Below are 57,316 nucleotides of genomic sequence, written 5' to 3'. Positions count from 1 at the left end.
AGGTGTTCACCGCAGCTGAATCTGAGGAGGGCAAGGCTTGCAAATTGCGCCTGAGAAAGCGGGCGGAATCTATCACGTGATTCCGCTGAGTAACGCATCGTTGGCCTCGAGCAAAAGCAATTTTTTGCTCATGAGGCCTCTGGCTAAAGAAGCAGTTGTTGGGTCTCCACTCAGGATTCCTAGGGGAACGTCAGGGTTTTCATCCACTAAACGGAGCAGGCTCAATTCCTCATCTGAAATGGAGATGGGTTCGAGATCTGGGCCCAACATGCTTTTGGAAGGCCACCCCCACAGACATGACTGGCGTCGACCAGACGCTTGGAGCAGCGTTTTGTCGTTGGGCCAACGCCAAGGCTGTATGGGTTGTGCGCTCACAAAAAACTCAAAGTGGCTGATGTCGGGGTCGAGCTGCTCGACCAGTGCCCATTGATCCGCTGGCGATAGCGCTTGAGCACGGGATAGCAATTCACCCTTGAGCAATCGAGCGGGGTCCCAGACAGAAGGATTGGAGAAGCCAGCGAAATAAAGCCCCGACGCCTTGATTAAGGCCATCAGCCTCCCGAGGTCGTAGCTGGTTTCCTGAGGGTGCAAATACATATCGGCAAAGTTGGCGTCAGCTTGGGTATCAAGCGCCCAACGTTGGTCGTGGGTGCGGCGCAAGCGATTGGTCTCAGGCAAGTCTGAGAACAACTCACGCCCCAACCTCAATCCGTCCGAACCCGTCCCAGCGTCCAAAAGCTCCAGAGCTTTCTGCGTGCGATGAATCTCCCAACGGCCAGCGTCGGCATATAGAAATAGATGCAAAATTCCCTGAGGAGCCAGTCGCTGTCCCAGTGCTTTCAATCCAGCCAGCGGGTCGCGCAGGTGATGCAAAACCCCTACGGAGTTGATGTAATCAAAAACACCTTCATCTTGAAGATCCAAAAGGCTGCGCTGCTCTTGTCGTAGAGATCGGACCTGTTCAGCACCTCCAGAACGGCGCAAGCGCTCCCGCGCCACATCGAGTGCTCCCGCACTGATATCCACGGCCAAAATCTCTGCGCCCGGATTGAGGTGACAGAGGTAGTCCGTACTGACTCCTGTGCCACACCCCGCATCAAGGATGCGAATCACCCCCTCTTTGGAATCCTGAGCTTTGAGCCCTCCCTTCACCGCAGCGAGCACGCTGTCGTGGCACCAGCGCCAGTTGTATCCAGGAGGCGGGCCGTCTTGAAGGGGGTCTGCTGGATAGGGGAAGCGGTCATAAAAGTCGCTCACCACAGGGGTCGCCACATCCGAGGGAGGAGTGTTCATAAAGCCACCAGTTCTGGAAGTAGACGCTCAAGCGAGCATTTCACGGGACATTGCCCTTACAGCCGAAACCTCATCCGAGCTGCAAACATTTGTTCATGGCTGCCCAGAAGCTCGAGAGATGGGCCGTAACCTGACGCAATCCGGCTTGCTCTCGTTCATGACAGTGACCGCTAGTAGCGGCAGCCCAAGGGTTTCCCCTCAGCTGTACGACACCCTGCCGCTCTCCAGTGTCCGTCAGGCTGAGCAACAAGACCGCTTCCCAGACGGTGGTGAGCTCGACACCCTGATCACTTTTTTCCGAAGTGGAAATGATCGGCTTGACGCAGCCCGACTCTTAGCGAGCAACGCGGAGTCCATCGTGGCCCGTGCCGCCAATCGAATTTTTGTAGGCGGAACCCCTCTCTCGTTTCTGGAAGAACCTCTAAGCACTGGAGAGGTGGCAGCCACGGACGCCACTCCTTTGGCCGCTGATCAGGTTGCATTCCAAGACTCGGTTCGCACCTTTACGGGCACTGAATCCGGCAATACCAGCGGTAATTTCATCAGCAGACTGCTTCAGGGCAGCGACGACGGCGATGTACGCGTCGTTTTACCAACGGGCTTTACCGCCATCAGCGTGGCGAAATATGGCCCAGGAAATATGCGCAAATCGGTGCGCGACCTGGGTTGGTTCCTTCGCTACGTCGGCTACGCCTTAGTAGCGGGAGACCCCAGCATTCTCGCGGTCAATACAAGAGGGTTGAGAGACGTGCTCGAAAAGGGCTGCTCTCTCGTCGCAACAAACGTGGCACTGCAAGAAATGCGTGCTGCTGCTGCGGCCCTTTTGAGAGAGCGCCCTGAAGCACGCCGACTCGCGATCGAATGCTTTGACGTTTTGCTCAAAGAGCTTGCTATCGCTACGCCTTCGACGCGCCAGAAGCTCGGAAGCGCTGTTCGACAAGGGCTGCAACTCCCTGCCATCTATGCCTTAGCAGCTGAAACGGCTCAGCGCTTTGAAATGCGGCCTGGACTGTCTGGAGCTGAAAAAGCAGAGGTGGTTCGTGCCGCCTATCGGCAGGTGTTTGAACGTGACATCGCCAAGGGCTACTCACAAACACCCTGTGCAGTGGAAGCCAGCCAGCTCGTCCAAGGCAAACTTTCCATGCGCGAATTTATTCGTGCGCTCGGAAAGAGCAAGGAATACAGAACTCAGTTTTACGGTCCCTTCGTCAACAGCAGGGTCGTCGAGCTGGCTTACAGGCATTTCCTTGGACGAGGGATCAGTTCTCTCGAAGAGTTCCGAAAGGCCTTCTCGATCGTCAGCAATCAAGGCCTCAACGGTCTTATCGACGTTCTGATTAATGGTGCGGAGTATGCCCAAACCTTCGGAGAGGAAACCGTTCCTTACCTGCGTGATCTTGGGGAAGAGGCCCAGGAAAGTGCTGGCTGGGGTTCCAATCGCCGCTTGTTCCGATTCAGCGCTCCCTTCGAATCTGCGCCGCAATACGTCACCCTCTATGCGTCGTACCGCCAACCCCTAGGAGACCAGCACGTCTATGGCGGCGGCAATGATCCGATTGGCAATCAATACGGAGCCATTTTCCCGTCTGCCACGGCATCTGTTTCCACACGCCCAGCACCTTTCGGATACGACACCCGTCGTCTGCTTGTGAGCAATGGGCTTGCCCAGCCTGGGCAAATGGATAGTCCCCAGTTCCGCGGCAGCCGACCACGCAGGCTTGGGCCCAAGGTTGTCCGCTTACAACAGATCGCCACTGGGGGCAATTCCGTGCCCCGTCGAGGCGGACAACCCAGCATCCGTGGAACAGAATCCAGCACTCAGGCTGTCATTAAAGCCGTCTACGTGCAGGTTCTCGGAAACACCGGATATTCCGGAGAGAGGGTTGAAAGCGCCGAAAACAGACTCGAAAATGGCGATATCAACTTGCGTGAGTTCATTCGCCAAGTTGCCTGCTCTAACCCCTTCCGACGTCGCTATTGGGACGGCCTCTACATCACGAAGGCCATCGAAGTGATGCATCGCCGCTTACTTGGTCGTCCCACCTTTGGTCGCTGGGAAATTGATGCGCTGTTTGACACCGCAGCTCGCAAAGGCTTCTACGGCGTTGTTGATGGCCTGATTAGCAGCAAAGAGTTTTCCGACTGCTTCGGAGATGACACGGTTCCCTATGAACGGTTCATTACTCCGAAAGACCTGACTGTGAGGCGCGCTCCTGGGCTTTGCCGAGAAGTGAAGGTTGAAAAACTGACTGATACAACCTTGCGCCAGCGGCCTGATCCCATTCGAAACAACAAGTTCCTTGGGACTGCAGACCTCACGACACGCAACCTGAAGCCAGTGGGATCGATCCCTTCCCTTTGGAGTGCCAACGTCAGCAACGCAACGCCTTCAGCGCAGTGGACCAACCTGATGCGTTCCCGTGGGGCACAAAGCACCTCAGGAACATCCCCGTTTGCATCACCAATCAGTCGAACGATTGGCAGCTCTACCCCCAACACATCGGAAGCTCGTCTGCGGGCAGCCTTAGCCACTGGCGAGCCCGACGGATATCGCTTCCGTGGAGGATTGCCAGCACCGGCCATGCTGCGAAGACCCGCTGATGAAAGCGAGCTGCGCCAAGTCATCGATGCCACTTACCAGCAACTTCTCAATAGGGTTCCACTCGAAAATCAACGGATGGTCGTCGCCGAGTCCAAACTGCGCGATGGTCAGATCGACCTTGATGAATTCGTTGAAGCCGTTGCCCTCGGAGAGGACTTCCAAGAGCGTTTGTACTGCATGGCACCCCTGCGAGCAGCCACCGCTGCGTCGTTGGCCCTTCTCGGACGAGCCTCAACGCCATCTGAAACGAGTCGATTCCTGAGAATCAGATTTGAATCAGGTCAGCCAGCAGCCGTCAGTGAAGTCTTGGCCCAGAGGAGTGAATCCAAGGAGCCATCAAGCGTTCCGAGTCTCGATGGAATGAACACCCAACCGGGTGTTCCTCAGGAGACAATCACCCGCACTGCATCTCTTTACCGAGGCCCAGCGGGCATGTCGCCGCCACCACGAAAAGCCCTTTAATGTTATTTATTGCTTAAAACAGCCCTGAAAACAACAAACAAAGCCGGGATTAAATCTCCGGCTTTTTTATTGCCTTGTTATCATAAAAACAACGCAAAAGCCCTTTAGCGGCACGAGGTTTTCGCTTTCTGATCAAGCAATGAAGATCTGTTACCGATGTCAATTCAGACGGGCAGATTGCACGAAAATATCCTTGGCAGAGACCGGTTCCGCTTCACGAAGTCGACCCAGCCTTGGCCTCGAAACGTCAACAGATACAACATCTGCGGGCCTTTCGACTCGGATCTTACGATCCAACCCCCTTGCGGCCCTTAAGCTGCTCCACGATCTCCTCGGAGATCTCCCCCCACACCCATCACTCACCGGATATCGGTCTCCTACGGGCGGCCGCTTGTTTCGAGGTAGAACTGCATGAGCATCGTCTCCAACTCGATCATCAACGCGGATGCCGAAGCCCGCTATCTAAGCCCTGGCGAACTGGACCAAATCAAGTCCTTCGTCAGTGGTGGCCAGCGTCGCCTGCGTGTTGCCCAGGTTCTCAGCGAGAGCAGGGAGCGCATCGTCAAAACAGCAGGCGGCCAGCTTTTCCAAAAGCGTCCTGATGTCATCTCTCCAGGCGGTAACGCCTACGGAGAAGAGATGACCGCAACCTGTTTGCGGGACATGGATTACTACCTTCGCCTTGTCACCTACGGCGTCGTGGCAGGCGATGTCACTCCGATCGAAGAGATTGGCGTCATTGGTGCCCGCGAGCTGTATCGCTCCCTTGGCACTCCTCTCGAAGCCATGGCTGAGTCCGTGCGCGAAATGAAGTCAGTCGCCATGGGCATCCTCACCGGCTCAGACGCCGAAGAGGCTGGTTTTTACTTCGATTACGTGATTGGCTCCCTCGCCTAAATCAACGAAACCATCTCTCTCCACGTCATTCCTCTGATCCATGCAAGACGCGATTACCAACGTCATCAACAAGTCGGACGTTCAGGGCCTGTATCTGGACACCACGTCCATGACCAGCCTCGAGTCGTATTTCGCCAGCGGCGAACTGCGTGTCAAGGCTGCCGCCACCATTAGCGCTAACGCCTCTTCGATCATCAAAGATGCGGTTGCCAAGGCCTTGCTGTACTCGGACATCACACGTCCAGGCGGCAACATGTACACCACCCGTCGCTATGCAGCTTGCATTCGCGACCTGGATTACTACTTGCGCTATTCCACCTACGCGATGCTCGCTGGTGACACCTCCATCCTTGATGAGCGTGTCCTGAACGGTCTTAAGGAGACCTACAACTCCTTGGGAGTGCCGATCGGCGCAACCGTCCAAGCCATCCAAGCTATGAAGGAAGTCACGGCTTCCCTGGTCGGCCCTGATGCCGGCAAGGAGATGGGTGTCTACTTCGACTACATCTGTTCTGGTCTCGGCAACTGATGCGTCTCTTCAAGGTCACAGCCTGCATCCCCTCACCTGAGAAGGTCCGTTCACAGCGTGAGCTGCAAAACACCTTCTTCACCAAGTGGGTGCCCTACGAGAGCTGGTTCGCTGAACAACAGCGAATCCAGAAGCAAGGTGGCCGCATCATCAAAGTTGAACTTTGTACCGGTGGCCGTCAGGTCAACGTTGGTAACTAACCACCAACGCGTTTCATTGCATCACTCCAACCCGGCCTTGGCCGGGTTTTTTGTTGTCTTGGCTTGGCAAAACGTTCAGAGGGCGGCTCAATAGGAGCTGGACTCTTCATCTCTTCATCTCTTGAGCGACACCAGCGTGACCTCCAGAAGGAGCCGACCCACGCGGAAGGGGACTGGGGCTTTGAAAGGCCCTAAGGACTCCACTTCTAATCCGCGTGGATTCTGGCAACAGTTGTTGCCTCTCGATTGGTCGCTTTGGCCAACAGAGGCGAGGCTCCTCCTGAGTCTGACTGCCATCTGGTGCATTGCTGGATTATTAGTACTGGCATCCGCCAGCTGGTGGGTAGCCGCTCGCGAGCAAGGAGAGGGGGCTTATTACCTCAAACGCCAACTGGTCTGGATGGTGGCTAGCTGGAGCCTGATGGCCTTCGTCGCTTCCACAACGCTGAGACGTTGGCTCAAGATCGCCGGTCCTGGCCTATGGATCGGCTGCCTGATGGTGGCAGCCACATTGGTGATGGGCACCACGGTGAATGGGGCCAGTCGCTGGCTAGTGATCGGTCCCATCCAGGTCCAGCCGTCAGAGTTGGTGAAACCATTCGTCGTTCTTCAAGCTGCCAATCTCTTCGCCCATTGGAAGCGAAGCGCACTCGATCAAAAACTGCTCTGGCTAGCAAGCTTCGCCACCCTCGTTCTGCTGATTCTTAAACAGCCGAATCTGAGTACCGCAGCACTGATCGGTCTGTTGATCTGGTTGATGGCGTTTTCAGCGGGGCTTCCCTTGCTTCAGCTGTTTGGAACCGCACTAGCTGGAGGCATGCTCGGAATCAGCAGCATCCTGATTAACGAATACCAGCGCATCAGGGTGATCTCGTTTCTCAATCCTTGGAACGACCCCCAAGGCGATGGTTATCAACTCATTCAGAGCCTGTTGGCGATTGGTTCAGGAGGCATTTTTGGCCAGGGATTCGGCCTTTCAACCCAGAAACTGCAATACCTGCCAATCCAAAGCACAGATTTCATCTTCGCTGTCTACGCCGAAGAGTTCGGTTTCGTGGGCTCTGTGATGTTGCTGGTGTTTCTGATGCTGATGGGTTTCTTGGGGCTTCGTGTTGCCTTGCGTTGCCGAAGCAATCAGGCAAGGCTGACAGCCATTGGCTGTTCGACCCTTCTGGTTGGACAATCACTGATGAACATTGCCGTGGCCTCCGGTGCCATGCCCACAACAGGCCTCCCCCTCCCACTGGTCAGCTACGGAGGCAATTCATTGCTCTCGAGCATGGTGATTATTGGCCTGTTGATCCGCTGCTCACTCGAATCCACGGGCTTGATCGGTGGTCGCAGCCTCCGAGAGCAACAGCGTCGTGGATAAGGTGATCTTGAATTGATCCCGGCCTCACCGGTACAACCATTTTCTCATTCGAGCTGGCACTGTCCGACCTTGCCCGCAGCAGCGAGCAACTGCTCAGCCATGCGCTGCAGCAGCCTGGTCCTATCACTGTGGCTCTTGTCTTTGCAGGAGGAGCTTTAACAAGCCTGGGGCCCTGTTCCCTGTCGTTGCTGCCAATCACACTCGCCTACTTAGCAGGCTTTGATAGCCAGCAGAAACCTTGGCAACGCAGCCTGTCCTTTTGCGCTGGCATCGTTGGCGCCCTGGTCGTGCTGGGAAGCCTGAGTGGTTTGCTCGGCCGCATTTACGGTCAAGTTCCCGGTTTGATCCCAACCCTTGTTGCGGCGTTGGCAGTGGTGATGGGACTCAATCTGCTCGGAGTGGTTCGAATTCCCCTTCCAGCCGGGCCGGACCCGATGCGTTGGACCAGCAGGGTGCCCGCTCCGCTTGCCCCGGTGGCAGCCGGGTTGGCATTTGGGCTTGCTGCTTCACCCTGCACAACCCCCGTACTCGCCGTCCTGCTCGGTTGGATTGCCAGCACGGGACGCCCCCTTCTCGGCGTGCTGATGCTGACAAGCTTTGGGATAGGTCAAGTGCTGCCTCTCCTGCTTGCGGGCAACTTGGCAGCCTCCCTGCCGCGCTTGCTGGCGTTACGTCCCATCGGCCGGTGGGTTCCACCGATCAGTGGCGTGATCCTTCTTGCCACAGGCACTCTCACCTTGTTAGCGAGATTGACCTGATCCGATGCCTGCACTTCGCCGACTCTTCGCGCTGCTCTCCGATCTTCGTTTGGCGATCCTGCTCCTTCTGCTCATTGCAGGAGCCAGTGCCCTTGGGACCATTCTTCCGCAGAACGAAGCGCCTGATTTGTATCTCGAGCGTTTCAATGCGGACCCATGGCTCGGATTGATCAACGGCGAGCAGATGTTGCAACTGCAGCTGGACAGCATCTATTCCAGCGTGTGGTTTTTAAGCCTTTTGGCTTGGCTGGGGTTGGCCTTGATCCTCTGCAGCTGGCGTCGTCAATGGCCAGCGCTGCTCGCCACCATGCGTTGGATTGACTATCGCCAACCCAGGCAGCTGAGCAAGTTGGCACTGGCCGAATCAATTCGCTGTTCCAACGGTGCATCGGCCCTAGACGCGCTGAGTTCCCACCTGCAGCAGCAAGGCTGGGCGGTCCAGAGGCATGAGGATCGCCTTGCGGCGCGGCGCGGCGTGATTGGGAAGGTAGGGCCCCTGTTGGTTCACACCGGCTTGGTCCTGCTGCTTATCGGGGCTGCATGGGGAGCACTGGCTGGAAATCGCTTGGAACGCTTCCTTGCCCCTGGCCGAGCTCTCGATCTTCTAGACCCGTCTGGAAACAACAGGCTCTCGCTCACCCTCGAGCGCTTCGCGATTGAGCGTGATCCAGCAGGACGCACCGAACAATTTCGCTCAACGCTGAGGCTCGATCCGCCAGGAGGCCCCTCAGAGCAGCGCATGATCAGCGTGAATCATCCACTCCGCTATCGAGGGATGACGGTCTATCAAGCGGATTGGTCGCTGGCTGCGATCACCGTGCAAATCGGTAAGAGCCCTGAATTGCAATTACCTCTTCGGAGTTTTCCCGAACTCGGTGAACAAATTTGGGGTCTGGTGCTTCCCACACGGCCGGATGGATCTGAGCCAGTGCTGATGAGCACAAGCAGCGAACAAGGCCCTGTTCAGGTGTTCGATGCCGACGGATCGCTGCTCGGCAACCTGCGACCTGGCGGAGCATCCACTGAAATCAAAGGATTGCCCCTGAGGGTGGCCGACATCATGCCCGCCAGCGGACTGCTCCTTAAGCGTGACCCTGGCGTCCCACTGGTTTATGCAGGCTTTGCGATCACACTGCTTGGCGGAGGACTCAGCTTGATCGCAACCCGACAACTCTGGGCCGTGCTTGACCCAGAAACCTTGCAGCCATCCCAGAGAAAGCTGCACATCGGCGGACTATGCAATCGCAATCTCGCTGGCTTCGCGGCTGAATTACCAGTCCTGATCAGCAGGGTTGACGGCTCCCATGACTGACCCTCACAACCGTGTGAACGTTGCCACGAGGGTTGAAATCAGCTTCTAGCTCCATCCATACAGGGGCACAGGCCGCGACGAGATCATCAAGAATTTTGTTCGCCACCTCTTCATGAGAGATCGAAGTGTTGCGGTAATGATTGACGTACAACTTGATCGCTTTCAGCTCGACCACCCGAGGTCCAGGCTGATAAATCAAGCGCAACACCGCGAAATCCGGGTAACCCGAAAACGGGCAGAGGCAGGTAAATTCCGGCAATTCGATCGACACCTCATAGGGGCGCCCAGGCCTTGGGTTGTCGAAACAGATCAACTCGGCATCTGCAATAGCCCTTTCGCCATACAGCGGAGTTTTGGTGAGCTCAGTGCCGGGGTTGCTCATCAAACGAATACGGAAATCTTCAGCGCTCGACCTTAAAGCCAGCCATCCACAACCGCTGCGTGGACCTCTGTGCTGGTTGATTTGGTATCAACGCGTACAACCCGTAGGCCGAAATGCAGGCCTAATGGTTACCAGATGGATGTGTATGCGATGGATCTCAGACTGATTAGCGAAGGACAGGCCTTCCGACTCCAGCCTGAGAGTGTCCACGGCATGCTCTGGTTACAAACGCATTTTGAAAAGTCCCATTGGGAGCTTCTGGCTGAGGGCCTTGCCACGCTGAGCCCAGCCAATGTCGATGAGCTGATTGAGGACGCTTCGAACGCCGGATTGAACCTTTCTCCTCTTCCGGCCCTGTCATCTCAGCTCAATTCCTGACACACTCGAAAGATCGATTACTCAACAATTCCATGAAAAAGGTCGAAGCCATCATCCGTCCCTTCAAGCTTGAAGATGTCAAGTTGGCTTTGGTTAATGCCGGCATCGTCGGCATGACCGTGAGCGAAGTGCGCGGATTCGGTCGTCAGAAGGGGCAAGTGGAGCGCTATCGCGGCTCTGAATTCACTGTTGAGTTTCTGCAGAAGCTGAAAGTTGAGGTGGTGATCGACGATGCCCGCGTCGATGATGTGATCAACGCCATTGCAGAAGCAGCAAAAACAGGCGAGATCGGCGATGGCAAGATTTTTGTCTCCCCAGTCGAAACCGTGGTGCGCATTCGCACAGGCGATCGCGACAGTTCAGCCCTCTGATTGCAGGGTGTCCTGAACCACCTTCCGAACCACTTCATCAGAGAGGTGGTCTTGATCATGCTCGCCTAACCACAACAAGTACTCGTGGTTGCCGGCTGGGCCGGTAATCGGAGACCCCACAACTCCCTGGGCATTCCAGCCCTGGGAGTGTGCCGCGGAGATCACTGATGCAATTGCATCCCTGTGAGCCAAACCATCTCGCACCACCCCGCCTTTCCCCACCCGTTCGCGTCCCACCTCGAACTGAGGCTTAACCAACACCAAAGCTTCGCTTCCCTGCGGTTCCAACAAGGCGCGAATCGCCGGAAGCACGAGTGCCAAAGAGATAAACGACACATCCGCGACAGCCAGGGTGGGAAGAACGTCATCAGGCCCGTACAGCTCAGCTGCGCTCAATCGGCGCAAATTGGTGCGCTCCCTGAGCACAACCCTTTCATCCGTGCGCAAACTCCAGGCCGTCTGGCCATAGCCAACGTCGATGCCATACACCTGACGGGCACCATGTTGCAGTAAACAATCGGTAAAGCCACCCGTCGAAATTCCTCCATCAAGGCAGGTGCGCCCCTCCACCTCGACAGGGAAAGCCTCCAACGCTGCCAGCAACTTTTCACCCCCTCTCGACACAAACCGCGGAGGCTGCTCCACGATCAACGCAAGATCGAGCAAAACCGTTTGACCTGGCTTATCGAGCAGCTGGCCGCGATGGTCTCTGACCTTGCCGGCGCGAATGAGTTGTTGCGCTTGCTGACGAGATGCCGCCAAACCCAACGTCAGCATGTGGAGATCTAAACGCTGTTTACGAGCCATTTCGACATAAAAGCACCGTGAAACCGAAACAAATACCGGAGTTCCTCCCCGAGTTCCGCAGACCTCCCTGAAGATCTTCGCAAGCCGCACGCAAGTCCGTGTCAGCCAACAACGTCTTCAATATCAAAAGCGGACGCCGCCCATCCCTTCGGGCCAGATTCTGTCGCAAGTCCAGCGAGGCTTCGAACCGCGTCCTCGAGCTCTTGGCTCCAGGCTCATTTGTCACCCTCGATAACCACCCCAAGGATCTCCCCCCCTTTCAAGTGATCGAATGTCGGGGAGGCCTGTGCTGGGTCCGTCAGCAAGCCTGGGGACAGAACGTTCAGTGGGAAGTGGAGCATCGCCGCCTCACCTCTGCTTAACGCCACACGCCATATCCCAGCCTTCAGCGCCATACATTGGTTGAGTTGTCGCCACGCGCTGGCCCTTGATCGAGAGATACACCCTGCCCGAGATGGGCGAGATCTGGACAGACCGGGCCAAATACCAAAGTTGGCTGGATGTTGAGGTTGCAGCCTGTGAGGCCAACTGCAGGCTTGGTCGTGTCCCCAAGGACGCGATGCAAACGATTCGCGAACAGTCGGCGTTTGAACCGGAGCGGATCCTTCAGATCGAGGCCGAGGTTCGCCATGACGTGATCGCCTTCTTGACCAATGTGAACGAGCACGTTGGCGATGCCGGGCGTTACATCCACGTCGGCATGACCAGTAGTGACGTCCTCGATACGGGCCTGGCGCTGCAGTTGAAAGCCTCCGTCGCTCTCCTGCGCCAAGAGTTGGCGGCCTTGGACGCCGCGATTGCCAAGCTGGCGGTGGAACACAAGGCCACCGTGATGATCGGCCGTTCCCACGCGATCCATGGAGAACCGATCACCTTTGGCTTCAAGCTGGCTGGCTGGCTGGCTGAAACCCGCCGCAATGGTGAACGTTTGGCTCGCCTGGAGCGTGATGTGGCCGTAGGCCAGGTGAGCGGAGCGATGGGCACCTACGCCAATACGGATCCAGAGGTGGAGAAGATCACCTGCGAGATTCTCGGCCTCACTCCCGACACGGCGAGCACCCAGGTGATCTCTCGCGATCGCCACGCGGACTACGTGCAGGTGCTGGCCCTGGTTGGGGCCTCGCTCGATCGCTTCTCCACCGAAATTCGCAACCTGCAGCGCACCGATGTTCTGGAGGTCGAAGAAAGCTTCGCTAAAGGGCAAAAAGGCAGCTCGGCCATGCCCCATAAACGCAACCCGATTCGCAGCGAACGGATCAGCGGGTTAGCGCGCGTGCTGCGCAGCTATGTGGTGGCGGCCCTGGAAAACGTGGCTCTCTGGCACGAACGTGACATCAGCCACAGCTCTACAGAGCGGATGATGCTGCCGGACTGCTCTGCAACCCTGCACTTCATGCTGCGAGAGATGACCGCCGTCATCTCTGGCCTCGGGGTTTACCCAGAGAACATGGTCCGCAACATGAACGTCTACGGAGGCGTGGTCTTCAGCCAACGGGTCCTGCTCGCCCTCGTGGATGGGGGAATGAGCCGGGAGGATGCTTATCAAGTGGTACAGCGCAACGCCCACAGCGCTTGGAACACCAACGGTGGCGACTTCCGCGCCAACCTTCAAAGCGATCCCGAGGTGAGCAACAAGCTCAGCGCAGATCAATTGGCGGAGTGTTTCAGCACCCAGCTGCATCAGGCCAATCTGGGAGTGGTCTGGGATCGACTCGGCCTCTGAGTCAATGTTCTGGACGCCCTATGCCGACTGGATTTACGTGGTGGTGAGCGTCAGCGGGATGCTGCTCATCATCGTGCTGGTGCTTCGCCCTGACGCCAAGTCATGACCCAAACAACTAGGACTGAACACGACAGCATGGGACCGGTCGAGGTGCCAGCTAAAGCCCTCTGGGGGGCACAGACCCAGCGGTCTCTCCAAAACTTCGCCATCAGCGATGACCGCATTCCTGTTGATCTGATCCATGCCCTAGCGCAGATCAAACAAGCGGCAGCAATCGTGAATGCTCGCCTGGGAGTGTTGGATGACAGCCGACGCGACCTGATCGTGAAAGTGGCGAGTGAGATCGCCGAGGGCCGTTACGACGATCAATTCCCCCTGAGGGTTTGGCAAACCGGTAGCGGCACCCAAACGAACATGAACGTCAATGAGGTGATCAGCAACCTGATATCCCAGGGCGAAGGAGAGCCCTTAGGCAGCCATCAGCCTGTTCATCCAAACGATCATGTCAACCGTTCTCAGTCGACCAACGACGCCTTCCCGGCAGCGATCCACATTGCTGCTGCCGCCGGCATCCAACACCGACTGCTGCCGGAAGTCCAACGACTCAGCGAGACGTTCGCCGCGAAGAGTGAGGCCTGGCAAGACATCGTGAAGATTGGCCGCACCCACCTGCAGGATGCGGTGCCGCTCACCCTTGGCCAAGAGGCCTCAGCCTGGCGCGATCAACTCGGCAGTGCCGGAAAGCGCATTGAAGCAGCGCTGCAGGAGCTGTACCCACTCCCGCTCGGCGGCACCGCCGTTGGAACAGGCCTAAACGCCCCGGAAGGATTCGCCGACCTGGCAGCGACTGAACTGGCGCGGCTGAGCGGCTTGCCCTTGGTCTCGGCTCCCAACAAGTTTGCGGTGATGGCAAGCCATGACGGGCTGGTGAATGCCATGGGCCAGCTGCGACTCCTCGCGGTGAGCTTGCTCAAGATCGCCAACGACCTCCGTCTCCTCGCCTGCGGCCCACGCGCCGGCCTAGCGGAACTGCACTTACCTGAGAACGAACCAGGCAGCTCGATCATGCCTGGCAAGGTGAACCCCACGCAGTGCGAGGCGATGGCCATGGTTTGCACCCAGGTGATCGGCCTCGATGCAGCCGTTGCGATGGCCGGTGCCGGAGGCCACCTGCAAATGAATGTCTACAAACCCCTGATCGGCTTCAACCTGCTGCAAACCATCAAGCTGCTCACCGATGCCTGCCATTCCTTCCGAGTGGCCATGGTGGAAGGCATTGAACCCAACCGCAGTCGCATCCAACGCGATGTAGAGCAATCCCTGATGCTCGTCACTCCACTGGCCCCTGTGATCGGTTACGACAAGGCCAGTGCGATCGCAAAATACGCCCACGAGCAGGGGACAAGCTTGCGCGATGCAGCCCTAGAGCTGGGCTATGTGAATGCGACGGAGTTCGATCGAATTGTCGATCCCGCGGCGATGACACACCCTTAACCCGTTCAGGCAGCCCGCTCCGTGGCCGCATTGAGACCGCTGGATTCGGCAGCCGCGGCCTTGAGCAGCTGATCAGCCTCCGCCACAGGGAAGCGATTAATCGCGGTTAAGGCCGCACGGGCGTTCTTGCGCAGCTGCTCACTAATCGCCTCGCAGTAAGGCACCTGGGCCAAGAGATCCACCGTGCGGCGCATGATCCGCACCACATCTCCCTCATCCAAAGAGGTGTTAGCGATCAGATCATTCCAGGTTGTCCCCTTGGCCCAAGCCTCCACCAATCCCATCAATTCAGGCTCCCACCAAGCTGGCACCACCACCTTGAAGCGCTCCTGAGCCCGCAAAAGCTCCCGACGGATCCCCGATAAATCATGCAGGGCCTCTTCTGCAAGAGGAGGGGCCGGGAATGCGCTCCAAAGATCTGGCCGATTCACCTCCGTGCTGATGGCCTCAAACACTGCGGCCAGTTCTGCTGGAGGCAACTCGTCGAGATGACCGCTCATCAGTGCCAGGCCAAGCCAGAGCTCGTTGTCGCCACGAAGAGCGGCAACGGTGCGACCGATCTCCGTAGGTTCCAACGCATCCAGGCAGCCAAAGTGCCGCAAGATCTCAATGAGAGCCAAAAAGGTCTCCCAGTGCCGGTTGGAGCGGTGATGGAGCAATTGCTCGCGCTCACGAATTTCATGCTCAAGATCTTCCATGCGTCGCCGGTGCTTCTTGAGTTGCTTGCGATCCCCCCAGCGATGAGCCGGATGCTCTTCCAGCTCATCTTCCAACTCCTTGACGAGGCGCACTTGCGACAACACTTCGCCAGCCAAGTCGTACTGAGCGGTGGTCATGTCATGACGCCTTGCCATATGAGCCACCGCCAAAGCCAAACGGCCACTGTCCTGATCGCCATGACGGAGCTCACCAGAACGGCTGAGATCAGGCGACGTCACGCCATCAACCTGCAAACAACTCAATTCCGCATGCAAACTCACCACCCCCTGGCAGGGCAACAGGATCCAGACGTTGTCCTGCGTTAGGCAAAGCAACAATGGGAACTGCCCTGGGCCATCGCATTTCTCCACGATCACGGCCGGCGTGACCCCTCCTCGCAGCCGGGGAGATTTAAGGCTCACCAACGTTCCAACGCTTGCGAACTGGAGGGCAATCGTGAGTTCGTGGGCCAGGGTTTCTTCTGCCTGCTGCTGAAGAATCCTGAGCAGACGCCTCTCCTCGCGGACACGGCCACGCTGTTTTTCGTATTCCTCAAAGTCTTCCCAAGGCACGTCACCAGCCGTGCCTTGCAGTTGGGCAAGCTGCATCCGCAACGCACCCAGATGGTCTTCTTCCTCCACCAAATCCAAGCTGGCGAGGTAGCGACCAAAGCTCCGCTCCACCAGCTCTCTGGCCTTGGCTAAGTCATGTCGCTGCAGCAGGTTGAGCACCATGCCGTAGCTGGGGGTGAATTGACTCACCAAAGGATCAGAAGGGCTCGTGGCCAGCTGAGCCGCCTCACGCACCCCCTCAAATCGACTCTGAACAGTCACCACATAGCCCTGGGTATCTAAGCCTCGACGGCCGGCGCGCCCAGCCATTTGCAGAAATTCACTGGCCATGAGGGGGCGATGCCCCCGTTCGGTGCGCTTCGAAAGGGATGCGATCACCGTGCTGCGCGCCGGCATATTGATGCCCGCTGCCAATGTTTCGGTGGCAAACACCACCTTCACCAACCCCTGCTGAAACAACTCCTCGATCAGCTCTTTCCAAGCAGGCAGCACGCCAGCGTGATGGGATGCGATCCCGCGCAGCAAGGCATCAGCATGCAGACCATCGCGAACGGCCTCCGGATTTGCGGCTGTATAAGCCTCAAGCCGGTCCCGAATAATGGCTTGCTCGGCCTCGCTGACCAGGCACTGCACCCCTAGGTCGCGAACAGCCTTGTCACAACCACGGCGACTGAAGATGAAATAGATGGCGGGGAGCATCTCCCGTTGCGCCATTTGCGCCACCACAAAACTGATCGGCGGTGCTTCCGGCTGAGGCGGTCTTGGCGAGCGACCTTTGCGCTTGTGCCCTTTTGGCGCACGCCAAACCTTGCAATTGGGATGGATTCCAGTCCCCTGATCATTCAAAAGTGGATGGAGCCCCTTCGCACTACAAAAACTGAACTGCAGAGGCACAGGACGAAAATCACTGAGCACCAGACGCGTTGGACCGTGCACCTTCTCGATCCAATCGGTGAGTTGCCCCGCATTGGCAACGGTGGCGGACAACGCCACCAGTTGGACAGAAGGCGGACAGTGAATGATCGATTCTTCCCAGACGGTTCCCCGCTGGGAATCATTCATGTAATGGCACTCATCGAGCACGACCGACTCCACATCGGCAAGCGGATCGTCATGCTCATCCGCTTCTGCATACAGCATGTTGCGGAAAATCTCGGTGGTCATCACCACCACCCGTGCCTCGCGGTTAACGCTCAGATCACCGGTCATCAGGCCAACATTTTCAGCCCCAAACTGTTCACGAAAATCGCGCAGCTTTTGATTAGATAAGGCCTTAAGCGGTGTGGTGTAAAAGACCTTTTGGCCATGGGCAATGGCCCGATGAATGGCGTACTCGCCCACCAGCGTCTTGCCTGATCCCGTGGGCGCACTCACAACAACGGAATGCCCTTGATTCAAGGCATCAATCGATTCCAACTGGAACCCATCCAAAGGGAATGGGAACAGCTGGGAAACATCCGGTGACACCATGGTTGGATCCTAGGGATTGTGCGAGCAGAGAGCAGCAAACTGACTCCCATGAGCAGCCCTTCTCAAGCACGCCGACGCCAGCTACGCACCTGGAGCCCCAATCCAGATGGATCGGGGCTGCTGCCGGTCAACGCAACCGATCAAGGCGGTGAAGCGTCGCCCTGTCTGGTGGATTTAGCCAGCAATGATTACCTCAATCTGGCTCAGCACCCAGAGCTCATCGCGGCAGCGACAGAAGAAATCAAACGAAGCGGCGTGGGGGCCGGTGGGTCCAGGCTGGTGAGCGGCAGCCGCCCGGTGCATGACCAACTCGAGCAAGAGCTCGCGCACTGGTTACATCGAGATCGCGTTCTGCTCTACCCAAGCGGCTTTCAAGCCAATCTTGCCGCCGTTCTTGCCCTTGCCGACCGCCATACGCCAGTTCTGGCGGACCGGCTCTGCCATCACTCCCTCCTCACAGGCGTGCAAGCCAGTGGTGCCAAGCTTCAGCGCTTTGCCCACAACGACCTCATCGATCTCAACCGCAAGCTGGAGCGATGCCGGGATCGACACCCAGGGCAGCAACCCTTGGTGATCACAGAAAGCCTGTTCAGCATGGAGGGCACCAGTCCCAACCTGAGTGCCATGGCAGAGCTCTGCTCCAGCCATGCTGCCCGACTCCTGGTCGATGAAGCCCATGCCCTGGGCGTCCTGGGGGATGGGGGACGTGGTCTCAGCCATGCCTTACCGACCAAGGCCGTCACCCTGCTCAGTGGCACCTTCGGCAAAGCCTTTGGAAGCGGCGGTGCGTTTCTGGCCTGCGATGGAGATCTCGGCGAAACCCTGCTCCAAACCAGTGGCGCCTTTCGCTACACCACAGCGTTGGCACCACCCCTTGCCGCGGCCGCTCTCGCTGCATTAACGCTGATGCAACGCCATCCCCATTGGTCGACAGAGCTCATCGCAACGAGCCAACACTGGCGCTCCGCTCTCGCTGCCGCTGGTTGGACGCGTCCAGGTGGGGTCGGTCCGATTCTGCCCCTGGTGATCGGTCCAGACCAAGCAGCCCTCGACCGTCAACAAACCCTGGAAGCCGAAGGGCTGTTGAGCATTGCCATCCGCCCCCCCACCGTGCCCGAAGGAACGGCACGACTCCGTCTGGTGGTGCGTCGGCACCTGCCCGATGGGACATTGGACGCACTGCTGCACGCCCTTTCTTTGGGCTGATAGGACCCGATGAAACAGGTCATCGCCATGCATGGCTGGAGCGGAGACAGCCATTCATGGGTGTCCTGGATCCGGCATTTCAACCATCACCACTGGTCTTGGCAAAGCGGTGAACGGGGTTATGGCAAACGCCAGGAGCACATGCCCTTTTGGCAAGACGATCAAGAGCCAACAGAACGGCAACGCCGCGTGGTGATTGCTCACTCCCTAGGACCGCATCTGCTCCCGGATGCCGTGCTCGCCCACGCCACCGATGTGGTGTTGCTGGCAAGCTTTTCCAGATTTGTGCCGCAAGGAGCCAAAGGTCGCGCTCTCAAAACAGGCTTGAAGGGCATGCGCCGCTGCCTTGGTAGCGACGCTGAAGCCGAGATGCTCACGAACTTTTTGAGGCGGGCGGCAGCGCCATCGCCAGCAGATGGCCTTCCACGCGGCCCCATCCATGAGGGGCTGTCGCCCGAGGGCCGTCAACGCCTAACCGACGACTTGGATCAGCTCATCGCCAGCGCAGAGTTACCGCCAGGGCTGCAGGCATCCAGCAGAGTGCTGGTGGTCGAAGCAGAACAAGACGCCATCGTGGTGCCTGCCGCCAGACAAGAACTGCGCGATGCCGTTCAAACCCGCCTGCAGCATCCAGCGGAGCACTGGTTCATGCCCGGCAGCGGGCATGCCCTGTTGGTGCCAGATCTTCTGATACGCATCCAACGCTGGCTTGATCAGCCCCCTGAAGAGCGATGAGCAACACCTGGGGAGCGAAGGTTCTACAAAGCTTCGATGGCGCCGCAAGCGATTACAACCGGGCCGCCCGTCTGCAAGCGGCCATGGCCTGGCGACTCGCCTGGCACTGCCAGCGCTTACCCATTCCATCAGGACGGTGGTTGGATCTCGGGAGTGGAACGGGATTGCTTGCCGATGCCATCGAACAACGCAACCCCGGCAGGGTGGTGGAGCGCATCGATGGCAGCCCGTCCATGCTGGCCCGCAACTCCCGTCCAGACCACACGCAGCTGTGGGATTTAAATCAGTCCCTCCAAGCCTGGGACGACGCTCCAACGCTGATCGCCTCCAGTTTCTGCCTCCACTGGTTGTCCGATCCCGGCACAAGACTGCAGCACTGGTTCGAGTGTTTAGCCCCAGGTGGCTGGTTAATCGTGGCGCTGCCGGTTGAAGGCTGCTTCCCGCAATGGCACACGGCCGCACGCCAAGCGGCCGTCCCCTGCTCAGCACTGCGCTTCCCAACCAGCGAAGCGTTGATGGCGTCGTTACCCAAACAGCAGATCAGACACCAACAGCAGCTCCGCTTCAGCGAACAAGCGAGCCAGATCACAACTCTGCTGCGGCCCATGCAAACCATTGGCGCGGGCAGCAGCACGCGCTCCGCTCTCAGCGTGAAGCAATGGCGTCAGCTGAGCGCCCACTGGCCTGAGCGTTCTGCTCAAGGGCAAGTCAGATTGACCTGGTTGATCCAACTCCTGGTGCTCGAGCGATGAACACGCCTCCGCTTCGATTGGTGATTTGCGGAACAGACACCGATGTCGGGAAAACGATTATCAGCGCCCTCTTTGTTCAAGGCTTAGACGCCACCTATTGGAAGCCGGTCCAAAGCGGAACCGAAGGCGGTGGTGATCGTCAACGGGTGATCGATCTTCTCGAGCTTCCACAGGAGCGATGGCACCCAGAAGCCTATGCATTTCAAGCTCCCGTCTCTCCGCACTGGGCTGCGGAACGAGAGGGAAAATGCATCGATCCAGACCAGCTCCAACTGCCAGCCATCGCTGGGCCATTGGTCGTGGAGACCGCTGGAGGCCTGATGGTGCCACTCACACGCCAGTGGTTACAAATCGAACAATTGGAACGCTGGCAGCTTCCGGTGGTGTTGGTAGCCCGAAGTGAACTGGGCACCTTGAACCACACGCTTCTCAGCCTCGAAGCCCTAAGGGAACGGAACATTCCGATCCTTGGGCTGGTGATCAATGGACCTGCCCATGCCGACAACCCCCGCACCCTGAACGAACTCGGCCAGATTCCTTTGCTGTGCGAATTACCACCGCTCGAACAACTCAATGCCGCAGCCTTAGCGAGGCAATGGCATGTTCAGAACGTGAAAGCTAAGGTCGAAACCGAGATCAATCGTTTACAGGCTTCGAGATGAATCGCCGTCAGACCGGAGCCGCCGTGGCTGTAGCCCTCCTTTGCGCAGGGATTTTGGTGTTATTCACCGACGTCGAAGTCGGACTGGTGCGTTGGTTTAACTGTGGCCCGATCGCTACGGAAGCAGAACAAAACAGTGAGATGTGCCGCTGACCTCAGCACAGACGAATCCATCCACTGGCAGCTGCGACGACGAAGTGCCTCAGAACCACCATCCCCACCTTTGGCCTCCGTTCACCCAGGTCTCGACAACGCCTCCTTTAGAGAGAGTGCTTCGAGGAGATGGTGCCCTTCTTTATCGCGATGAAGGGCCTCCGTTAATCGATGCAATCAGCAGCTGGTGGGTCACCTTGCATGGGCATGCCCACCCCCATGTCGCAGCTGCCATCGCTCGTCAGGCCGAAACCCTTGAGCAGGTTATTTTCGCTGAATTCACGCACCCTCAAGCGGAACTGCTCGCCGATCGCTTAGCAGCCAAAACCGGATTGGAGCGGGTGTTTTTCTCCGACAACGGTTCCACCGCCGTTGAGGTGGCACTCAAAATCGCGATTCAGTGGTGGCACAACAAAGGAGAGCCAAGGCAGCAGGTCATCGCATTCGACGGCGCGTATCACGGAGATACGTTTGGAGCGATGGCCGTCGGAGCGCGCAGCCTGTTCAGTGAACCCTTTGACCCCTTGTTGTTTCCGGTCGCCCGCATCCCATGGCCGGCAACTTGGTGGGACGACGATCAGGTTGAACAGCATGAACAAACGGCCCTGAACCAGCTAGAACAAGCCCTCAAGACACCCACCGCGGCGGTGATCCTCGAGCCGCTTGTCCAGGGCGCGGGAGGAATGAGCATGGTGCGTCCAACCTTTCTGCAAGAAGTAGAAAAGCGTGTTCGCAACGCTGGAACCTTGTTGATCGCCGACGAAGTCCTGACAGGATTTGGTCGTTGCGGTGATTTTTTGGCGACCCAACGGGCGGGGGTCAAACCCGATCTCGTCGCGCTATCCAAAGGCCTGACCGCTGGATTTCTTCCCATGGGAATCACCATGGCCAGCAGCGCTGTTTTCGACGCCTTCGTTGGCAAGGACCCCAGCTTGACGCTTTGGCATGGCCACAGTTTCACCGCCAACCCCCTGGGGTGTGCGGCAGCGAACGCCAGTCTGGATCTCCTCGAAGCAGAACCAGAGAAATACCTGGGGTTTGAGGCGAGACATCGATCACGCCTAGAGGGATTGGCACGCCTCCCAGGCATCAAGCGTGTTCGCGTGACAGGGACCATCGCAGCCTTTGATCTCGTCGTCACAGACGCAGAGGGTTACCTCAACCCTGCTGGAAAAGTGCTGCGCCGGCTGGCGAGAGACCGGGGCGTCCTGATTCGGCCTCTTGGTCAGGTGGTGTATCTGCTTCCACCGCTTTGCATCAGCGATGAGCAGCTCGATCACTGCTACTCCGTGCTCCAGGAAGCACTCGACCTTCTGCAAACACAAGCAACGAACTGAGTTCTCAGGGCCCTAGACGCAGGGCCGCCTCGACATCAGCGCGGGACAATCCATAGGGGAACACGCAGGGGCGAGGCGCCTCATTCGGACTCCAGATCACCGCGAGATCCGTTTGTTGCAGACGGATCTCAGCCGTCCATCCCTCCTGCTGCCATGACCAGCCACACGGATCGTTGTCTAGTCGCTGCGCTCCAAGCTGCTGGAGCCAATGCTCAAGAGCTTGGAGCGAGTGCTGATTCAAAGGAGTTTCGGCTGGAGGCATCGACACCATCAAGGACATCCCTAATCAACGGCTCGTCTTGAGTCTGCTCGGCCACCAGCCAACTGGGCTGAACCTGAAGCTCCATGCCCCGACTCCAGGCGACCCCAACTCCCAGCGATAGGCACAAAAGCAAGGCCCCGAGCAACATCAACAGCGACAACCACTCCCCTCCTGAGAGGGGTCGCCGCTCACCAATCGCCGTTGTAGAAGACACGGCTGGGGATGGCAGCGGCGCGTGCTGCTGTTGCCAGAGCTGATCCTGCTGGATTAATTGAGCGTCATAGAGCCGCCGCAACGAGGGATCCGCCAACTGGTCATAGGCCTCACGCAACAGCTGAAATTGGCGCGCTGCTTCCGCGGCCGGCAAGGTCGTGGTGTCGGGATGAACCGACTTACTGAGCCGTCGAAAGGCGCGACGTAGCGTCTCGGCGTCGACTCCACGGCCGACTCCCAACCGTTCGTAATGGGTCGAGGCCGACATCAGGTCTTCTTCGAGCCGAATCACAAAGGTGCATTGTAGGAAGAGTCGCTGCCCTGGCAGCCATGCCAGAAGCAAACACCTTTTCTGAGGCCGGGCCTGACCTATGGCACTGCCTGGGTTGGCAACCCAATGACACCCAGCTCTCGCAACTCAAAGAGCTGCAAGCCCTGCTGCGCCATTGGAACAGCAGGGTGAATCTCACCCGTTTGGTGGAGAACGAAGAGTTCTGGATCGCCCAGGTCTTTGACAGCCTTTGGCCTCTTGAAAAGGAGCTACGCACCCCCGATCTGACCCGTCGCTGCATCGATGTAGGAACGGGAGGTGGGTTCCCTGGACTGGCTGTCGCCATCGCCCTACCCGGAACCACGCTCACCCTTGTCGATTCCGTCGGCCGCAAAACTGCGGCGGTGGAAGCCATGGCCAACGCGCTTGGCTTAGGAAAGCGCGTGGACGTGCGCACCGAGCGCGTAGAGGTGACCGGTCAGGAGCGGGCTTGTCGTGGGACGTTCGATTTAGCGATGGCCAGAGCCGTCGCCACACCCCCGGTGGTAGCGGAGTATCTCGTGCCCCTTTTGAGCCTTCAAGGCCAGGCGCTGCTCTATCGCGGCCATTGGAGCGACGACGACGAAACAAACCTCAAACGAGCCTTGGTTACACTCAAAGCCAAACTTGCCGACTGCAAGCAAATCAACCTGCCAGCCGGTCGGGGGCTGCGCACATTGATTCGAATTGAGCCTTTGGCACCTTGCCCCAAGAGCTATCCCCGAACCGTTGGACTCCCCAGCCGTCTTCCCCTCGGGACTCAGGCTGACGACAAGCGTTCCTGAGGAACGCCGCCCACCCGTCTCTTTAACCCCCTCAGGATGCCTGGAATCGTTTCAGCCCAGGGGCTTTGGTTCAAAACAGAACGGAGCTCACTCTCGCTGACCTCCTGATCAAAAGCATCGGCGTTCGCACCAGGAGCCCAATGTCCTGCATGACCCAGAATTCCATAACGCGCCTGGGCATAACTCTCTAGATCCCAAGCTTCCATCAAATTGTGGAGCCAGAGCAACACAGGAAGGTTGATCCCCCCTGGCGTGTCTTTCCAATGGGGCAACCCCTCACGCCAGGTCATCAGCCAAGGTTCACCAAGAGCCCGCAGAGCTTGCGCATGCAAACGGTCTTGAATCGGAGCGATCAGCCCTTCAGCGCTATCGAGTTGCCCCACAGCTTCAAGATGAAGATCAAGATCACCCGGCCTGGATGCGCCAACACTGATGGTGTGAACGCGGGGATCACGCAGGCAGAACAGATCGTTAAACACGATCGGGTGCAGGGGAGCGCAAAGCTGCTTCAAAAGCAGTGAAGGGGTATGCAGATGGCCACCTTTATCGGTGGGGCTAATGATGAACACACCCATGTCGTGACGTTGGGCTGCGTTCAACGCCGGTTCGTTGTCTTGCCGGATGTAATACCAATGCAAGTTCACGTAATCGAAGGCATCGGAGTTGATCGCAGCTTCGATGACACTGGTTTCGCCATGGGTCGAGAAGCCCACATGGTCGATCCGACCCTCTCTCTGCCAGCGGCGGACCACCTCCATACAACCCCCTGGTCGCAGCGTTTGCTCCAGATGATCCAAGCGGTTGATGCCATGGATGGCCAGCAACTCAATGCGCTGAACGTTTAAGCGCTCCAGGCTGAGTTCAAGCTCGGCTTCAAACACCGCAGGGTCCTCCCTGGGCGGCACCTTCGTTTGAAGGATGCGATCTGGATCAGGGGCAAGGGGAAGGGCCCAGCCCAGTTGTCGTTCGGAGCTGCCGTAATGACGCGCGGTTTCCAGATGGTGAAACCCAAGCTCTACCGCACGGCGGAGGGTGACCTCCACCGTGCGTTGAGACTCCTGAGTAATCCCGTTCGCCTCAAGATCCGACCAGCTTTGCTGAAAGCGCATGCCCCCCAGGGACAAAACGGGCATGGCCAGCTCTGTGCGACCAAAGCGTCGTGTTGGCAAAGCCGGGAAAGCCAGGGATGACATCGCAGTTCAGTCTTGAGACTGCCGAGGAAGAATCCGTCTTGGACGAGCCGGTGAGGGAAGACCTAGGGGAAGAAGCTCCTGAGAATCCAGCTGGGCTTGGAGGCCCTTGAGGTCATCAAAGGCAACCCAGTGAATGCAGTCCACAGGGCAGGTTTCAATCGCCTCTTGAATGCGCGCAGAACTGTCACCGTCCTGGCGAACCGCACGGGAGCGCCCCAAATTCGGCTCAATGATGAAGGTGTTGCAGGCCACATGAGCGCAGTACCTGCAACCAATGCAGACAGCCTCGTCCACCCAGACAGCTTTTTCGGCGAGGGCACCACCCAGTACGGGTTCCATGCCAGTGGATTGCTGATCCTCCTCAAGGGAGGAAGCGCTGTAAGCAGCAGCGGGATTACCGGTCGAGTCGTTCACGGATTGCCCCCCCGCCCGCTGCGAATCAGGCATCCCAACGGGTCACGACCAATTCGATTGATCCATCCTGGCAATCGCGCTGTTCGGCAACAGCGAAGCCCTCGGTGAGGGAAGCCTTCAACACCGTGTTGAGGGCATAGCGCTGGGTGAGACGAGACAAAAATCTCTCAACTGGCATGGACTGGCGCCACAAATCCAGATCGGTCACGAACTCATAGGCACCATTGGCTTCGTTCCAAACGAACCCAAAATCAGCAGAGTCCTGAACGGTCACCGATAGCTCAGCCTCCACGGTTTGGCCGCGATATCCGCGAACGGAATGACCTCCCTGTTTGGGCTCATAACCAAGATCTTCAAGAGCGGAGACCAAAGACTCCCGCTGGCGAAGTTCGGTTTTGACAGTACTGAAATGGGACATCAGGAGGGCTCGACGAACTGGGACTGGGACTGGGTTTGGGTTGTGACGTAGGCATCAGACGTTGGCTGCCGGCGTTCCACCGTGCCTAAAACTGATTCCAACCGTTCCGTCAGTTGCAGACAAGCGTCGCCTTCAACGCCTTCCACCTGCTCCTCGACACGGCCATCCGGACGAATTCGGAAACGAAGCGTGCTCTCAGGCATGCACCAGACCCAACGATGAATAGATGTTAAAGGCGAGAACGCGAAGCTGATGGGGGGTCGTGTCAGTTCGTCCGATCAGCTAAACAATCCCTCGTCCATCAAGGTCTGCAGTCGATCCAAAACATCGGGGGATTCCATCTGCTCAAGAGCCGTACGGGCTTCATCGCGAACAGACCTTTCACAATCTTGCAAAAGGGCACGCACAAACACCTCGATCACCTCAAGGCGACGGGGCTCAACAAGATGCTCCAGCAGGCGGCCGAGAGCCCAGATGCAATTGCTTCGCACCACGGGTTCACTGTCGATTCGCAAGCTAATCAGCAACTGGCCAGCCGCCGGATCGGCCTTTGCCGCCGAGGTCACACCGGCTTCAGCAAGGGACACCGAAGCCCACAAGCGCACCGCTGCCACATCGGTTTGCAAGGCGCGAATCAAGGGATTCAACACCGGTGCATCGGGGTAATTGCCAAGGCTCCAGGCCGTGGCTTTGCGCACATAGGCATTGCTGTCATCTTGCAGCAATTTCAAGAGGGGCCCTACAGCGGGGGGGGAGGGATTCCGGCCGAGGGCGTAGACGGCGCTCATCCGCACAACGGGGCACACCTCTTCCAGGAGAGGCAGGAGCAGTGGAACCGAGCGGGGATCTCGATGTTCACAAAACACGCGCAACCCTTGGAGCCGCTGGTCATGCCCTTGCTGCAACCAATTCAGGGCCTCGTCACACTGGCGAATGGCCTCTAGGGCGTCCTGCTCTGGATCGTCGAGATCGATTTCATCGAGGGGATCACCCACCTCTTCTGCTTCAAGCTCACGGGCGAGCACATCCGGATCGATAGCCAGATTGGCCACACGTGGTTCACGATCCAGGGGCAGGCGATCGGTCATGGCATTGATCGTAGAAGCATCAGGTCAACTGACCGGAGCTGGCGCAAGCATGTCACCAGGCAACCAGATGCGAGCGCTCACTGCAAACAAAGCGAGGCCAAATAAAGCCACGATCAGAACAGGAAGGATGGTGCTGCGAAAAAAACTCACGGTTCCGGTTTTCAGTCCATTGTGAAGGGTGACTAAACGGCTAGACGGGAATGCCGCCCGCGCCAGAGCAGCGAGAGGGAGACAACCGTGAGGATCAAACCGGACCAACCGGCCACTTGCTGATGGAGAAGGAAGGCACCCGACCCGAGCAGCGCCCCAAACAGAACACAACTACTCAGCAAAAAACGAGTGAGCAGATCTTGCAGCGATTCAGAGGCCTCCACCTCACAGCGACGCCGCCAACGACTCCAGCCAGGCCCCGGGGGCTGAACGCGCTGCACGAACCGCTCCAGCACCTCCGCTGATTCCGGCGGGGTGATCAACATCACCACCACCCAAACCACAGCGGTGATGGCCGTGGTGACCATCAATCTGAGCCCGTAGTCCGAAATTTGAAGAACGGGAATCACAGACGTGGCCAAGCCAACAAAAAATCCACACACCATCGATGACAGCTCTGCTGCGGCATTGATGCGCCACCAGAACCAACGCAAGACCAGGACCACTCCAGGGCCCGTACCGATCGCAATCACCAACCGGAACACGGTGCCGATGCTGTCACTGATCAAAGCCGTTAACACCCCTAACACCAACAAAAGAACGCTGGTTGCCTGTCCCACCAAGAGCAGCTCTTTCTGAGAGGCGTCAGGCCGGACAAAACGCTGATAGAGGTCATGGGTGAGATAACTCGCGCCCCAGTTCACAGATGTGCTCACCGTGCTCATAAAGGCCGCCACCAAGGAGACCACCACCAGGCCAAGCACCACAGGGGGGAGGTAGGCCAGCGCCAAAGCCGGATAACTCAATTCCCAGTCGGCCTGATCGGGCAGCAGCACCAGAGCCGCTAAGGCCACCAACACCCACAACCAGCTGCGCAGCAGGTAATTGACCACCAGAAACACCCAGCCCGCCAACCGCGCCTGGCGTTCATCGCGGGTGGCAAGCATCCTTTGAATGAATTCACCACCGCCATCACTGCGTCGGAAACTCCACCACTGCACCGTGAGGTAGGCCAAGAAGGTGGAAGCACTGATGCCCGCCCCACCAATCCAATCGAAACCAGCATCGGTCCATCGCCAAGGAACCAGTGACAACACCTCGGGACGACCCAAATCGTTGAGGCTTGTCAGCAGAGCATCCATGCCACCAGCGGCATGGATGGCAGCCCAAGCCACAGCAAAAGCGCCCAGCATCGCCAAAATCAGCTGAACAAAATCAGTGATCACAACGGCCCAAAGGCCACCGGCCACCGTGTACACGAGGACCAAAACAGCCACGATCATGAGCAACAGGACCGTGTCGGGGAGACCGCCGAGTGCTGGTACGGGCTGATCGGACACAATCCCTAGCGCTTGCACCACCTTTCGCATCGCCAAGAACGCATAGCCGATGCCGATGCAATTGATCGGAAGAGCAAGCAAAAAGGCTTTTGTGCCCCGCAGCCAAGCCGCCGTGGCTCCTCCATAGCGGAGTTCGGTGAAGGCAGCGTCTGTCATCACACCGCTGCGCCGCCACAGCGGCGCAAACACCACCGCCATCGCCACATGAGCAAGGCCAAACCCCCACCACTCCCAATTCGCCGCCAGCCCTCTGGTTCCCACCAAACCGGCCACGTACAACGGTGTGTCGATAGAGAAGGTGGTGGCCGCCATCGAAGCGCCTGCCAACCAACCGCTCAAGCTGCGCCCAGCAACGAAATAGTCCTCTTCACCCTGATTGCGTCGAGCCAACCAAAGCCCGAGGAACAAAGTTCCGATTAGGTAAAAGACCAGCAAAAACCAGTCAATCGGTGCCATCGGATCCAATCAAGTCTGCTTCTGCAGTCTCCTCTAGGACCGTCGATTGCGACGCAACTGTCCACAAGCTGCATCCTGATCCAAACCTCGGCTAGCTCGCAAACTCACAGCAACGCCACGACGCTCAAGGACTCGCCGAAACCCCTCAATCCTCTGAGCCGTTGGTCGCTGAAACTCCTCTTCCTCAATGGGGTTGTAGGCAATCAAATTCACATGGCTCTGGAAACCACCCACCCGATCAGCGAGTTCGGCTGCGTGGTGCGGATGATCATTAACCCCACCAAGCAGGATGTATTCAAAACTCACCCGCCGTCCCGTCTTGTGGAGGTAGTAACGACAATCATCCAGAAGTGCGTCGTAGGGATAGGTCTTCGCCGTAGGAATCAACTCCTCCCTCAACGCTTGGTTGGGTGCATGAAGGCTCACAGCCAAGGTGAACTGAGCCCGGCCCAACTGTTGAAGCGCTAAGTCAGCAAGGCGAGGCAGAGTGTGCGGCACTCCCACTGTGCTCACAGTGATCCGACGTTGACCGATGCCCAGATCGTCATTGATGCAACGAATGGATTCGAGCACAGCTTCAATGTTGAGCAAAGGTTCACCCATGCCCATAAACACCACATGGGAAGGACGACGCTCCATGACCTCTCGGATACTGAGCACTTGGGCAACAATTTCATGCCCTGCAAGTGAGCGTTGCAAGCCTCCCTTACCAGTAGCGCAAAAACGACAGGCCATCGGGCATCCGACCTGGCTCGAGACACAAACCGTGAGGCGTTGATCGGTCGGAATGCCAACCGTTTCCAAGGTCTCGCCGTCCTCGGTGCCCAACAGCAATTTGGTGGTGGCATCAGCTGCCACCCGTCGCTCTTGCTCATGCAAACGACCCACTGACACCCCCTCCTCTTGAAGGGATGCGCGCCAAGCTTTGGGGAGCACCGTGATGCCTTGAAGATCCCGTGCCCCCTTGGAGTAAAGCCAATCGTGGAGCTGCCGGCCACGAAAGGCAGGCTGGCCCTGGGTGACCGCCCACTCTTCCAGCTCGGACTTACTTCGACCAAGAAGCGCGCTGATCACCAGATCAACAAGCCGTGACCAATTTTGAACTCCACAACCAACAAGGCGATGAAGCCGAGCATGGCGGCACGACCATTCAGCTTTTCAGTATGGGTATGAAACCCAAAACGGGGAAGTTTCCGCTTTGGGATCACAGAGGGCTCAATCATGAGCGAAGTCGGTAAGGATCAACAGTTTGAAGCGGCAGGGGCGGCTCATGCGAGCGAGAGAATCATTCATCGCTCAGGAGACCCTGCTCCTGAAGGTTCTCCACCGCAGCTGGGTCAAGAACTTGCTCTTCAGCAAGCTCGTTATCGGCATCTGGACGGGTAAAGGCAGCAAAATTGCTGGCCTCTGCCTCAATTCCATGCCTGCTGCGGGTGGCCTCTAAATCTGCGGCGCTGGGATCATCCAACAAAGCAGTCGATTTGGCGGCAGGAGCTGCCGGCATATCAACGGTGTAATCAGGGCGAAGATTCTGCATACGGCGGTAACCAGCAGGATCCTCGGAGAGGATATCGGGATGAGGACCGGCTTCCGCTCTCAACTCCTCTTCAAAACCACTGAAGCCAGTACCTGCAGGAATCAAACGACCGATGATCACGTTTTCCTTGAGACCACGCAACCAATCGCTCTTCCCTTCAATCGCTGCTTCGGTGAGCACACGCGTGGTTTCTTGGAAAGAAGCCGCCGAAATGAAGCTGTCGGTGTTGAGCGATGCCTTGGTGATACCTAGCAACACTGGTGTGAATTCAGCAGGCGCTCCACCTGTGATTGACATCGCCTGATTGGTGTTTTCCACCTGGCGGAGCTCGATCAACTCTCCGGGGAGAAGCGTGGTGTCACCGGCATCTTCGATCCGAACTTTGCTGGTCATCTGACGAACAATCACCTCAATGTGCTTGTTGTGAATCGACACTCCCTGCGACTTGTAAACGTTCTGGACTTCAGTCACAAGACGGTGCTGAAGCTTGGCAATCGCTTCCTGAGCTGCATCCATTAAGGGCTTGCGGCTGCGCAGGTCCTCGAAGAAGCACTCAAGCAACTCATGGGGATTGATAGGCCCGTCTGTCAGAAGTTCACCGGCGTTCACCTGCTGGCCATCACTCACCATCACGTTCCGGCCAAGAAGGATCGGGTATTCAGCGATCGCATCATCCGATTCGATCACGGTCACCGTGGTGAACTCGTCGTCTTCACCCTGTTTGATTTCTACGGTTCCTGGCTTTTTGCAAAGGATCGAAGACTCCCGGGGGCGTCTTGCCTCTAACAACTCCTCAATTCGAGGTAGACCCTGAACGATGTCACCGGTTTTCTGTCGTTCAAAGACCAGAAGAGCCAAGCCATCACCGCGCTGAACGAGATCTCCATCGCGAACATGCAACAGCGAGTCGGGCGAGATCATGTAAGGACGCCCCAGACGCATAGTGACGGAGTTGGCGCTCACCTGCTCAACCTCACCACAACAATCAGAAGGCTGTCCCTGAGCCAGTTCTTCACCATCAACCACACGCTGTCCAACAGTGACGACGGGGGATCCAGAGGTGTTGATCGTGATTGTGTCTTCAGGCCTTTCAACGATCAAACGACGCACGGGCTCATCTTCTGTGGCTTCTGGCATCTCAGCCACACCGGCCTGCTTGCAGAGAATCTGTGTGGTTGCAACAACATCACCAGCCTTAACGGACTGTCCGTCCTCCACCTGTAGTTCAGTGTGAGTGGAGCCATGGCTGGAGTCTGAAATGGTGTCACGACGCACCAAAATGCTTTCCAGAATTACAAGTTGAAGGCGCTCAATCGTTTTAGCCCTCTTATCAGGAACCGCTTCCACATCCACGGTCATTTGTGGAGTGGTGTCAAACGTTTCCAACATCAATTGAGTGCGCAATAACTCAACACCCTCTACAGATTTGACCAACTCGTTGTCTTTGAAGGCCAAACGTTGTGTTGCCTTGATCCCGAGGTGGGGTCCATTGGGCTGCTTGACATGACCCAAATCAGGAAGCTGGGCCTCATTAGGGATCGTGTATTCCTCCACAGGGCGGAGTAGCAAACCAGTGCCCTCAGGAGTTTCAACCGCCTGCACAAACACCATCGCGTCGGTGCTGATGCCCTTGGCAATCGCTTCACCGGGATTCACCATGACCCCATCGCCCTGGAAACGCTCGAGCACCTTCTTCTCAGTGCAGAGATGGAAACTGCCGCTACGAACAATAATCTCGCGAAGAATATCGTTCTTTTGAGTCACACTCACGATGCCTGCAGTCTGGCTGAAGATATCCTTCACCACTTCGGTGCCGGCTTCAATCCATTGACCGTCAGTAATCATCAACAAAGAAATATCTTTGTTGATTTCATGCGTTTCCTGAGGGATCCACAACAAGGTGCCGCCCTTATTGACCTCATAACCATTTTTGGCAGAACGAGCTTTCTTAATGGCAAGTCCCGGTGCAAATTTGACTAGTCCACCGGTTTGTGTGCGGAAGCGATCATCAGCAAGTTCGGCTACAACTTCTGCGTTGCCGATTTTGCTTCCAGGGATTGTGTTAAGGCGATAACGCGTCCCGTCCTTCGCTTCAAGATTCCAGATCTCACCAGCATGGGTTGATTCGCCGAGAAGTTTGAAATCGCGGAGCGTCATGGAAGTGGTAACAATCTGCACCTCACGCGAATCACCCAAGGCTTCGCGCAAGCGAATCGCACCGCCATACTCACTGGCTTGACTGGCTTCAGCAAGCACCTGAGCCGGGATGACGGACCCGCCTGACGAGACAACGGGGCGCGCATTTGGCGGCAAGTTATAGACATCACCAGCAAGAACCCACATCCGGCCAAGACGCTGAGCTTTGTGCGTGATGTTGCCCTGCCTGTCAGTCACCTCGCGGGGCTGAATCGTGGGGTCGTAGCTGACCTGACCTGCCAGATCGCAGATCACATCTTTGGTGGCTTTCTCAACGCTCTTCATTACGGCACCAGCCGCAATGGTTGCCACCGTCACGTCAGAGGCGATCTTCTGACCGTCGTCAACAAACAGAAGCGAACCCGTGGTGATTTCGATCTTCTGTGGCTTACCACTTCCATTGGGCTTAATCGTTAGCGAGAAGTCCACATCGGACTGCTGTGCATTCACACCATGGGGTGTGCGGTAAGGACGAACTCTCGCCTTTGAGCCAAATTCAACGGTGCCTTCCACTTTTGAACGCACAACGCCACTCTCAGCCGTTGACACGCCACCGGTGTGGAACGTTCTCATGGTGAGCTGGGTACCAGGCTCTCCAATGGATTGAGCCGCGATGATTCCAACCGCTTCGCCCAAGTCAACCAAGTGATTGTGGGCAAGAGCCCAGCCGTAGCACTTACGGCATACGGAACGATTGGCCTCACAGGTGAGCGGAGAACGCACCGTCAGCGCGGAGACACCGGCAGCTTCAAAGCGTTTTGAGAGAGGTGGATCGATTTCACTGTTGCGCTCAGCGATTACCTCACCATCAGCCCCAAGCACCTGATCAGCAGTCAATCGTCCGACCAAGCGATTGCCAAAACGACCGTCCTCTGCCTTCACCATGATCGAGCGCATGGTGCCGCAGTCGTCCTCACGAACAATCACGTCTTGGGCGACGTCCACCAAACGGCGGGTGAGGTAGCCAGAGTCAGCCGTACGCAGCGCGGTATCCACTAGTCCCTTACGGGCGCCGTAGGAAGAGATCACATATTCCGTGACCGTGAGTCCCTCACGGAAATTGGTGCGGATCGGAAGATCAATGATCTCCCCTTGGGGGTTCGCCATCAAACCGCGCATGCCCACCAGCTGACGGACCTGGGACATATTGCCCCGAGCCCCAGAGTTGGCCATCATCCAAACCGAGTTGAGCGGATCGTTTTCGTTGAAGTTCTTTTTGACAGCGTCAACCAAACGCTCGTTGGTCTCCGTCCAGGTGTCGATCACCTTGGTATGACGCTCAACCTCTGTGATGACACCAAGGCGGTATGACTCCTCTGTCTCCGTAATCAGTTCTTCAGCCTGAGCGAGCAGATCTTTCTTTGCAGCGGGAACCTTGAGATCGTTTACCGAAATCGAAACAGCAGCCTGAGTGGCGTACTTGAAACCCAGATCCTTCAGTTGATCCGCCATCGACGCGGTAACAGCCGTTCCGTGATTCTTAAAGGCCCATGCAACAAGTTCTTTTAGGACCTTCTTATCAACAACGCGGTTACGGAAGGGAGGAGGTGTTTTAGAAAGTGCACGGGACTTAGCAAAAGCAGCGGCTTCTGCCTTGGCAGCCTTGGCGGCTTTCGCAGACTTGCGGGATTTGGAGGGTGTAGAGGTCATGACAGCGCTTAAACAGAAGGAAAGGGAAGGCTTTGTGAGAGGGGCTTCAGGTGGCTGCCACCGCGTCGATGATCGTGTAATTCATCACCACACGTCCAACGGTCGTCAGGATGTAACGGCTGATCAGAGCGCCGTCTTCGTCAAAGCGGTCACGGCGATACGTCCATTGTTCAAAACGAGTGCCATCACTGAGGGTTTCGCTTTTGATGGGCTCTTCACGCTCGTCTTCGTCATCAACCTCACCGTTAAACCGAACCCAAACCCAGTCATGCAAGGTGATTCGATTGTCTTCATAGGAATGAATCACATCTTCAAGACTGGAGTAAGTGCGAGAGCGATCACCAAACTCAATCGGATGCATGTGGGGCTGCAGAGCCGTTAAGTAATAAGAACCAAGCACCATATCTTGGGATGGCGTGATGATCGGATCACCAGTGGCTGGAGACAGAATGTTGTTGCTCGCCAACATCAACATGCGGGCTTCCGTTTGTGCCTCGATAGCGAGTGGCACGTGAACGGCCATCTGGTCTCCATCAAAGTCAGCGTTGAACGCGGGACAAACGAGGGGGTGAAGTTGGATCGCTCTGCCATCCACCAATTTGGGTTCAAACGCTTGAATTCCTAAGCGGTGGAGCGTGGGGGCTCGGTTCAGCATGATTGGGTGACCGTCGATCACCTCCTGAAGAACCTGCATCACTTCATCATCAGCGCGCTGAATCAGCTTTTTCGCTGCCTTGATGTTGTTAACGATGTTTTGACGAATCAGGCGATGAATCACAAACGGCTGGAAGAGCTCGATTGCCATCTCCTTGGGCAAACCACACTGGTGCATCTTCAGCTTGGGTCCCACCACGATGACGGAACGACCGGAATAATCAACACGCTTGCCAAGCAAGTTTTGGCGGAAACGACCCTGCTTACCTTCGATAATGTCGCTTAATGACTTAAGCGGGCGATTATTAGCTCCAACAACAGTTCGACCACGTCGGCCGTTATCAATTAAGGCATCAACCGCTTCTTGAAGCATCCGCTTTTCATTGCGAACAATGATCTCCGGAGCAAGGATTTCCTGAAGACGGGCTAGACGATTATTGCGATTAATAACCCGCCTGTAGAGATCGTTGAGGTCAGAGGTCGCAAAACGTCCACCATCCAACTGCACCATTGGGCGCAGATCTGGCGGAATGACGGGGATCGCATCCAACACCATCCAATCAGGACGAGCGTCAGTCGCAATGAAATTATCAATCACCCGAAGGCGCTTAATCAGTTTGGCGCGTTTTTGCCCCTTACTGCCAGCAATCTCTTCACGTAACTGTTCAGCAACAGCATTGAGTTCGAGATCTTCCAGCAGCTGCTTCAGCGCCTCAGCACCAATTCCAACAACAGGTTCGTTCTCAATTTCTGAATCTTCTGCATAAATCTCGTCTTCAATTTCCAGCCACTCATCTTCCGTAAGCAACTGCTTGTACTTCAGATCTTTGTGATCACCCGCATCGAGCACCACATAGCAGTTGAAATAAACAATCTGCTCCACATCCCTAAGAGGCATGTCCAAGAGGATGGCCACATAACTGGGGATCCCTTTGAGATACCAAACATGGGAGACCGGGGCTGCCAACTTAATGAAGCCCATGCGGTGACGTCGCACCCGGCTCTCGGTGACCTCAACGCCACAGCGCTCACAAACGATGCCGCGGTGACGGACACGTTTGTATTTACCGCAATGACATTCCCAATCCTTGGAGGGACCAAAGATCTTTTCGCAGAACAAGCCGTCCATCTCCGGCTTGAGCGTGCGGTAGTTGATGGTTTCAGGCTTGGTCACTTCTCCAACCACCTGTCCATTCGGCAAGGTGCGCTGACCCCACTCCATAACCCGATCGGGTGATGCGAGTGTGATTTTGACGTAGTCGAAGTGGTTCTCTGTACGTAGATTACTGTTGGTCATTGGCGTTTAAGAAAGAAGGCGGTTGTGTCGATTCGTTCGTTGATCCGTCAGTCCTCTTCGTAATCCGCGACGCCTAGGGATTCGTACGTAGGCCTGCTTGGGGTGCTGCGGCGTGGATTCACGTCTTGCATCAGGTCCACTTCCTTGCCCTCATCGGTGAATACAGCGATATCAAGTCCGAGAGACTGAAGTTCGCGCATCAAGACCTTGAAGGACTCGGGTGTTCCAGGACGTGGAATCGGCTTGCCTTTCACGATCGCGTTGAGAGCTTCATTACGGCCCTGCATGTCGTCCGACTTGACCGTGAGCAGTTCTTGCAAGGTGTAGGCAGCGCCGTAGGCCTCAAGGGCCCAAACCTCCATCTCACCCAAACGCTGACCACCTTGCTGGGCCTTACCACCCAATGGCTGCTGAGTCACCAAGGAGTAAGGGCCGGTGGAGCGAGCATGGATCTTGTCGTCGACGAGGTGGACCAACTTCAGGAAGTGGGCATATCCAACTGCCACAGGTTGATCAAAGGGTTGACCAGTCCGTCCATCTCTGAGCAGGAGCTTTCCTGGATTTTCCGGGTTGAAGACCCAATCTTTTCCTGGCTGACTCGCCGCTTCCTTGAGATAAGCCTGAACAGTTTGTTGAGACTTCTCAGCGCCATACATCTCATCGAACGGAACGATTTTGACGCGGCAATCAAGGTGGTGAGCAGCCCACCCCATCAGCAACTCGAACACCTGCCCCACGTTCATACGACTCGGAACTCCCAAGGGATTCAGACAGATGTCGACTGGAGTGCCATCGGGCAAGTAGGGCATATCTTCACGGGGAAGGATGCGGCTGATGATGCCTTTGTTGCCATGGCGACCAGCCATTTTGTCGCCAACCTGAATTTTGCGACGCTGGGCGACATACACCCTCACCACCATGTTGGCGCCAGGGGGCAATTCATCTCCCTGTTCACGCGTGTAAATCCTTACGTCGACAACACGACCGCGTTCAGTGCTGGGAACGCGCAAAGAGTTGTCGCGAACATCACGAGCTTTTTCCCCGAAAATCGCGCGAAGCAATTTTTCTTCAGGGGGCTGGTCGGATTCACCCTTCGGCGTCACTTTGCCAACAAGAATGTCTCCACTCTCTACAAAGGCTCCGATACGAATAATCCCCATCTCATCGAGGTTACCGAGACTTTCTTCGGCAACATTAGGAATTTCCCTAGTAATCTCTTCAGGGCCTAATTTAGTTTGACGAGCCTCAATCTCATACTTCTCAATATGGACAGAAGTATAAAGATCATCATTCACCAAACGCTCACTCACAAGGATTGCATCCTCGTAGTTGTATCCCTCCCAGGGCATGTAAGCGATCAGGACATTCTGGCCAAGAGCAATCTCTCCGCCTTCACAGGCTGAACCATCGGCAAGGACTTGGCCAATAATGACCGGATCACCCTGTCGGACGATGGGACGCTGGTTCAAACAGGTGTCTTGATTGGAGCGCTGATATTTCTGAAGGAAATGGGTGTGGTCATAGCCCTCTTCATCACGCACCACGATCGCTGTCGCATCGACGAAGGTCACGGACCCATTCACCCGTGAGATTGGGACCATGCCTGAATCACGGGCCACCTGAGTTTCAAGGCCAGTGCCAACGAGTGGACGTTCTGGACGGAGCAAAGGCACCGCCTGACGTTGCATGTTGGAGCCCATCAAGGCACGGTTGGCGTCGTCGTGCTCCAAGAAAGGAATCAGTGATGTCGCCACCGAAATCACTTGGACAGGCGACAGCTGCACGTAATCGACCTGCTCAGGCGGAACTTTCTCGAAGTCCTGCCGGTAGCGAACGGGAATGAGCTCAGCCAAGATTTGGCCATCCGCATCGGTCGCAACGTCACCGGGAGCGACGCGGCACTCATCTTCAAGGTCCGCAGAGAGATAAATCGGGTCTCCGCTCTTTTGAACAACTCCGTTCTCGACTCTCCAGAACGGAGTCTCAATGAAGCCATATTCATTCACTCGGGCATGGGTCGCCAGAGAGTTGATGAGTCCAGCGTTCGGGCCTTCTGGGGTCTCAATCGGGCAAAGACGACCGTAATGAGAAGGGTGAATGTCCCGTACAGCAAAGCCTGCGCGTTCACGGGTGAGGCCACCTGGACCAAGCGCCGAAATCCTGCGCTTGTGCGTGAGCTCAGCCAAAGGATTTGTTTGATCCATGAACTGGCTCAACTGGCTGGAACCAAAAAACTCTTTGATCGCTGCCACAAGAGGTTTGGGATTCACCAATTGAGCGGGAGTGAGCGAGTCGGTTTCCCCAACCGTCATCCGCTCCTTGATGATCCGCTCAAGACGGTTCAAGCCAACGCGAACCTGGTTCTGAAGAAGCTCTCCAACAGAACGAACGCGACGATTACCCAGGTGATCGATGTCGTCAAGACTTGCGCCACCCACATCAAGCTCGAGATTGATGAGGTAATCGAGGGTCGACAGAACATCCTCATGCGTGAGGGTGCGAACCGAGTCGGGAATCGTGAGCCTTAGCTTTTTGTTGATCTTGTAACGGCCGACGCGACCAAGGTCGTATCGCTTGGGGTCAAAGAAGCGGGTTTGCAACAGCTGTTGGCCACCACTCACAGAAGGTGGTTCACCTGGTCGCAGCTTTTTGTAGAGCTCAAGGAGCGCTTGATCCTCAGAACTAATGCCTTCGTCGTTCGCAGCCTCGATCGATTTCTTGTAGTACTCGGGATGCCTGAGCTTGTCGACAACATCGTTGTCAGACAGTCCCATCGCACGCATCAACACGTGGGCATTGATTTTGCGTGTTTTATCAACGCGAACATGCAAGAGATCGTTTTTATCGGTCTCAAACTTCAACCAAGCCCCACGATTGGGAATAACGCTTGCGTTGTAAGTACGACGGCCATTCTTATCCTGCTCATCCTTAAAATAAACGCCAGGACTACGAACAATCTGATTAACGATGACTCGCTCAGCACCATTAATGATGAACGTTCCACGTTCAGTCATTAATGGGAGTTCGCCAATAAAAACTTCTTGCTCCTTGATCTCGCCGGTTTCCTTATTAACCAAACGGCAAGTTACATACATCTGAGATGCAAAGGTCGCATCACGACGTTTTGCCTCTTCCACATCGTGGCGAGGACGCTTCAGGCGATACTCACTGCCTACAAAATGCAGTTCTAGCTTGCCGGTGTAATCCGTAATAGGCGAGAAACTCTCCAGTTCCTCGATCAGGCCCTTATCCAGAAACCACTTAAAACTTGCCCGCTGCACCTCCACCAGATCGGGCAGGTAGGTGACGGTCTTGGCGACTTGAATCGCGCTGCTGCTCATGCGGAGACCTGCAGTTGAAAAGTGGGAACAAAGGCCTGAAGGATCGTCAAAGATTCAGAAAACCAAAATCTCCTCGCTACAAGAACAGGCAGCCATCCCAATCAAGGAACGACTGCCATACTCCGTGGCTTTAGAGGTTTTTGATCTGAACAGATGACGTCGTCAATGAACCGGAAGGAAATGGACGCTTCTGGGGCCGAAGACACAGGAACTGCATCTTGGCCAGGCCGATTAAATATCTTACACTTTCATGCTGACTCCAAAGGAGCCTTTGTCAGGGAAGCCCGAACAAGCTTCTGGCGTTGGCGGTGCTGGCATCAGCCACTTCAATCACAGTCTGCCCCCTCAGATCGGCCACGCGTTCGGCAACTGATGCCACAAAAGCAGGCTCATTTCTCTTTCCCCGCCGTGGGACTGGGGCCAGGAACGGGCAATCGGTCTCCACAAGAAAGCGATCCTGCGGAACGTCTTTCGCGCAGAGATGCGTGTCGACGGCTTTCGGGAAGGTGACCGTTCCACTGAAACTGATGTAGAAGCCAAACGCGAGAAAAGCTGCCATTTCCGAGGGAGTCCCGCCCCAGCAATGCATCACGCCCCTGGGGCAATGGCCGCGGAGTTGTCTTTCACGCAGTTCAGCCAGCATCGGTTCAGCGGCATCCCGGCAGTGAACAATCACGGGCAAATCAAGCTCCACTGCGAGATCGAGCTGAGGCCTCAACACGGAGAGTTGCTGATCCAGATTCTTGTCTCGAAACAGATCTAGGCCAAGCTCCCCTATGGCCACAACACGAGAATCGTCTTTCGCAGCGGCGCGTAAGACGTCAACGGTATCGGCGGCCCAATGCTCCGTATCGAGAGGATGCACGCCGACGGAGTAACGCATCTCAGGGAAGCGATCGGCCAAAGCACGAATCGCCGGAATCTCTGAAGGCTCCACGCAGGCATGCAACAGAGAAGTAACCCCGGCCTCTCGCCATCGGGAAGCCACCTCATCCAAATCGTCCTCAAACGTGCGAAAGACGATGTGACAGTGGCTGTCGATCAGGGTTGGAGTGGACATCAGATCAGGACCCGAAACGCGCCTTCAGGCCCCATTGTGCCGGGATGGGATCAGCTAACGCTTGGCTCGATAGCGCTCTTGACAGCCGTACTCAAACGAGACTTTTGATGCGCTCCGGTGTTGCGGTGCATCACACCACGCTTGACCGCTTTATCAATTTTGCTGAATGCTGCATTGAGGCTGGCGTTCAACGTGGTTTTGGCCTCATCGCCTGGGGCCTCGCTGTAAGCACTGCATGCAGTGAAACAGCGCTTCATGAGGGTACGCAGCGCTGATTTATACGCCTTGTTCTGTAAGCGATTGCGCTCGCCGATCTCGACGCGCTTTTTCGAAGACTTGTTATTGGCCACAGAGCCGGATTTCAGTTCAACAATCCGTGACCATAACCCACCGCGCTGCAAATCATCGAGCAAATGGTTCAAGGGCCACTTAGTTTGAGCAAGAACGACGATGAGGTGACGACAGTGCTGAGCAATGAGCATCCGCCTGCCGGTCTCATGCGCTGCATCAGCACCGCTGCGCAAGCCGAGCAGGAGCTCGATCGGATCGCGACCAGAACCACCGGAGCGACCCAACGCGAGGCGGAGCAACGGGTCCAAGAGATTTTGGAGCAGGTCAAGAGGGATGGAGACCAAGCTCTCATCAGCCTCACAGAGCAATTTGACGGCTTCCGCCCAGAACCTCTTCGCATCGATTCAGACCTACTGGAACAAGCCTGGAAGGACACCCCTGTCAATCTTCGCGATGCCTTAGATCTCGCGCACCGACGCATCCAAGATTTCCACCAGCGGCAACGTCCCACTGATCTCAGCGTTTCCGGGGTTCACGGAGAGCAGCTCGGTCGACGTTGGCGCCCAGTTCATGCAGCCGGCCTCTACATCCCAGGGGGTAGAGCGGCCTACCCCAGCACGGTCTTGATGAATGCCGTGCCAGCCAAAGCTGCGGGCGTGAAGCGAATCGCGATGGTCACCCCTGCTGGGGCCAACGGATTGATCAACACCACCGTTCTGGCAGCAGCTCACATCGCTGGGATCCGCGAGGTGTATCGAGTGGGCGGTGCACAAGCGATCGCAGCTCTCGCCTATGGAACAGACACCGTCCAGAAGGTCGATGTCATCAGCGGACCAGGAAATCTTTTTGTGACCTTGGCCAAAAAATCGGTCTATGGCCAGGTGGGGATCGATTCTCTGGCAGGTCCGAGTGAAGTTCTGGTGATCGCTGACCAAACAGCAAAACCAGAGCAGGTGGCGGCTGACCTCCTAGCTCAGGCAGAACACGACCCGCTTGCTGCCGCCATCCTTCTCACCACGGAAGAGGAGCTCTCTCGTTCCGTCCCAGAAGAGATTGAACGTCAGCTTGCCTCCCATCCACGCGAAAGCATTTGCCGACAGTCCTTAAGCCAATGGGGGCTGATTGTGATTTGCGACAGCCTTGAAGATTGCGCCAGTCTCAGCGATCGCTTCGCTCCAGAGCATTTAGAACTCCTGGTGGAGCGACCAAGAATGATGGCGGATCGCATTAACCATGCAGGTGCCATTTTTATTGGCCCATGGAGCCCAGAGGCTGTCGGGGATTACCTAGCAGGGCCCAACCACACACTCCCCACCTGCGGCGCCGCCCGATTCAGTGGGGCACTCAGCGTGGAGACATTCATGAGTCACACCTCCCTGATCGAGTTCAACAAGGAAGCCCTTGATGCAACCGGGGTGGCGGTGGAAACCTTGGCCATGAGCGAAGGTCTCCACAGTCATGCCAATTCGGTGCGGATCCGGCTTCAGTGAGCAGCGTTAACCCACACGCTCCAAGCTGCGGACTCCGGCAACGCCGTCACTGATTTCACCCACCAGCACTTCGTCAGCCAGGTTGACGAAGAGTCCGTTCTCCAAGACACCTGGAAGGTTGTTGATGTCTCGCTCGAGAGCAATCGGATCAGAGATTCCAGCATCAAACCGAACATCCAGAACAAGATTGCCCTGGTCGGTCACCACAGGGCCCGCTTTACGCGTTGCCATTCGGAGCTCTGCAACGCCTCCCATGGATTTCAGACGGGATTGAACTTGCACCCATGCGCCTGGAAGCACTTCAACAGGCAAGAGGAAGTCGAGATTTAAACGCTGCACAAGCTTTGTGGAATCAACCACGACGATGAACCGTTCGGCGCGGTCAGCGACCAGCTTCTCTTGCACATGGCATGCTCCACCACCTTTGATGAGTTGGAAAGCAGGATCCACTTCATCGGCACCATCGATCGCCAAATCGATGCGATCAATCGCGTTCAAAGCCCGCAAAGGAATCCCCAACTCAGCAGCAAGAACCTCGCCTTGAAACGACGTGGTCACGCCGACAATGTCATGAAGCTCTCCTGCTGCCAGTCGCGCCCCGAGGCCTTGAATCATCAAAGCGGCAGTGGAACCCGAGCCGAGGCCAACCACCATGCCGTCACGAATCTGTGCAACGGCCGCCTCCGCGACGGCCTGCTTCATTTGAGTTTGGAGATCCGACATCGATCAGCTGCTGAGGGCGAGACGGTAGCAAGAGTTCTCAGCTCATTCCTGGCAAAGGAGCCGGTTTAACCGACAGCTGCAGATCTCCCCCATTGCGCAGAATCTGCAACAGCAACGGCTGATCAATTTCCGCTTGGTCCACCTGTTTCAACAAATCCTGGGGATCTCGGATGGTGTCTTCTCCAGCATGAACAATGAGATCACCGCGCCTTAACCCGGCACGTTGAGCAGGGCTGTCGGGCAGAACCGATTGCACCAAGGCACCAGAGCGTTCCGGCAATTCAACGAGAGCATTGGGATCACGGTTGTGATCTCGCGCGATACGAGCGGTGAGAGGCACAAGTTGGACTCCCAAATAAGGATGGACAACCTCACCATCTTTTTGGAGTTGCTCAGCCACTCGGGAGGCCAAATTGATCGGGATCGCGAAACCCAATCCGGCCCCAGGACCAGAGCGCACCAGCGTGTTGATCCCAATCACCTCCCCGGTTGCATTCACCAGGGGTCCACCGGAATTTCCAGGATTAATCGCGGCGTCGGTTTGGATCAGATCGAGACGCTTATCGGAAAAGCCGAGGCTGCTGATATTGCGATGAAGACTGCTGACAATGCCCAACGTGACCGTTCGTTCCAGGCCGTAGGGAGTGCCTAACGCAATGGCCCAATCACCAACTTCCAAGGCCTCAGAGTCTCCCAACGTTGCCGGAGAGGGCAGAGCCCGACCAGACAGACGGACCAGCGCGAGATCGGTGACAGGGTCTTGACCAATCACTTCCCCGTCTCTCTGTTCCCCATCAGACAGGGTCACATTGACAGTGCTGACTTGATCAACGACATGGGCATTGGTCAACACCAGGCCACGGCCATCGATCACAACCCCTGACCCCTGACCCCGCTGACGCTCAGGGCCAATCCCATAGCCGGGTTCTCCTAGGAGGTCTCTCAGGAGAGGGTCAATCAAGTTCGGATCAAAAGGCTGCCGTTCGATCAAGCGTTCGGTGTCAATCCGTACCACCGACGGTGCTACCTCCCGGACGGCGTTAGCAACAAAACTGTGGCCGCCAGCCGTAAACGAGAGATCCGCGGCCTGAGCGGGGAGGCCGCCGAAGCAAGACATGACCAGAAGGGCTGTCAGGCAACAAAAGCGAATCATTTTCAAAACCTTCATGCCGTCGGCCAAGAATCATGAATACATAAGAATCGTCACGCTAGTGGCCCCGCTCACGGGAATGAAGCACGCGCATCAGGCAACTCACTTGAAGAAGAAGCACGGCATTAGTTTGATCAACCCTTGCTTCATTTGAGAGCCATGACCGAGTCGTCAAACGTGCAACTCCGATGCGAGCTCTGTCAGATCGAGATCAATGAAAACGCCGATCAGGGAGACGAGGTCGTGTTCAGTCGTGGTGCCACCGGAAGCCGCAGCAAACTTTGGGCACGCGTGTGTCAGTACTTAAAAACAGACGAGCAAAAAGCAGCTTGTATCAACCAAGACGCAACCCAACGAGGCAGCGAGAAGCCTGGTGATCGCTACGAAGAAATCGCTCCTGTTGAAGTCGGAAGCACACAGGCTTCAAACTGATCCCGATCGTGCATGATCCAATCCTTGACTGGCACACTTCCCAAATTCGTGTCTATTACTACCGTCAGATACGTCACCAACTCTCGATCATGCGCTTGTTTAAAGCGGCCGCTACTGGCCTGATCGCGCTCACTTCGATTGGCCTTGTGGCCTGCCAAAAGTCAGCTCCCACCAGCGACAAAGGAGCTTCAAGTCAGGCAGGCAATGTATTCGAGACAGGAAAGCTCAGGGCGGTCGTCCTTGACAATGTGCTCCCCATGGTTGACGAGAAAGATGGGAAATATGAAGGCCTTTCTTTCGTCGTGCTCAACGCCATCCGCGATCAGCTGAAATCAGCGTCGGAGAACAAGTCCGATGACATCGTGATCGAGCCTGTTTCCATCAAGTCTGCACAGGATGGACTGAACAAAATTCGTTCCGGAGAAGCCGATATTGCATGTGGCGTTGCCTTCACATGGGAACGACAAAGAACGCTTACTTACAGCTTGCCTTTCGCAACAAGTGGCGTTCGTGTCTTAGCCCCTAAAGGCAATGACGGAACACCGGAAAGCCTCAAGGGCAAAACGATTGGTGTCGTGAAAGACACGGCAGCAGCAGCCGTGCTGGCTAAATCCGTTGATGATGCCCAATTCCAATTCTTCTCAACCCCCACAGAGGCCCTTGCAGGTCTTAAGGACGGAACCGTTGAATTCCTGGGTGGCGACAGCCTCTGGCTAAAAGCAAGCCGTCAAGCCACAGCTCCGGATGCTGATCTTGTCCCCACATTCCCTTACGCAAGATCCAGCGTGGGCTGTGTTGTCGCGAACACCACTCCTCACCTTCTGAATTACAGCAACTTGGCCATCGGTCGCATGCTGACCGCTTATGTGGACGACAACAAAGACGTACGCACAGCCGTCAATCAGTGGATTGGTCCTGATAGTCAGGTTGGACTGAGCGAAAACATGATTGGCGATTTCTTCACCATCGTGCTCGCAACGACAGCTGAATTGTCCAAAGGCTCCTGAGCCCTAGTCCCTAACTCCACTCACATTTCACGTCACCCATGAACAAAACAACCCTGCTGAGCATCGCTGCAATCCTCGCCTCAAGCTCAGTGCTCACTGACGCCTCTCACTCCGCTGTTCTTAGTGAGCCCGATCTCGGGAATGCTCTTGAACAGCGCATTGAAAAACTCTCCAATAACGCCTGGGCACGCTTGGAGACCAGTGATCACAACAACGGCCAGTCCATTGCCCGCGCTTGGGGCAACGGCAACGGCCGTGCTTTCGCCAACGGTGGTGGTGCTCGTCGAGGTTTCGCTAATGGCAGCGGCGGCGGCTTTGGCAATGCCTATCGCGCAGGTTTCGCCAATTGGTGAACCACGCTGATTACGGACCCATTGGCCTCTTGGTGATTCAGGCCACATCACTCTGCAATCTCGATTGCAGTTACTGCTACTTGCCTGATCGCCAAAAACGCCGGATCTTTGATCTCAATCAATTACCTTTGTTGCTGAACAGGGTGTATGAGAGTCCCTTTTGGGGCCCTCATCTTTCAATCCTTTGGCACGCAGGCGAGCCCCTGACGTTGCCCTGCAGCTTTTACGACGATGCCACTGCCATCGTGCGTGAGCAAACGGCTGAGCTGCAGGAGCAAGGGGTTCAGATTGAGCAGCACGTGCAAACGAATGCCACGCTGATCAACGACGCCTGGTGTGAATGCTTTAAACGCAATCGCATTGTTGTTGGGGTGAGTGTTGATGGACCGGAAGAGATCCACGACTCCCATCGCCGATTCCGGAATGGGAAGGGCTCTCATGCTCTAACCATGCGTGGCATTCGCAAGCTTCAAGAACAAGAAATTCCGATCCATGCGATTGCCGTACTCACCAGTGCTGCCATGGAAGATCCAGAGAGGATGTACTCCTTTTTTCGGGACAATGGGATTCATGATCTCGGCTTCAATGTTGAAGAGCAGGAAGGCGTCAACGCCAGCTCTTCCATGCAAGGAATCAGCCGAGAAAAGCAATATCACCACTTTTTAAAATGCTTCTGGGAGTGCAATCAAAGGGACGGTTTTCCGATTCGACTTCGTGAATTCGATCAAATCACCGAGATGATGATCAGTGGTCAAAGACTGCTTCAAAACGAAATGAATCGCCCATACTCGATTTTGAGTGTGGATTCAGCCGGCAATTTTTCCACGTTTGACCCTGAACTTTTATCCGTTGAAACCCAAAAGTATGGGTTGTTCAACTTAGGCAATATTCGCGATCAATCTCTTGTTGCAGCCACTGAAAGCGAGACATTTCAGCAATTGCTTCAAGACATGACAGCGGGGACAGCGCTTTGCCGCGATCAATGCGATTACTACGGCTTTTGCGGAGGCGGAACTGGAAGCAACAAGTATTGGGAGCATGGAACCTTGGCCTCAAGTGAAACCTGCGCCTGCCGCTTTTCAACCCAAATCCCAGTGAAAGTCCTTCTCGAACAAATTGAAGATCAGGGTGTAAAAGCACCCTAATTATCCAACAGCCAATATGTTTTCTCTGGCACGCAAAAGCCGTCGATCCACATCAGCCATCGGCGTGATCGCGGCTTGCTCAACGCTCATTTTTGCTCACGCACCAACTGCTCAAGCAGGTTGCACGTTCCTCATGCCAATCGGTGGCAATGGCGACGGCCCCAAGCCCTACATCGTCAAAAAGAAAGTTGAGCGTCCGAAGGGCCTCATCGGGAAAGCGGTGGGTCGGACTAACTGGAACACCGATTTTGTGGTGAATCAACCTTTTGCCTCTTACAAACTCTTCTTCACAGCAGATTCAACGGATAGCAACCCTGGCTCTTACCCAATCGAAGCCTTCCTGAAATTTTCAGACGGCAGCAATTTAAAAGTTGTCAACGAATTCATGAAGCCACCAACGGGCACGGGAGCCCAGTTCGGTCCATTTCAGTCTCCTTCCGGGAAGGCCGTGAGCCAAGTGAATTTCAGAATTGGCGCCAACAACGATCCTGGGGCGACCGGATTCAGTTATCGCATCTCCGTACAGGGCTGCGACTGATGGAGGAAGGGGCAATCAACTACATTGTTGATCGGCTTGGTGAGTTCCTCTTTTCAGGGGGGTGATCGCAGTATCAACCATCGGGCCAATGCCCGACTCTCCCTCCGATTGTCCTTGCCCCATCCTCTGCTACCAGCACTCAAGGAATTGGCCTCTGCCACAGCAGTAGGCCATGGATTTGAGTTGGCTGACTTGCAGGTCTTAGCCCACATGCAACCCATGACGGTGCAGATCCAAATTCGCCGTTCCAGCGGAGAGGATGTGACCCTCGATGATTGCGCCGGTTTCAGTGCACCGATGGGACAAGCCCTCGAGAATTCTGCTGTTCTCAGCGAGGCTTATGTCTTAGAGATCAGCAGTCCAGGGATCGGAGAACAGCTTCAGTCGGATCGCGATTTCCAGACTTTTCGTCGCTATCCAGTCGACGTGATTCACCGTGATACCGAAGGAACTGAGCAGAAACATTCCGGGACCCTTTTGGAGCGAACGGAAGACCACGTCAAGATCAGTATTCACGGGCGAATTAAACAGTTTTCGCGAAGCTCCATCATTTCTGTAGAGCTCACCAGTCCCACAGGCTGATTCTTTAAGCCTCTTTCCAACCTCACTCTCCTCCAAGACTTTCATTCCCGTCCTCGATGGCTCTCGTCCTTCTCCCCGGCCTCAGCAACCTGATCGAAGACATCAGCGAGGAAAAGAAACTCGCCCCTCAGGTCGTTGAAGCTGCCTTAAGGGAAGCCCTCCTCAAAGGCTACGAGCGCTATCGGCGCACACTGTATTTAGGGATCAGTGAAGATCCTTTTGACGAGGAGTATTTCAGCAATTTTGATGTCGCCCTGGATCTCGATGAAGAGGGCTATCGGGTCCTCGCCAGCAAAATCATTGTTGACGAGGTTGAAAGCGAAGACCACCAGATTGCCTTAGCCGAGGTAATGCAGGTGGCTGAAGACGCCCAGGCCGGCGATACCGTCGTCCTGGACGTCACGCCCGAGAAAGAGGATTTCGGTCGCATGGCAGCTGCTACGACCAAACAGGTGTTGGCGCAAAAGCTGCGTGATCAGCAGCGACGCATGATCCAAGAGGAGTTCGCTGATCTTGAGGATCCAGTCCTGACCGCACGCGTGATTCGATTCGAGCGTCAATCGATCATCATGGCCGTGAGTTCAGGCCTCGGCCGCCCCGAAGTGGAGGCTGAATTACCCAGGCGCGATCAGCTCCCCAACGACAACTACCGAGCCAACGCCACCTTCAAAGTCTTTCTTAAAGAGGTCAGCGAGGTGCCACGCCGTGGGCCTCAACTCTTTGTGAGTCGAGCCAATGCGGGATTGGTGGTCTACCTCTTCGAGAATGAAGTTCCTGAAATTCAAGAGGGCTCGGTACGCATCGTTGCTGTCGCCCGTGAAGCCAATCCTCCATCGAGGTCGGTAGGACCTCGTACCAAGGTGGCTGTCGACAGCATCGAGAGAGAAGTCGATCCTGTTGGAGCTTGTATCGGAGCCCGGGGCTCGCGCATTCAACAGGTCGTGAATGAACTCCGAGGCGAAAAAATTGATGTCATCCGCTGGTCCCAAGACCCCAGCCAATACATCGCCAACTCGCTGAGTCCGGCGCGCGTTGAAGTGGTACGTCTTGTGGATCCCGAGGGGCAACATGCCCATGTTTTAGTGCCACCCGATCAATTGAGTCTTGCGATCGGACGAGAAGGCCAAAACGTTCGTCTTGCCGCTCGATTAACGGGTTGGAAAATTGACATCAAAAATTCAACGGAATACGACCAAAGCGCAGAAGATGCTGTTGTTGCTGAGCTCATCTCCCAAAGAGAAGAGGAAGAAGCCCTTCAACGCGAGGCGGAAGAGCGCCTAGCCGTTGAACAGGCCGCCAGGGCCGAAGAAGATGCTCGACTTCGTGAGCTCTATCCCCTCCCTGAAGACGAGGAGGGATACACGGAAGATGGAGAGTATTACGAAGAAGCTGAAGCTTCAGGAGAAGAGCCTGTCGCCGAAGCCAGCGAGGAGTCAGTCGAGACAACGGACACCGAGCTCGACTCTGAGGATGCCCCCAGCACAAGCGATGACGAGGAAGGAGCCCGGTGAACGTCTCGCGCCCCGTCCTCCGTCGCTGTGTCGCTTGCCGTCAGCTTCTTGATCGAAGCCTGCTTTTGCGAGTGATTCGTGACCATCAGGATGGGGTCCTCCTCGATCAGGGGATGGGCCGATCGGCCTACCTCTGCCCGACTGAGGCCTGTTTTGAAGAGGCACGCCGCCGCAAAAGGCTTCAGAAATCCCTGCGTTGCCAGGTTTCTGATGACTTACTAACGGCGCTGCAAGAGCGGCTCACCGAACCTCGTGTAGCAGCCGCTGAGGCAAGATGAACATTGGCACCACGTGTGTGGAGCCCCGAGGCACACCGTGCCCGGACCGACCGGAGACCTGAATGACCAGCAGCGGCAAAGTCAGAATTTATGAGTTGTCCAAGGACCTTGGCTTGGAGAACAAAGATGTCCTGGATGCCGCCGAGAAGCTGTCCATCGCGGCAAGGAGCCATAGCAGCTCCATCAGCGAAACAGAAGCCGGCAAAATCCGAAGCCTTTTAAAGCAAGGTGGGAGCCCAGTTGCGTCTGCTCCTGTCAAGCCCGCGCCTGGAAAAGCAATTCTCTCGGTCAAAAAGGCATCCAGCCCAGCAGCCCCGTCGATGCCCAGCAAACCTGCGGCTCCTACGGCAGCAAAACCATCTCCGAAACCTTCTGCACCTTCACGACCAGAGGCGCCCCTGCCCTTGATCGTGCAGAAGCCCGTGTCGCGTCAAGCCGCACCACAAAAACCGGTGAGCCGACAAAGCGCCCCCGCACCGTCTGCACCCACGCCACGGCCCAAGCCCGCGGTCGCTCCTGCGCCCTCAGCGCCCAAGCCCTCATCCCCTGCGCCGACAGCTTCTGCTCCATCAGCTCCTGCAAGGCCTAGCTCGGCCAGACCGACACCAGCCCCTGCCCGACCCACAGGCACTGCTCCAGTGAAGCGCCCTGGCAGTGAAGCCAGTAGCCCAAGACCAACGGCTCCTCCAGCGCGTCCGCAACCGAAAGCGCCAGTCAACCGAGGGGCACCACAGCGCCCTGCCCCCAAACCAGAACTCGTGGGCCGGCCACAGCCCAAGCGTGCTGCACCTGGTGCCCCCGTGCGTCAGATCGGACAACGCCCAGGAGTGAGTCCTCGGCCAAGCGGGCCTCCGGGTCAGCGGGCAAACATGCCACAACGCCCAGCAGGTGCTCAACGTCCTGGGGCCCCAACACGACCAGGAAATGCCCCATCGAAGCCCGGGCAACCCCGCGCAGGTGCGGGATCAATTGAATTGGTCGGCAAACCCATCCGCAGAGACGGCAGCAATGATGGCGCCGGTGGCCGTGGCGATGGACAAGGGCGTCCCCCTGGTGCAGCCAGACCTGGAGCCCCCCGTCCCGGTGGCATGCCTGGGATGCGAAAGCCGGTGGCCCCCGGTGAGCTCATGCAGCTCCAAAAACCGAACAGCCGCCCATCAGCACCACCGCCGAGACGCGTGGATGGCACTCCTGTCGCCACCAGAAGCGGTGGTGAAGCGGCCGCTGGAGGAGCCAAAGCCACTCCTCCTGTTTCCCGTCCTACCGCCACTCCCCCATCAGCGCCCAGGCGTCCAGGCTTCAGACCTGGCCCAGGCGCTGGTGGTCAGCGCAGGCCTGGACGGCCTGACTGGGATGACAGCGCCAAACTGGAAGCGCTGCGCAGTAAATCGCCTCAGAAACAGCGCCAAAAGGTTCACATCATCGGCGAAAACGATGATGCCCTAACCGCTGAGACCGGAGGATTCGCTGGTGAACGCCAGGCGATGGTGCTATCCGCCAGCTTGGCCCGTCCCTCCAAGCCAAGGACCAAGCACAAGCCAGCGCCCAAGCCAGTTGCTGCTATCAGGAAGCGGCGCAAGGAAACCGCACGTCAGCGTCAACGTCGCCGCGCGATGGAGCTGCGTGCAGCCAGAGAGGCCAAGCAGGTACGGCCAGAAATGATCGTGGTCCCCGAGGACAATCTCACGGTCCAAGAGCTCGCTGACATGCTCAGTATCGAGAGCTCTGAAATCATCAAATCCCTGTTCTTCAAGGGGGTCATTGCCACGGTCACTCAGACCTTGGACATGCCAACCATCGAAGCTGTGGCACAAGAATTCGGCGTGCCTGTACTTCAGGACGATGTCGAAGAGGCGGCCAAGAAAACCGTCGAGATGATCGAAGAGAAAGATCTCGAACATCTCATTCGCCGTCCCCCTGTCGTCACCGTCATGGGCCACGTCGACCACGGCAAGACCAGCCTCCTCGATGCGATCCGTCAAGCCCGCGTCGCCGCTGGAGAAGCCGGTGGCATCACCCAACACATTGGTGCTTACCAAGTCGAGATTCAGCACAACGACGCCCCTCGGAAGCTCACCTTCCTGGACACTCCTGGTCACGAGGCGTTTACCGCCATGCGTGCTAGGGGCACCAAAGTCACTGACGTTGCCGTCTTGGTGGTTGCGGCAGACGATGGGGTGCGTCCTCAAACCTTGGAAGCCATCAGCCATGCACGAGCGGCAGAAGTGCCGGTTGTTGTGGCGATCAACAAGATCGACAAAGAGGGAGCCTCCCCCGATCGCGTCAAACAGGAACTGTCCGAACAGAACCTGCTGGCGGAAGAATGGGGAGGCGATGTGGTGATGGTGCCCGTCAGTGCACTCCGCGGAGAGAACATCGACAAGTTGCTTGAAATGATCCTCCTCGTCACCGAGGTTGAGGATCTTCAAGCCAACCCCGATCGCCTTGCTAAGGGCACTGTGATCGAGGCCCATCTCGACAAGGCCAAAGGCCCTGTGGCCACGTTGCTTGTTCAAAACGGCACATTGCGCACGGGTGACGTGCTCGCCGCAGGCCCAGTTCTGGGCAAAGTGCGCGCCATGGTGGATGACGGAGGCGGCCGCTTGAAGGAAGCAGGTCCTTCCTGTGCTGTGGAAGCCCTGGGCTTCAGCGAAGTGCCCACGGCAGGCGACGAGTTTGAGGTCTATCCCGATGAGAAGTCAGCACGCGCCGTGGTCGGCGATCGTGCTTCCGATGCCCGTGCGAGTCGTCTGGCTCAACAGATGGCCTCCCGTCGCGTATCCCTCACAGCCATGTCTGGCCAAGCGAAAGAGGGCGACCTCAAGGAGCTCAATCTCATTCTCAAGGCCGATGTTCAAGGCAGTGTGGAAGCGATCCTTGGCTCGCTTGAACAGCTACCGAAAGACGAGGTGCAGGTCCGTGTGTTGCTGTCCGCTCCTGGCGAAGTCACAGAAACGGACGTGGATCTAGCGGCAGCCTCTGGCGCTGTGATCGTGGGCTTCAACACCTCGATGGCATCAGGCGCCAAACGGGCGGCGGATGCCAACAGTGTTGACGTTCGCGACTACGACGTCATCTACAAGCTGTTGGAGGACATCCAATTGGCGATGGAAGGTCTCCTCGAACCAGAACTTGTTGAAGAATCCCTTGGAGAAGCAGAGGTTCGAGCCGTTTTCACGATCGGCAAGAGCGCTGTGGCTGGTTGTTATGTCACGACCGGAAAACTGCAACGGAACTGCAAGGTACGGGTGCGTCGCGGCAAAGAAATCGTCTTTGCTGGAGACCTCGATTCCCTACGTCGCAACAAGGACGACGTCAAGGATGTGGCCACAGGCTTCGAATGCGGTATCGGCTGTGATCGCTTCGCCAATTGGAAGGACGGCGACGTTGTTGAGGGCTACAAGCTCGTAACCCAGCGCCGCAAACTCGCCACCTAATGTCACCTCGCAACGAGCCGCTTCTCTGGCTCCAGTTGGTGGCGATAGGAGCCATCCCACTGGAGCTACAGCTGCTTCGCTTGATCCTGGCTGGCTCGGATCTTGGTCCGGTGCCCTCGGTTGAACGTCTTCTTTGTTGGGGAATCGCCGTTGTTGCGCCTGCCGTCTTGCTGTGGAAACGGCCTGTTGATTGGGGCTCCCTGCTCCTTGTGCGTCAACCCCTCAAAGGGCGAACCAGCTGGCAACGAAAAATCAGTCAATTCCAAGAGAACTTGCTCTTAAAACTGGTGGGAGCAGCAGGGGCTGTTCTTTTGCTCGCCGTGTTCTGGTGGATCGATCGATCCTCGCTGCTCATTGCGGATTTTTCGCCTTTCAACAGTGGCTATCGCCTTCAAAGTCTGCTGATTGCAACCCCACTGCTGGCAATCATTATTTGGCAATGGCATCAGCTGGTCCAATCAATCTGGCTTCTCACCCGTCCTCCGACAGCCATTGAAGGGGCTGCAGCGATGACTGACCGACAACTCGAAGAGGCAAGGTTTTCACTCGGCTTGGATCTTCTTCGCCTTGAGACCTTGGATTGGCACACTCCGGATCGCAAGACACCAGCAGTTGATGAACCGAAGGAACCTCAAAAGACCATCGAGACGCCTCCAGCTCCTGAGCCATCGATGGAGGCGGAGGAAGAGGAACTCTCAGATCATGACTCCAACGCCTTGAACGACGCAAACGCAGAAGAACTGAATCTCCCTACCGCACCAGACTCAGGACTACCGCGTGCGATCGAACCAGAGCAAGCTGCCGAACAGAACGACAGCACCGATCTGGATCCCCAGGTCACTGAGGACAACAGTGTCTCCAGCGGTGACCTTGAAGGTCATGACGAACAAACCAAGCCCGCCGGAAGCGAAGAGAGCGACCCAGAGCAAGCGCCTTAGAGAACGCCAGGGAGTGCGTGCTTCCTGGAGCAGCCGCGCCTTCAATTCTGGATCCAACTGTCTTTGTGAGTCGCGGTCGCTCAAACCCTGTGCTGCGCAATGCCAAATGTTAAGTTCCTAAAGCTGCCGATGTAGCTCAGCTGGTAGAGCAACGCTTTCGTAAAGCGTGGGTCGCCTGTTCAAGTCAGGTCATCGGCTTAAGACATCCAGCCAGTTTCAGCAAGAAAACCTGCTGTAGCTGGTTTTTTATGGCTCGAACCCGCCTAAGAGCAACATCAAAACTGATGTGCGTTAGCTGATGAGATCCCATGAACCTATTCACTCGCTTATTCACGGCCTACGAATTCAGATCCATAGGAATAGCGCGCATTGACAGGAACCCCAGCCTGACAAAGAGGACAGTCATCAGCCGACCAGGACGGGAGGAGGACTTCATCTAAAAAAATACAATTTTCTGCCCCAAGATCTACCGCCCCAACATTGCCCCTATTCACATACATTGCAACACCCATTGGATGGCCGCCTGACTGAACAACCGCCTCATACGTAAGACGAACTGAAAATCCAGTATTAACAACATCGTCAACAATCAGGACAGATTGACCTCGAACGATCTCATCATATCCCCGCTTAATTTCAAACCTTTCTGTTTTCCCTGCGTCATCAAACACACGTTCTGCAAATACGCAACGAGCCTTAAGAGCCAAGGCCACATATTGGGCACAAATAACACCACCAATCGCAGGACCACAGATCCAGTGAGGCCGAAAACCTCGATCTTGAATGTCTTCGCCCAAGAGTTGACCACGACCAACAGATTGGCAAACGCCACACGGTCTTACAAGAACGTGCGAGCAAGAACCAAAGCGATGGCCAGAAAACCGCTGCTTCGGCATCACTCCCTTTGTAGGGGAGAGAGCTTGATCGAAGAATCCAGATCCATAGCGATGCCTTGAGATTGGCGCCGACGTGCCATCAAACTGAAACCATCCACACCAGAGTTCATGGCCAGCATCGAACCCAGCAAGCTCGATCGCATGCACCGCAGCTTCGGGAGAGATGCAGAACTCGATGAAGTCTTCATCGTGCTGAGTGTCGGCGCAGGGCTGATCGCAACTCTGGGTTTACTCGCCGACAGCCCTGCCGTCGTGATCGGCGCGATGGTGGTCGCTCCATGGATCATGCCGCTCAGAGCCGCCGCCTTTGCCGTGCTCTTTGGCAACATCCCCCTGCTCACTCGTGCGTTACGGACGTTATTGGTGGGAGTCTGCGCCACCACCGTCCTGTCACTTGTGCTTGGGAAGCTGGCCGGATTGCCTCAATTCGGCTCGGAGGTAGCCGCGCGGACTGTGCCGAACCTTCTTGACCTAGGGATCGCACTTGTAGCCGGTGGACTGGCCACTTACGCCAAGCTTCGCAGTGATGCCGTGAGCTCACTGGCAGGAACGGCGATTGCCGTTGCGCTTGTACCGCCGGTCTGCGTGATGGGCCTTCTTCTATCCCATGCGTACTGGGAGGAAGCCTTTGGAGCGGGTCTCCTATTTGCCACCAACCTTCTTGGAATTTTGACGGGGGGATTGGTCCTCATGGCCTGCAAAGATTCTTACTTTCGCCAAGAGCTCAGGAGAAGCCATTTAGGAGCCGCAAGCTTTGCGCTCACCGGTTTATTGCTGATTCCCCTAGGAACCGGTTTTATTAATCTCCTTGACCAGGCAAAACAAAAAAATACACGCGAATCAGTGGAAAAGACCATTGAACAATTTCTGACGCGCGAGACTGTGACCTTTGGAGATAAAAAGAAAGTTTACATCGAGAGAATTGATATCGACTGGAATCAAAACCCACCGGTCGTCCTAGTGATCGTGCGTGTTGCAGACCCAGAACGTCCCACATTCAAACAAGTTTCAGCCGTTCAAGAAGAGATCAACAAACGACAAGGACTGCGATTTCGACTTGTCGTTCAACGCACAGCTGTTGACATCATCGGCCCCAAAGAACAGCCCAATGCTCAAAGCCCAATCTCCAAGCAACTGATCGATTCAAAGATTCAGCTAATTGATGAAACAAAACCTGTCAAAGACAAGAGGCCCTTCCGACAAGTCCCCCAAATCGAACAATTGCCTTTTCTTGACAACATGCAATCCTTTGAGAAGGGAACGAAGGACGAGAAGGAAAAAAGCAAGGAAAGCAACCTCAACTCAACCTCTGAGCTTGAAGAAATCAAGGCTCCTGAGCTGCCTCTTGACAGTCAAGCTGCTGATAAAAACTTAGATTAATTTCGGCTGTCTCAATTTATAAAACCCTCCTGAGATTGAAGGCGAGCGGCTGCAAGGAATTCTTCAACAGATTCAAACGGAACAGGCTGCTCTCGCCCAGTTTCTACATCGCGGTAGAGATCAGCCACACTCCATGCGGCACTGCGCTGATCTGCCTGGAACCGTGGGATTAGATGCAAGTGGAGATGGCGCGCTCCCTCCCCGAAGGCAATGGCATAAACCCTGTCGCAGCCAGTCACCGTCTTAACAAGTTTGGACGCTTGCTGAACAACGCTTCCCCATTCATCCGCTTCATCGTCCAGAAAGTCGATCGGTCCAGCGAGATGGCGACGCGCATCGAGCAAACACCAACCAAGCAGCGGGGAAGGGTGCGGATGATGACGCAGCAACCAACGGCGATTGCGCCAAATCTCGAGGTCGCGAAGACGTTCCACGCTGGCGTGAAGCGCACAAATCGCACAGCGCTCTGAACGATCCACCGAATCATCAGAGGACGATGTGCCGGAATGGATTGCCATCACTTAAGGATTGAGATCGCTCCATGATCCTGATGGAAGGACGGTTGTATGCCACAAAACCCCAGGCACAAAAAAGCCCCCTCGTGAGAGGGGGCTTTCTAGTTCAGTTGATCTGAAC

The 57,316-nt window shown here is 56.4% G+C and carries 56 protein-coding genes, 1 tRNA gene and 1 pseudogene; 33 read left to right on the top strand and 25 right to left on the bottom strand.

The window, feature by feature from the left end:
• Positions 1 to 72: 72 nt before the first annotated feature.
• The gene (locus tag DXY38_RS04085; RefSeq protein WP_115070589.1) at positions 73 to 1,293 is read right to left on the bottom strand and encodes a trans-aconitate 2-methyltransferase; all 1,221 of its coding nucleotides are present in this window, start codon (positions 1,291 to 1,293) and stop codon (positions 73 to 75) included.
• A 157-nt stretch (positions 1,294 to 1,450) separates the two neighbouring features.
• Here DXY38_RS04085 and DXY38_RS04080 point away from each other — a divergent pair, with 157 nt between their 5' ends.
• The 7 genes from DXY38_RS04080 (at position 1,451) to DXY38_RS04050 (ending at position 9,425) form a co-directional block, all read left to right on the top strand.
• Positions 1,451 to 4,357: a phycobilisome rod-core linker polypeptide gene (locus DXY38_RS04080; protein ID WP_170952847.1), complete on the top strand. Its 2,907-nt coding sequence runs from the start codon at positions 1,451 to 1,453 to the stop codon at positions 4,355 to 4,357.
• 411 nt (positions 4,358 to 4,768) lie between these two features.
• A complete protein-coding gene (locus DXY38_RS04075; RefSeq protein WP_006854330.1) occupies positions 4,769 to 5,254 on the top strand; it encodes an allophycocyanin subunit alpha in 486 nt (161 codons plus the stop codon).
• Positions 5,255 to 5,294: 40 nt separating this feature from the next.
• Positions 5,295 to 5,783, top strand: coding sequence for an allophycocyanin subunit beta (gene apcB, locus DXY38_RS04070; RefSeq protein ID WP_006854331.1), 489 nt, complete (start codon positions 5,295 to 5,297; stop codon positions 5,781 to 5,783).
• Positions 5,783 to 5,983 (top strand): phycobilisome linker polypeptide, encoded by a 201-nt coding sequence (locus tag DXY38_RS04065; RefSeq protein WP_006854332.1) that lies wholly within the window; start codon positions 5,783 to 5,785, stop codon positions 5,981 to 5,983. Before apcB ends, DXY38_RS04065 begins: the two co-directional genes overlap by 1 nt.
• Positions 5,984 to 6,104: 121 nt before the next feature.
• Positions 6,105 to 7,355 (top strand): FtsW/RodA/SpoVE family cell cycle protein, encoded by a 1,251-nt coding sequence (locus DXY38_RS04060; protein ID WP_115070587.1) that lies wholly within the window; start codon positions 6,105 to 6,107, stop codon positions 7,353 to 7,355.
• Positions 7,356 to 7,444: 89 nt separating this feature from the next.
• Positions 7,445 to 8,113 (top strand): cytochrome c biogenesis CcdA family protein, encoded by a 669-nt coding sequence (locus DXY38_RS04055; protein ID WP_170952851.1) that lies wholly within the window; start codon positions 7,445 to 7,447, stop codon positions 8,111 to 8,113.
• Between the two features lie 4 nt (positions 8,114 to 8,117).
• On the top strand, positions 8,118 to 9,425 hold the full coding sequence (locus DXY38_RS04050; RefSeq protein ID WP_115070586.1) for a cytochrome c biogenesis protein ResB: 1,308 nt from the start codon (positions 8,118 to 8,120) through the stop codon (positions 9,423 to 9,425).
• On the opposite strand, the gene queF is transcribed toward DXY38_RS04050, so the two are convergent.
• Positions 9,397 to 9,807: a preQ(1) synthase gene (gene queF / locus DXY38_RS04045; RefSeq protein WP_115070585.1), complete on the bottom strand. Its 411-nt coding sequence runs from the start codon at positions 9,805 to 9,807 to the stop codon at positions 9,397 to 9,399. The two genes, DXY38_RS04050 and queF, sit on opposite strands and share 29 nt — an antisense overlap.
• A gap of 150 nt (positions 9,808 to 9,957) precedes the next feature.
• Between queF and DXY38_RS04040 the strand changes: the two genes are divergently transcribed.
• The gene (locus tag DXY38_RS04040) at positions 9,958 to 10,185 is read left to right on the top strand and encodes a hypothetical protein (protein ID WP_038014455.1); all 228 of its coding nucleotides are present in this window, start codon (positions 9,958 to 9,960) and stop codon (positions 10,183 to 10,185) included.
• 32 nt (positions 10,186 to 10,217) lie between these two features.
• Positions 10,218 to 10,556, top strand: a complete 339-nt coding sequence (locus tag DXY38_RS04035; protein ID WP_115070584.1) for a P-II family nitrogen regulator — start codon at positions 10,218 to 10,220, stop codon at positions 10,554 to 10,556.
• On the opposite strand, the gene DXY38_RS04030 is transcribed toward DXY38_RS04035, so the two are convergent.
• On the bottom strand, positions 10,545 to 11,363 hold the full coding sequence (locus DXY38_RS04030) for a TlyA family RNA methyltransferase (RefSeq protein ID WP_115070583.1): 819 nt from the start codon (positions 11,361 to 11,363) through the stop codon (positions 10,545 to 10,547). The genes DXY38_RS04035 and DXY38_RS04030 overlap by 12 nt on opposite strands.
• A gap of 98 nt (positions 11,364 to 11,461) precedes the next feature.
• Between DXY38_RS04030 and DXY38_RS04025 the strand changes: the two genes are divergently transcribed.
• The 4 genes from DXY38_RS04025 to fumC all read left to right on the top strand — a co-directional run bounded on the left by DXY38_RS04025 (position 11,462) and on the right by fumC (position 14,580).
• Positions 11,462 to 11,725: a hypothetical protein gene (locus tag DXY38_RS04025; protein ID WP_115070582.1), complete on the top strand. Its 264-nt coding sequence runs from the start codon at positions 11,462 to 11,464 to the stop codon at positions 11,723 to 11,725.
• A gap of 65 nt (positions 11,726 to 11,790) precedes the next feature.
• Positions 11,791 to 13,086, top strand: a complete 1,296-nt coding sequence (gene purB, locus DXY38_RS04020) for an adenylosuccinate lyase (protein ID WP_115070581.1) — start codon at positions 11,791 to 11,793, stop codon at positions 13,084 to 13,086.
• A gap of 4 nt (positions 13,087 to 13,090) precedes the next feature.
• On the top strand, positions 13,091 to 13,192 hold the full coding sequence (locus DXY38_RS04015; RefSeq protein WP_115070580.1) for an adenylosuccinate lyase: 102 nt from the start codon (positions 13,091 to 13,093) through the stop codon (positions 13,190 to 13,192).
• On the top strand, positions 13,189 to 14,580 hold the full coding sequence (gene fumC / locus DXY38_RS04010; RefSeq protein WP_115070579.1) for a class II fumarate hydratase: 1,392 nt from the start codon (positions 13,189 to 13,191) through the stop codon (positions 14,578 to 14,580). The genes DXY38_RS04015 and fumC overlap by 4 nt, the downstream gene beginning before the upstream one ends.
• 5 nt (positions 14,581 to 14,585) lie before the next feature.
• On the opposite strand, the gene DXY38_RS04005 is transcribed toward fumC, so the two are convergent.
• Positions 14,586 to 17,321, bottom strand: a complete 2,736-nt coding sequence (locus DXY38_RS04005; protein WP_115070578.1) for an RNA helicase — start codon at positions 17,319 to 17,321, stop codon at positions 14,586 to 14,588.
• Positions 17,322 to 17,369: 48 nt separating this feature from the next.
• On the opposite strand from DXY38_RS04005, the gene DXY38_RS04000 reads away from it, so the two are divergent.
• From DXY38_RS04000 to bioA, 6 genes are read left to right on the top strand one after another with little or no spacing between them, the layout of a single operon-like run.
• Positions 17,370 to 18,527: an aminotransferase class I/II-fold pyridoxal phosphate-dependent enzyme gene (locus DXY38_RS04000; protein WP_115070577.1), complete on the top strand. Its 1,158-nt coding sequence runs from the start codon at positions 17,370 to 17,372 to the stop codon at positions 18,525 to 18,527.
• Between the two features lie 9 nt (positions 18,528 to 18,536).
• Positions 18,537 to 19,262, top strand: coding sequence for an alpha/beta fold hydrolase (locus DXY38_RS03995; protein ID WP_115070576.1), 726 nt, complete (start codon positions 18,537 to 18,539; stop codon positions 19,260 to 19,262).
• Positions 19,259 to 20,014, top strand: coding sequence for a methyltransferase domain-containing protein (locus tag DXY38_RS03990; protein WP_115070575.1), 756 nt, complete (start codon positions 19,259 to 19,261; stop codon positions 20,012 to 20,014). The genes DXY38_RS03995 and DXY38_RS03990 overlap by 4 nt, the downstream gene beginning before the upstream one ends.
• Positions 20,011 to 20,676, top strand: coding sequence for a dethiobiotin synthase (gene bioD / locus DXY38_RS03985; RefSeq protein WP_115070574.1), 666 nt, complete (start codon positions 20,011 to 20,013; stop codon positions 20,674 to 20,676). Before DXY38_RS03990 ends, bioD begins: the two co-directional genes overlap by 4 nt.
• A complete protein-coding gene (locus tag DXY38_RS13645; protein WP_006854349.1) occupies positions 20,673 to 20,828 on the top strand; it encodes a hypothetical protein in 156 nt (51 codons plus the stop codon). Before bioD ends, DXY38_RS13645 begins: the two co-directional genes overlap by 4 nt.
• Positions 20,829 to 20,872: 44 nt before the next feature.
• Positions 20,873 to 22,165 carry an adenosylmethionine--8-amino-7-oxononanoate transaminase gene (gene bioA, locus DXY38_RS03980; protein ID WP_115070573.1) on the top strand — a complete coding sequence of 431 codons (1,293 nt, stop codon included), beginning with the start codon at positions 20,873 to 20,875 and terminating at the stop codon, positions 22,163 to 22,165.
• 4 nt (positions 22,166 to 22,169) lie between these two features.
• Here the strand turns inward: bioA and DXY38_RS03975 are convergent, their stop codons facing one another.
• Positions 22,170 to 22,406 carry a DUF3143 domain-containing protein gene (locus tag DXY38_RS03975; RefSeq protein WP_038014464.1) on the bottom strand — a complete coding sequence of 79 codons (237 nt, stop codon included), beginning with the start codon at positions 22,404 to 22,406 and terminating at the stop codon, positions 22,170 to 22,172.
• The gene (locus DXY38_RS03970) at positions 22,378 to 22,908 is read right to left on the bottom strand and encodes a J domain-containing protein (protein ID WP_115070621.1); all 531 of its coding nucleotides are present in this window, start codon (positions 22,906 to 22,908) and stop codon (positions 22,378 to 22,380) included. Before DXY38_RS03970 ends, DXY38_RS03975 begins: the two co-directional genes overlap by 29 nt.
• Before the next feature lie 62 nt (positions 22,909 to 22,970).
• Between DXY38_RS03970 and rsmG the strand changes: the two genes are divergently transcribed.
• A complete protein-coding gene (gene rsmG / locus DXY38_RS03965) occupies positions 22,971 to 23,735 on the top strand; it encodes a 16S rRNA (guanine(527)-N(7))-methyltransferase RsmG (RefSeq protein ID WP_115070572.1) in 765 nt (254 codons plus the stop codon).
• On the opposite strand, the gene DXY38_RS03960 is transcribed toward rsmG, so the two are convergent.
• From DXY38_RS03960 to rpsT, 14 genes are all read right to left on the bottom strand, one after another.
• Positions 23,711 to 24,928: an aldo/keto reductase gene (locus tag DXY38_RS03960; protein WP_115070571.1), complete on the bottom strand. Its 1,218-nt coding sequence runs from the start codon at positions 24,926 to 24,928 to the stop codon at positions 23,711 to 23,713. The two genes, rsmG and DXY38_RS03960, sit on opposite strands and share 25 nt — an antisense overlap.
• A 6-nt stretch (positions 24,929 to 24,934) precedes the next feature.
• Entirely contained in the window at positions 24,935 to 25,375 is a 441-nt protein-coding gene (locus DXY38_RS03955) for a ferredoxin (protein ID WP_115070570.1), read from the bottom strand.
• A complete protein-coding gene (locus DXY38_RS03950; protein ID WP_006854356.1) occupies positions 25,368 to 25,760 on the bottom strand; it encodes a DUF1257 domain-containing protein in 393 nt (130 codons plus the stop codon). The genes DXY38_RS03955 and DXY38_RS03950 overlap by 8 nt, the downstream gene beginning before the upstream one ends.
• Entirely contained in the window at positions 25,760 to 25,963 is a 204-nt protein-coding gene (locus DXY38_RS03945) for a DUF2997 domain-containing protein (RefSeq protein WP_115070569.1), read from the bottom strand. Before DXY38_RS03945 ends, DXY38_RS03950 begins: the two co-directional genes overlap by 1 nt.
• Before the next feature lie 75 nt (positions 25,964 to 26,038).
• A complete protein-coding gene (locus DXY38_RS03940) occupies positions 26,039 to 26,848 on the bottom strand; it encodes a HEAT repeat domain-containing protein (protein ID WP_006854358.1) in 810 nt (269 codons plus the stop codon).
• A gap of 24 nt (positions 26,849 to 26,872) precedes the next feature.
• The gene (locus DXY38_RS14070; RefSeq protein WP_255321986.1) at positions 26,873 to 26,998 is read right to left on the bottom strand and encodes a hypothetical protein; all 126 of its coding nucleotides are present in this window, start codon (positions 26,996 to 26,998) and stop codon (positions 26,873 to 26,875) included.
• Between the two features lie 32 nt (positions 26,999 to 27,030).
• Positions 27,031 to 28,794 (bottom strand): sodium:solute symporter family protein, encoded by a 1,764-nt coding sequence (locus tag DXY38_RS03935; protein WP_115070568.1) that lies wholly within the window; start codon positions 28,792 to 28,794, stop codon positions 27,031 to 27,033.
• A 33-nt stretch (positions 28,795 to 28,827) separates the two neighbouring features.
• Entirely contained in the window at positions 28,828 to 29,868 is a 1,041-nt protein-coding gene (gene rlmN / locus DXY38_RS03930; RefSeq protein WP_115070567.1) for a 23S rRNA (adenine(2503)-C(2))-methyltransferase RlmN, read from the bottom strand.
• Entirely contained in the window at positions 29,865 to 30,017 is a 153-nt protein-coding gene (locus DXY38_RS03925; RefSeq protein WP_115070566.1) for a high light inducible protein, read from the bottom strand. The genes rlmN and DXY38_RS03925 overlap by 4 nt, the downstream gene beginning before the upstream one ends.
• Before the next feature lie 62 nt (positions 30,018 to 30,079).
• Positions 30,080 to 34,177: a DNA-directed RNA polymerase subunit beta' gene (locus tag DXY38_RS03920; protein ID WP_115070565.1), complete on the bottom strand. Its 4,098-nt coding sequence runs from the start codon at positions 34,175 to 34,177 to the stop codon at positions 30,080 to 30,082.
• Positions 34,178 to 34,223: 46 nt separating this feature from the next.
• Positions 34,224 to 36,128 carry a DNA-directed RNA polymerase subunit gamma gene (locus DXY38_RS03915; RefSeq protein ID WP_115070564.1) on the bottom strand — a complete coding sequence of 635 codons (1,905 nt, stop codon included), beginning with the start codon at positions 36,126 to 36,128 and terminating at the stop codon, positions 34,224 to 34,226.
• A 47-nt stretch (positions 36,129 to 36,175) separates the two neighbouring features.
• The gene (gene rpoB / locus DXY38_RS03910; RefSeq protein WP_115070563.1) at positions 36,176 to 39,469 is read right to left on the bottom strand and encodes a DNA-directed RNA polymerase subunit beta; all 3,294 of its coding nucleotides are present in this window, start codon (positions 39,467 to 39,469) and stop codon (positions 36,176 to 36,178) included.
• A 274-nt stretch (positions 39,470 to 39,743) separates the two neighbouring features.
• Complete coding sequence (locus DXY38_RS03905) at positions 39,744 to 40,529, bottom strand: TatD family hydrolase (protein WP_170952845.1); 786 nt, start codon at positions 40,527 to 40,529, stop codon at positions 39,744 to 39,746.
• Between the two features lie 50 nt (positions 40,530 to 40,579).
• Positions 40,580 to 40,879 (bottom strand): 30S ribosomal protein S20, encoded by a 300-nt coding sequence (gene rpsT, locus DXY38_RS03900; RefSeq protein WP_115070620.1) that lies wholly within the window; start codon positions 40,877 to 40,879, stop codon positions 40,580 to 40,582.
• 147 nt (positions 40,880 to 41,026) lie between these two features.
• Here rpsT and hisD point away from each other — a divergent pair, with 147 nt between their 5' ends.
• A complete protein-coding gene (hisD, locus tag DXY38_RS03895; RefSeq protein ID WP_115070619.1) occupies positions 41,027 to 42,310 on the top strand; it encodes a histidinol dehydrogenase in 1,284 nt (427 codons plus the stop codon).
• 6 nt (positions 42,311 to 42,316) lie between these two features.
• On the opposite strand, the gene rpiA is transcribed toward hisD, so the two are convergent.
• Positions 42,317 to 43,033 (bottom strand): ribose-5-phosphate isomerase RpiA, encoded by a 717-nt coding sequence (rpiA, locus tag DXY38_RS03890; RefSeq protein ID WP_115070561.1) that lies wholly within the window; start codon positions 43,031 to 43,033, stop codon positions 42,317 to 42,319.
• A 37-nt stretch (positions 43,034 to 43,070) separates the two neighbouring features.
• A complete protein-coding gene (locus tag DXY38_RS03885) occupies positions 43,071 to 44,201 on the bottom strand; it encodes a trypsin-like peptidase domain-containing protein (protein WP_115070560.1) in 1,131 nt (376 codons plus the stop codon).
• A 141-nt stretch (positions 44,202 to 44,342) separates the two neighbouring features.
• Between DXY38_RS03885 and DXY38_RS03880 the strand changes: the two genes are divergently transcribed.
• From DXY38_RS03880 to DXY38_RS13965, 10 genes and pseudogenes are all read left to right on the top strand, one after another.
• On the top strand, positions 44,343 to 44,615 hold the full coding sequence (locus tag DXY38_RS03880) for a hypothetical protein (protein WP_115070559.1): 273 nt from the start codon (positions 44,343 to 44,345) through the stop codon (positions 44,613 to 44,615).
• Between the two features lie 8 nt (positions 44,616 to 44,623).
• Positions 44,624 to 45,622 (top strand): extracellular substrate binding-like orphan protein GrrP, encoded by a 999-nt coding sequence (gene grrP / locus DXY38_RS03875; RefSeq protein WP_006854371.1) that lies wholly within the window; start codon positions 44,624 to 44,626, stop codon positions 45,620 to 45,622.
• A gap of 38 nt (positions 45,623 to 45,660) precedes the next feature.
• Positions 45,661 to 45,975, top strand: a complete 315-nt coding sequence (grrA, locus tag DXY38_RS03870) for a GrrA/OscA1 family cyclophane-containing rSAM-modified RiPP (RefSeq protein ID WP_115070558.1) — start codon at positions 45,661 to 45,663, stop codon at positions 45,973 to 45,975.
• Positions 45,972 to 47,120, top strand: coding sequence for a cyclophane-forming radical SAM/SPASM peptide maturase GrrM/OscB (grrM, locus tag DXY38_RS03865; RefSeq protein WP_115070618.1), 1,149 nt, complete (start codon positions 45,972 to 45,974; stop codon positions 47,118 to 47,120). Before grrA ends, grrM begins: the two co-directional genes overlap by 4 nt.
• Before the next feature lie 16 nt (positions 47,121 to 47,136).
• Positions 47,137 to 47,658 (top strand): hypothetical protein, encoded by a 522-nt coding sequence (locus tag DXY38_RS03860; protein WP_038014467.1) that lies wholly within the window; start codon positions 47,137 to 47,139, stop codon positions 47,656 to 47,658.
• Positions 47,659 to 47,772: 114 nt separating this feature from the next.
• On the top strand, positions 47,773 to 48,240 hold the full coding sequence (gene rimP / locus DXY38_RS03855; RefSeq protein ID WP_115070617.1) for a ribosome maturation factor RimP: 468 nt from the start codon (positions 47,773 to 47,775) through the stop codon (positions 48,238 to 48,240).
• Between the two features lie 56 nt (positions 48,241 to 48,296).
• Entirely contained in the window at positions 48,297 to 49,751 is a 1,455-nt protein-coding gene (nusA, locus tag DXY38_RS03850; protein WP_006854376.1) for a transcription termination factor NusA, read from the top strand.
• Positions 49,748 to 50,029, top strand: a complete 282-nt coding sequence (locus tag DXY38_RS03845; RefSeq protein ID WP_006854377.1) for a YlxR family protein — start codon at positions 49,748 to 49,750, stop codon at positions 50,027 to 50,029. Before nusA ends, DXY38_RS03845 begins: the two co-directional genes overlap by 4 nt.
• 62 nt (positions 50,030 to 50,091) lie before the next feature.
• Complete coding sequence (gene infB, locus DXY38_RS03840) at positions 50,092 to 53,466, top strand: translation initiation factor IF-2 (protein WP_115070557.1); 3,375 nt, start codon at positions 50,092 to 50,094, stop codon at positions 53,464 to 53,466.
• Positions 53,466 to 54,026: pseudogene (locus tag DXY38_RS13965) on the top strand (low-complexity tail membrane protein); the annotation flags it as partial. The gene infB and the pseudogene DXY38_RS13965, both read left to right, overlap by 1 nt.
• Positions 54,027 to 54,236: 210 nt before the next feature.
• Here the strand turns inward: DXY38_RS13965 and DXY38_RS03830 are convergent.
• Entirely contained in the window at positions 54,237 to 54,395 is a 159-nt protein-coding gene (locus tag DXY38_RS03830) for a photosystem II assembly family protein (RefSeq protein ID WP_371410988.1), read from the bottom strand.
• A gap of 134 nt (positions 54,396 to 54,529) precedes the next feature.
• Here DXY38_RS03830 and DXY38_RS03825 point away from each other — a divergent pair.
• Positions 54,530 to 54,602, top strand: a tRNA-Thr gene (locus tag DXY38_RS03825).
• A gap of 128 nt (positions 54,603 to 54,730) precedes the next feature.
• Here DXY38_RS03825 and DXY38_RS03820 read toward each other — a convergent pair.
• Entirely contained in the window at positions 54,731 to 55,201 is a 471-nt protein-coding gene (locus DXY38_RS03820) for a phosphoribosyltransferase family protein (protein WP_170952844.1), read from the bottom strand.
• A 207-nt stretch (positions 55,202 to 55,408) separates the two neighbouring features.
• Between DXY38_RS03820 and DXY38_RS03815 the strand changes: the two genes are divergently transcribed.
• Complete coding sequence (locus DXY38_RS03815; protein ID WP_115070553.1) at positions 55,409 to 56,680, top strand: DUF389 domain-containing protein; 1,272 nt, start codon at positions 55,409 to 55,411, stop codon at positions 56,678 to 56,680.
• Between the two features lie 11 nt (positions 56,681 to 56,691).
• On the opposite strand, the gene DXY38_RS03810 is transcribed toward DXY38_RS03815, so the two are convergent.
• Positions 56,692 to 57,198 carry an HIT family protein gene (locus tag DXY38_RS03810; protein ID WP_244279001.1) on the bottom strand — a complete coding sequence of 169 codons (507 nt, stop codon included), beginning with the start codon at positions 57,196 to 57,198 and terminating at the stop codon, positions 56,692 to 56,694.
• Positions 57,199 to 57,316: the final 118 nt, after the last annotated feature.

The organism is Synechococcus sp. UW179B (assembly GCF_900474245.1).
In the GTDB taxonomy this organism is placed as follows: Bacteria; Cyanobacteriota; Cyanobacteriia; order PCC-6307; family Cyanobiaceae; genus Synechococcus_C.
This window is presented reverse-complemented; position numbering and strand designations above follow the sequence as displayed.

Coding starts and splice junctions, on each gene's coding strand:
- DXY38_RS04030 (WP_115070583.1), bottom strand. CDS start 11,363: ATGGCTCGTAAACAGCGTTTAGATCTCCACATGCTGACGTTGGGTTTG.
- nusA (WP_006854376.1), top strand. CDS start 48,297: ATGGCTCTCGTCCTTCTCCCCGGCCTCAGCAACCTGATCGAAGACATC.
- DXY38_RS03815 (WP_115070553.1), top strand. CDS start 55,409: ATGGCCAGCATCGAACCCAGCAAGCTCGATCGCATGCACCGCAGCTTC.
- rpiA (WP_115070561.1), bottom strand. CDS start 43,033: ATGTCGGATCTCCAAACTCAAATGAAGCAGGCCGTCGCGGAGGCGGCC.
- DXY38_RS03945 (WP_115070569.1), bottom strand. CDS start 25,963: ATGCCTGAGAGCACGCTTCGTTTCCGAATTCGTCCGGATGGCCGTGTC.
- DXY38_RS03990 (WP_115070575.1), top strand. CDS start 19,259: ATGAGCAACACCTGGGGAGCGAAGGTTCTACAAAGCTTCGATGGCGCC.
- DXY38_RS03995 (WP_115070576.1), top strand. CDS start 18,537: ATGAAACAGGTCATCGCCATGCATGGCTGGAGCGGAGACAGCCATTCA.
- rpoB (WP_115070563.1), bottom strand. CDS start 39,469: ATGAGCAGCAGCGCGATTCAAGTCGCCAAGACCGTCACCTACCTGCCC.
- DXY38_RS04040 (WP_038014455.1), top strand. CDS start 9,958: ATGGATCTCAGACTGATTAGCGAAGGACAGGCCTTCCGACTCCAGCCT.
- DXY38_RS03950 (WP_006854356.1), bottom strand. CDS start 25,760: ATGTCCCATTTCAGTACTGTCAAAACCGAACTTCGCCAGCGGGAGTCT.
- queF (WP_115070585.1), bottom strand. CDS start 9,807: ATGAGCAACCCCGGCACTGAGCTCACCAAAACTCCGCTGTATGGCGAA.
- DXY38_RS03920 (WP_115070565.1), bottom strand. CDS start 34,177: ATGACCTCTACACCCTCCAAATCCCGCAAGTCTGCGAAAGCCGCCAAG.
- DXY38_RS03860 (WP_038014467.1), top strand. CDS start 47,137: ATGTTTTCTCTGGCACGCAAAAGCCGTCGATCCACATCAGCCATCGGC.
- DXY38_RS03925 (WP_115070566.1), bottom strand. CDS start 30,017: ATGATTGAGCCCTCTGTGATCCCAAAGCGGAAACTTCCCCGTTTTGGG.
- grrA (WP_115070558.1), top strand. CDS start 45,661: ATGAACAAAACAACCCTGCTGAGCATCGCTGCAATCCTCGCCTCAAGC.
- DXY38_RS03905 (WP_170952845.1), bottom strand. CDS start 40,529: ATGTCCACTCCAACCCTGATCGACAGCCACTGTCACATCGTCTTTCGC.
- hisD (WP_115070619.1), top strand. CDS start 41,027: ATGCGCTGCATCAGCACCGCTGCGCAAGCCGAGCAGGAGCTCGATCGG.
- DXY38_RS04035 (WP_115070584.1), top strand. CDS start 10,218: ATGAAAAAGGTCGAAGCCATCATCCGTCCCTTCAAGCTTGAAGATGTC.
- DXY38_RS03955 (WP_115070570.1), bottom strand. CDS start 25,375: ATGCCTGATTCGCAGCGGGCGGGGGGGCAATCCGTGAACGACTCGACC.
- DXY38_RS03885 (WP_115070560.1), bottom strand. CDS start 44,201: ATGAAGGTTTTGAAAATGATTCGCTTTTGTTGCCTGACAGCCCTTCTG.
- DXY38_RS04065 (WP_006854332.1), top strand. CDS start 5,783: ATGCGTCTCTTCAAGGTCACAGCCTGCATCCCCTCACCTGAGAAGGTC.
- fumC (WP_115070579.1), top strand. CDS start 13,189: ATGACCCAAACAACTAGGACTGAACACGACAGCATGGGACCGGTCGAG.
- DXY38_RS13645 (WP_006854349.1), top strand. CDS start 20,673: ATGAATCGCCGTCAGACCGGAGCCGCCGTGGCTGTAGCCCTCCTTTGC.
- DXY38_RS04080 (WP_170952847.1), top strand. CDS start 1,451: ATGACAGTGACCGCTAGTAGCGGCAGCCCAAGGGTTTCCCCTCAGCTG.
- DXY38_RS03880 (WP_115070559.1), top strand. CDS start 44,343: ATGACCGAGTCGTCAAACGTGCAACTCCGATGCGAGCTCTGTCAGATC.
- DXY38_RS03810 (WP_244279001.1), bottom strand. CDS start 57,198: ATGGCAATCCATTCCGGCACATCGTCCTCTGATGATTCGGTGGATCGT.
- DXY38_RS03960 (WP_115070571.1), bottom strand. CDS start 24,928: ATGTCATCCCTGGCTTTCCCGGCTTTGCCAACACGACGCTTTGGTCGC.
- DXY38_RS04050 (WP_115070586.1), top strand. CDS start 8,118: ATGCCTGCACTTCGCCGACTCTTCGCGCTGCTCTCCGATCTTCGTTTG.
- DXY38_RS04015 (WP_115070580.1), top strand. CDS start 13,091: ATGTTCTGGACGCCCTATGCCGACTGGATTTACGTGGTGGTGAGCGTC.
- infB (WP_115070557.1), top strand. CDS start 50,092: ATGACCAGCAGCGGCAAAGTCAGAATTTATGAGTTGTCCAAGGACCTT.
- DXY38_RS03935 (WP_115070568.1), bottom strand. CDS start 28,794: ATGGCACCGATTGACTGGTTTTTGCTGGTCTTTTACCTAATCGGAACT.
- DXY38_RS04005 (WP_115070578.1), bottom strand. CDS start 17,321: ATGGTGTCACCGGATGTTTCCCAGCTGTTCCCATTCCCTTTGGATGGG.
- rsmG (WP_115070572.1), top strand. CDS start 22,971: ATGCCAGAAGCAAACACCTTTTCTGAGGCCGGGCCTGACCTATGGCAC.
- DXY38_RS04085 (WP_115070589.1), bottom strand. CDS start 1,293: ATGAACACTCCTCCCTCGGATGTGGCGACCCCTGTGGTGAGCGACTTT.
- apcB (WP_006854331.1), top strand. CDS start 5,295: ATGCAAGACGCGATTACCAACGTCATCAACAAGTCGGACGTTCAGGGC.
- DXY38_RS03970 (WP_115070621.1), bottom strand. CDS start 22,908: ATGTCGGCCTCGACCCATTACGAACGGTTGGGAGTCGGCCGTGGAGTC.
- DXY38_RS03940 (WP_006854358.1), bottom strand. CDS start 26,848: ATGACCGATCGCCTGCCCCTGGATCGTGAACCACGTGTGGCCAATCTG.
- bioD (WP_115070574.1), top strand. CDS start 20,011: ATGAACACGCCTCCGCTTCGATTGGTGATTTGCGGAACAGACACCGAT.
- DXY38_RS03915 (WP_115070564.1), bottom strand. CDS start 36,128: ATGACCAACAGTAATCTACGTACAGAGAACCACTTCGACTACGTCAAA.
- DXY38_RS04000 (WP_115070577.1), top strand. CDS start 17,370: ATGAGCAGCCCTTCTCAAGCACGCCGACGCCAGCTACGCACCTGGAGC.
- DXY38_RS04075 (WP_006854330.1), top strand. CDS start 4,769: ATGAGCATCGTCTCCAACTCGATCATCAACGCGGATGCCGAAGCCCGC.